Annotated in this window: 51 protein-coding genes; 12 read left to right on the forward strand and 39 right to left on the reverse strand. The window is 66.5% G+C overall.

Going from position 1 to position 49,361, the window contains the following annotated elements:
* From AB3X43_RS01110 to pstS, 7 genes are all read right to left on the reverse strand, one after another.
* A partial coding sequence (locus AB3X43_RS01110; RefSeq protein ID WP_369428051.1) for a histidine kinase dimerization/phospho-acceptor domain-containing protein occupies nt 1-755 on the reverse strand: 755 nt, incomplete at its 3' end.
* 65 nt (nt 756-820) lie between these two features.
* A complete protein-coding gene (phoB, locus tag AB3X43_RS01115; RefSeq protein WP_369428052.1) occupies nt 821-1,516 on the reverse strand; it encodes a phosphate regulon transcriptional regulator PhoB in 696 nt (231 codons plus the stop codon).
* 1 nt (nt 1,517) lies between these two features.
* Entirely contained in the window at nt 1,518-2,222 is a 705-nt protein-coding gene (phoU, locus tag AB3X43_RS01120; RefSeq protein WP_338415852.1) for a phosphate signaling complex protein PhoU, read from the reverse strand.
* 73 nt (nt 2,223-2,295) lie between these two features.
* Nucleotides 2,296-3,081 carry a phosphate ABC transporter ATP-binding protein PstB gene (gene pstB / locus AB3X43_RS01125; protein ID WP_369428053.1) on the reverse strand — a complete coding sequence of 262 codons (786 nt, stop codon included), beginning with the start codon at nt 3,079-3,081 and terminating at the stop codon, nt 2,296-2,298.
* A gap of 18 nt (nt 3,082-3,099) precedes the next feature.
* Complete coding sequence (pstA, locus tag AB3X43_RS01130; RefSeq protein ID WP_369428054.1) at nt 3,100-3,966, reverse strand: phosphate ABC transporter permease PstA; 867 nt, start codon at nt 3,964-3,966, stop codon at nt 3,100-3,102.
* On the reverse strand, nt 3,966-4,889 hold the full coding sequence (gene pstC, locus AB3X43_RS01135; RefSeq protein ID WP_473965042.1) for a phosphate ABC transporter permease subunit PstC: 924 nt from the start codon (nt 4,887-4,889) through the stop codon (nt 3,966-3,968). The genes pstA and pstC overlap by 1 nt, the downstream gene beginning before the upstream one ends.
* Nucleotides 4,890-5,093: 204 nt before the next feature.
* Complete coding sequence (gene pstS, locus AB3X43_RS01140) at nt 5,094-6,131, reverse strand: phosphate ABC transporter substrate-binding protein PstS (protein ID WP_369428055.1); 1,038 nt, start codon at nt 6,129-6,131, stop codon at nt 5,094-5,096.
* Between the two features lie 234 nt (nt 6,132-6,365).
* On the opposite strand from pstS, the gene AB3X43_RS01145 reads away from it, so the two are divergent.
* A complete protein-coding gene (locus AB3X43_RS01145) occupies nt 6,366-6,851 on the forward strand; it encodes a fasciclin domain-containing protein (RefSeq protein ID WP_369428056.1) in 486 nt (161 codons plus the stop codon).
* 75 nt (nt 6,852-6,926) lie between these two features.
* On the opposite strand, the gene glmM is transcribed toward AB3X43_RS01145, so the two are convergent.
* The 4 genes from glmM to AB3X43_RS01165 form a co-directional block, all read right to left on the reverse strand.
* Nucleotides 6,927-8,258 (reverse strand): phosphoglucosamine mutase, encoded by a 1,332-nt coding sequence (glmM, locus tag AB3X43_RS01150; protein ID WP_369428098.1) that lies wholly within the window; start codon nt 8,256-8,258, stop codon nt 6,927-6,929.
* Nucleotides 8,259-8,349: 91 nt separating this feature from the next.
* Nucleotides 8,350-9,219: a dihydropteroate synthase gene (gene folP, locus AB3X43_RS01155; protein WP_369428057.1), complete on the reverse strand. Its 870-nt coding sequence runs from the start codon at nt 9,217-9,219 to the stop codon at nt 8,350-8,352.
* Between the two features lie 88 nt (nt 9,220-9,307).
* Entirely contained in the window at nt 9,308-11,218 is a 1,911-nt protein-coding gene (ftsH, locus tag AB3X43_RS01160) for an ATP-dependent zinc metalloprotease FtsH (protein ID WP_369428058.1), read from the reverse strand.
* Between the two features lie 173 nt (nt 11,219-11,391).
* On the reverse strand, nt 11,392-12,078 hold the full coding sequence (locus tag AB3X43_RS01165) for an RlmE family RNA methyltransferase (RefSeq protein WP_369428059.1): 687 nt from the start codon (nt 12,076-12,078) through the stop codon (nt 11,392-11,394).
* 20 nt (nt 12,079-12,098) lie between these two features.
* Between AB3X43_RS01165 and AB3X43_RS01170 the strand changes: the two genes are divergently transcribed.
* The gene (locus AB3X43_RS01170; protein ID WP_369428061.1) at nt 12,099-12,584 is read left to right on the forward strand and encodes a YhbY family RNA-binding protein; all 486 of its coding nucleotides are present in this window, start codon (nt 12,099-12,101) and stop codon (nt 12,582-12,584) included.
* Nucleotides 12,585-12,683: 99 nt separating this feature from the next.
* Here the strand turns inward: AB3X43_RS01170 and AB3X43_RS01175 are convergent, their stop codons facing one another.
* The 4 genes from AB3X43_RS01175 to carA all read right to left on the reverse strand — a co-directional run bounded on the left by AB3X43_RS01175 (nt 12,684) and on the right by carA (nt 18,168).
* Nucleotides 12,684-13,121 carry a DUF4149 domain-containing protein gene (locus AB3X43_RS01175; protein ID WP_369428062.1) on the reverse strand — a complete coding sequence of 146 codons (438 nt, stop codon included), beginning with the start codon at nt 13,119-13,121 and terminating at the stop codon, nt 12,684-12,686.
* Nucleotides 13,122-13,134: 13 nt separating this feature from the next.
* Nucleotides 13,135-13,611, reverse strand: a complete 477-nt coding sequence (gene greA, locus AB3X43_RS01180) for a transcription elongation factor GreA (RefSeq protein WP_369428063.1) — start codon at nt 13,609-13,611, stop codon at nt 13,135-13,137.
* Nucleotides 13,612-13,709: 98 nt separating this feature from the next.
* Nucleotides 13,710-16,988 carry a carbamoyl-phosphate synthase large subunit gene (gene carB, locus AB3X43_RS01185; protein ID WP_369428064.1) on the reverse strand — a complete coding sequence of 1,093 codons (3,279 nt, stop codon included), beginning with the start codon at nt 16,986-16,988 and terminating at the stop codon, nt 13,710-13,712.
* Nucleotides 16,981-18,168 carry a glutamine-hydrolyzing carbamoyl-phosphate synthase small subunit gene (gene carA / locus AB3X43_RS01190; RefSeq protein ID WP_369428065.1) on the reverse strand — a complete coding sequence of 396 codons (1,188 nt, stop codon included), beginning with the start codon at nt 18,166-18,168 and terminating at the stop codon, nt 16,981-16,983. The genes carB and carA overlap by 8 nt, the downstream gene beginning before the upstream one ends.
* Before the next feature lie 417 nt (nt 18,169-18,585).
* On the opposite strand from carA, the gene AB3X43_RS01195 reads away from it, so the two are divergent.
* Nucleotides 18,586-19,197, forward strand: coding sequence for a PEP-CTERM sorting domain-containing protein (locus tag AB3X43_RS01195; RefSeq protein WP_369428066.1), 612 nt, complete (start codon nt 18,586-18,588; stop codon nt 19,195-19,197).
* Between the two features lie 77 nt (nt 19,198-19,274).
* Here AB3X43_RS01195 and AB3X43_RS01200 read toward each other — a convergent pair whose 3' ends face one another.
* The 9 genes from AB3X43_RS01200 to AB3X43_RS01240 form a co-directional block, all read right to left on the reverse strand.
* Nucleotides 19,275-20,255: an NADPH:quinone oxidoreductase family protein gene (locus AB3X43_RS01200; RefSeq protein WP_369428067.1), complete on the reverse strand. Its 981-nt coding sequence runs from the start codon at nt 20,253-20,255 to the stop codon at nt 19,275-19,277.
* Nucleotides 20,256-20,357: 102 nt separating this feature from the next.
* Complete coding sequence (gene crcB, locus AB3X43_RS01205) at nt 20,358-20,747, reverse strand: fluoride efflux transporter CrcB (protein WP_369428068.1); 390 nt, start codon at nt 20,745-20,747, stop codon at nt 20,358-20,360.
* On the reverse strand, nt 20,744-21,250 hold the full coding sequence (locus AB3X43_RS01210; protein ID WP_369428069.1) for a molybdenum cofactor biosynthesis protein MoaE: 507 nt from the start codon (nt 21,248-21,250) through the stop codon (nt 20,744-20,746). The genes crcB and AB3X43_RS01210 overlap by 4 nt, the downstream gene beginning before the upstream one ends.
* Nucleotides 21,251-21,253: 3 nt before the next feature.
* Nucleotides 21,254-21,505 carry a MoaD/ThiS family protein gene (locus AB3X43_RS01215; RefSeq protein WP_369428099.1) on the reverse strand — a complete coding sequence of 84 codons (252 nt, stop codon included), beginning with the start codon at nt 21,503-21,505 and terminating at the stop codon, nt 21,254-21,256.
* A 2-nt stretch (nt 21,506-21,507) separates the two neighbouring features.
* Complete coding sequence (locus tag AB3X43_RS01220) at nt 21,508-22,806, reverse strand: molybdopterin molybdotransferase MoeA (RefSeq protein ID WP_369428070.1); 1,299 nt, start codon at nt 22,804-22,806, stop codon at nt 21,508-21,510.
* Nucleotides 22,778-23,326: a molybdopterin-guanine dinucleotide biosynthesis protein B gene (gene mobB, locus AB3X43_RS01225; protein WP_369428071.1), complete on the reverse strand. Its 549-nt coding sequence runs from the start codon at nt 23,324-23,326 to the stop codon at nt 22,778-22,780. The genes AB3X43_RS01220 and mobB overlap by 29 nt, the downstream gene beginning before the upstream one ends.
* Nucleotides 23,323-24,741 carry a threonine synthase gene (thrC, locus tag AB3X43_RS01230; RefSeq protein ID WP_369428072.1) on the reverse strand — a complete coding sequence of 473 codons (1,419 nt, stop codon included), beginning with the start codon at nt 24,739-24,741 and terminating at the stop codon, nt 23,323-23,325. The genes mobB and thrC overlap by 4 nt, the downstream gene beginning before the upstream one ends.
* Before the next feature lie 30 nt (nt 24,742-24,771).
* On the reverse strand, nt 24,772-26,082 hold the full coding sequence (locus AB3X43_RS01235; RefSeq protein ID WP_369428073.1) for a homoserine dehydrogenase: 1,311 nt from the start codon (nt 26,080-26,082) through the stop codon (nt 24,772-24,774).
* A gap of 69 nt (nt 26,083-26,151) precedes the next feature.
* Nucleotides 26,152-27,381 carry a pyridoxal phosphate-dependent aminotransferase gene (locus tag AB3X43_RS01240; protein WP_369428074.1) on the reverse strand — a complete coding sequence of 410 codons (1,230 nt, stop codon included), beginning with the start codon at nt 27,379-27,381 and terminating at the stop codon, nt 26,152-26,154.
* A gap of 106 nt (nt 27,382-27,487) precedes the next feature.
* On the opposite strand from AB3X43_RS01240, the gene AB3X43_RS01245 reads away from it, so the two are divergent.
* The 3 genes from AB3X43_RS01245 to AB3X43_RS01255 all read left to right on the forward strand — a co-directional run bounded on the left by AB3X43_RS01245 (nt 27,488) and on the right by AB3X43_RS01255 (nt 30,275).
* Nucleotides 27,488-27,871, forward strand: a complete 384-nt coding sequence (locus AB3X43_RS01245) for an Mth938-like domain-containing protein (protein ID WP_369428075.1) — start codon at nt 27,488-27,490, stop codon at nt 27,869-27,871.
* A gap of 112 nt (nt 27,872-27,983) precedes the next feature.
* A complete protein-coding gene (locus tag AB3X43_RS01250) occupies nt 27,984-28,460 on the forward strand; it encodes a peroxiredoxin (RefSeq protein WP_338414042.1) in 477 nt (158 codons plus the stop codon).
* 132 nt (nt 28,461-28,592) lie between these two features.
* The gene (locus AB3X43_RS01255) at nt 28,593-30,275 is read left to right on the forward strand and encodes a PhoH family protein (protein WP_369428076.1); all 1,683 of its coding nucleotides are present in this window, start codon (nt 28,593-28,595) and stop codon (nt 30,273-30,275) included.
* A gap of 133 nt (nt 30,276-30,408) precedes the next feature.
* Here AB3X43_RS01255 and AB3X43_RS01260 read toward each other — a convergent pair whose 3' ends face one another.
* Entirely contained in the window at nt 30,409-31,356 is a 948-nt protein-coding gene (locus AB3X43_RS01260; RefSeq protein ID WP_369428077.1) for an LD-carboxypeptidase, read from the reverse strand.
* Complete coding sequence (gene tadA, locus AB3X43_RS01265; protein WP_369428078.1) at nt 31,343-31,984, reverse strand: tRNA adenosine(34) deaminase TadA; 642 nt, start codon at nt 31,982-31,984, stop codon at nt 31,343-31,345. The genes AB3X43_RS01260 and tadA overlap by 14 nt, the downstream gene beginning before the upstream one ends.
* Here tadA and AB3X43_RS01270 point away from each other — a divergent pair.
* Nucleotides 31,983-33,056, forward strand: coding sequence for a DUF72 domain-containing protein (locus AB3X43_RS01270; RefSeq protein ID WP_369428079.1), 1,074 nt, complete (start codon nt 31,983-31,985; stop codon nt 33,054-33,056). The genes tadA and AB3X43_RS01270 overlap by 2 nt on opposite strands.
* A 12-nt stretch (nt 33,057-33,068) precedes the next feature.
* Nucleotides 33,069-33,326 (forward strand): DUF1653 domain-containing protein, encoded by a 258-nt coding sequence (locus AB3X43_RS01275; protein WP_369428080.1) that lies wholly within the window; start codon nt 33,069-33,071, stop codon nt 33,324-33,326.
* Between the two features lie 30 nt (nt 33,327-33,356).
* On the opposite strand, the gene AB3X43_RS01280 is transcribed toward AB3X43_RS01275, so the two are convergent.
* From AB3X43_RS01280 to guaB, 5 genes are read right to left on the reverse strand one after another with little or no spacing between them, the layout of a single operon-like run.
* Complete coding sequence (locus AB3X43_RS01280) at nt 33,357-34,256, reverse strand: 2-dehydro-3-deoxygalactonokinase (RefSeq protein WP_369428081.1); 900 nt, start codon at nt 34,254-34,256, stop codon at nt 33,357-33,359.
* On the reverse strand, nt 34,253-34,861 hold the full coding sequence (locus AB3X43_RS01285) for a 2-dehydro-3-deoxy-6-phosphogalactonate aldolase (RefSeq protein WP_369428082.1): 609 nt from the start codon (nt 34,859-34,861) through the stop codon (nt 34,253-34,255). Before AB3X43_RS01285 ends, AB3X43_RS01280 begins: the two co-directional genes overlap by 4 nt.
* Before the next feature lie 12 nt (nt 34,862-34,873).
* Complete coding sequence (guaA, locus tag AB3X43_RS01290; protein WP_369428083.1) at nt 34,874-36,472, reverse strand: glutamine-hydrolyzing GMP synthase; 1,599 nt, start codon at nt 36,470-36,472, stop codon at nt 34,874-34,876.
* Nucleotides 36,473-36,479: 7 nt separating this feature from the next.
* Nucleotides 36,480-37,763 carry a TCR/Tet family MFS transporter gene (locus AB3X43_RS01295; RefSeq protein ID WP_369428084.1) on the reverse strand — a complete coding sequence of 428 codons (1,284 nt, stop codon included), beginning with the start codon at nt 37,761-37,763 and terminating at the stop codon, nt 36,480-36,482.
* 5 nt (nt 37,764-37,768) lie between these two features.
* Complete coding sequence (gene guaB, locus AB3X43_RS01300; protein WP_369428085.1) at nt 37,769-39,241, reverse strand: IMP dehydrogenase; 1,473 nt, start codon at nt 39,239-39,241, stop codon at nt 37,769-37,771.
* 110 nt (nt 39,242-39,351) lie between these two features.
* Between guaB and AB3X43_RS01305 the strand changes: the two genes are divergently transcribed.
* Nucleotides 39,352-39,867 (forward strand): DUF4124 domain-containing protein, encoded by a 516-nt coding sequence (locus tag AB3X43_RS01305; RefSeq protein WP_369428086.1) that lies wholly within the window; start codon nt 39,352-39,354, stop codon nt 39,865-39,867.
* Here AB3X43_RS01305 and AB3X43_RS01310 read toward each other — a convergent pair.
* Nucleotides 39,845-40,201 carry an RnfH family protein gene (locus AB3X43_RS01310; protein ID WP_369428087.1) on the reverse strand — a complete coding sequence of 119 codons (357 nt, stop codon included), beginning with the start codon at nt 40,199-40,201 and terminating at the stop codon, nt 39,845-39,847. The two genes, AB3X43_RS01305 and AB3X43_RS01310, sit on opposite strands and share 23 nt — an antisense overlap.
* Nucleotides 40,188-40,631, reverse strand: coding sequence for a type II toxin-antitoxin system RatA family toxin (locus AB3X43_RS01315; protein WP_369428088.1), 444 nt, complete (start codon nt 40,629-40,631; stop codon nt 40,188-40,190). The genes AB3X43_RS01310 and AB3X43_RS01315 overlap by 14 nt, the downstream gene beginning before the upstream one ends.
* A 27-nt stretch (nt 40,632-40,658) precedes the next feature.
* On the opposite strand from AB3X43_RS01315, the gene smpB reads away from it, so the two are divergent.
* Complete coding sequence (gene smpB / locus AB3X43_RS01320; RefSeq protein WP_369428089.1) at nt 40,659-41,147, forward strand: SsrA-binding protein SmpB; 489 nt, start codon at nt 40,659-40,661, stop codon at nt 41,145-41,147.
* Between the two features lie 2 nt (nt 41,148-41,149).
* Entirely contained in the window at nt 41,150-42,193 is a 1,044-nt protein-coding gene (locus AB3X43_RS01325; RefSeq protein WP_369428090.1) for an acyltransferase family protein, read from the forward strand.
* A 4-nt stretch (nt 42,194-42,197) separates the two neighbouring features.
* Here the strand turns inward: AB3X43_RS01325 and AB3X43_RS01330 are convergent, their stop codons facing one another.
* The 5 genes from AB3X43_RS01330 to AB3X43_RS01350 form a co-directional block, all read right to left on the reverse strand.
* The gene (locus AB3X43_RS01330; RefSeq protein ID WP_369428091.1) at nt 42,198-43,400 is read right to left on the reverse strand and encodes an ABC transporter permease; all 1,203 of its coding nucleotides are present in this window, start codon (nt 43,398-43,400) and stop codon (nt 42,198-42,200) included.
* 15 nt (nt 43,401-43,415) lie between these two features.
* Nucleotides 43,416-44,624, reverse strand: coding sequence for an ABC transporter permease (locus tag AB3X43_RS01335; protein WP_369428092.1), 1,209 nt, complete (start codon nt 44,622-44,624; stop codon nt 43,416-43,418).
* A gap of 1 nt (nt 44,625) precedes the next feature.
* On the reverse strand, nt 44,626-45,354 hold the full coding sequence (locus tag AB3X43_RS01340; protein WP_369428093.1) for an ABC transporter ATP-binding protein: 729 nt from the start codon (nt 45,352-45,354) through the stop codon (nt 44,626-44,628).
* Entirely contained in the window at nt 45,351-46,529 is a 1,179-nt protein-coding gene (locus AB3X43_RS01345) for an efflux RND transporter periplasmic adaptor subunit (RefSeq protein WP_369428094.1), read from the reverse strand. The genes AB3X43_RS01340 and AB3X43_RS01345 overlap by 4 nt, the downstream gene beginning before the upstream one ends.
* 111 nt (nt 46,530-46,640) lie before the next feature.
* Entirely contained in the window at nt 46,641-47,036 is a 396-nt protein-coding gene (locus tag AB3X43_RS01350; RefSeq protein ID WP_369428095.1) for a hypothetical protein, read from the reverse strand.
* A gap of 34 nt (nt 47,037-47,070) precedes the next feature.
* On the opposite strand from AB3X43_RS01350, the gene AB3X43_RS01355 reads away from it, so the two are divergent.
* Nucleotides 47,071-47,895 (forward strand): metallophosphoesterase, encoded by an 825-nt coding sequence (locus AB3X43_RS01355; RefSeq protein WP_369428096.1) that lies wholly within the window; start codon nt 47,071-47,073, stop codon nt 47,893-47,895.
* Here AB3X43_RS01355 and AB3X43_RS01360 read toward each other — a convergent pair.
* Nucleotides 47,855-49,361: ATP-binding protein (locus tag AB3X43_RS01360; protein WP_473965041.1), on the reverse strand; the 1,507-nt coding region annotated here is incomplete at its 5' end. The two genes, AB3X43_RS01355 and AB3X43_RS01360, sit on opposite strands and share 41 nt — an antisense overlap.

Below are 49,361 nucleotides of genomic sequence, written 5' to 3' on the forward strand. Positions count from 1 at the left end.
ATCAGGGCCAGCAGACGCCGGCGCTCGGCCTCATCCAGCGGCAGGTGGCCCAGCGTTTCGACAAAGCCCACCAGCACCGTGAGCGGCGTGCGGATTTCGTGCGACACATTGGCCACGAAGTCGCGCCGCATGGCTTCGGCCTGCAGCCGTTCGGTCACATCCTGGGTCAGCAGCAGGCGCTGGCCAGCTCCATAGGCGCGCACCAGCAGCGTGAGGGACATCCGGGACTGGTAGTTCGGCAGACTGATCGCCTCGCGGCTCTCGCCCGCCTGCAGGCCGGTCACGAACGCAGGCGAACGCACCAGGTTGGTAATGCGCTGGCCCAGGTCCCGCTGGGGATCCAACCCGAGATGGACCGCGCCGATCTGGTTCAACCAGATGATCTGCTCGTCGGCATCGAGCAAGATGACGCCGTTGGGCGACGCCTCGATCGCGTGCAGGAACTCACCCAACCGCTGGCGCTCGGCGCGCAGGGCCAGTTCACGCTGACGCAGGGCACGCTCGGTGCGGTAGGCCATCTCGCCCCAGAGCTGGCCGTCGCGCGGAGCATCCCCCTCCAGGTTGCCGCGCAGCCAGGCGACCAATCGTCCGGCCCGGCGTGCATCACGCCAGCCGGACAGCAACACGCCGAGAAACGCACCCGCCCAAGTACCCAGCACGGGTGCGTGCAGGCGCAGGCCCATCAGGCCGCCAACCATTGCCAGCAGGCTCATGAGCAGCAGAGTCGCGAACAAACGCCGCAGGACAAGGCTCATGGCAGGTCCTTGTAGATCATCGAACACAGGAAGTGAGCACCGCCGCAGCGGCCGGACCGTGCCGTTCAGGCGGCGGTAGCGGAGTGGGTGAGTCGATAGCCCGCGCCGCGCACGGTTTCGATCAGCTGCGCGCAATGTACCGGCAACAAGGCTTCGCGCAAGCGTTTGATGTGCACGTCCACGGTGCGTTCTTCGATGAACACATGATCGCCCCAGACACGGTCCAGCAGCTGCGAGCGGCTGTGGACATGTTCCGGATGGGTCATCAGGTAGTGCAGCAGCTTGAACTCCGTCGGTCCCAGCCGGCACTCTGCCTCGCCACGCGACACCCGCCGGGTCGATGGATCGAGTCGCAGGCCGCTGAATTCGACGACCGCCTCGCTCGCTGTCGGTGCCCGCCGGCGCAGGACAGCCCGGATGCGTGCCAACAGCTCACCAGTGGAGAACGGCTTGACGAGGTAGTCATCGGCGCCTGCATCCAGCCCGGCCACCTTGTCACGCTCTTCGGCGCGCGCCGTCAGCATGATGATGGGCAACTCGCGGGTGCGCGGTGCCTGTCGCCAACGGCGCGTCAGCTCCACCCCGGAGGCACCCGGCAGCATCCAGTCCAGCATGGCGAGATCCGGCAGCACCGCGTCCACCACCCCCTGCGCCTGTTCTGCAGATGCAGCCACCACCACCTCGAAGCCGACGTGCCGCAGGTTGATCGCGATCAGCTCGGCGATCGCCGGCTCGTCCTCGACCACCAGCACACGTGCCATCTCACCGCACCATGTCGGCCACGGCATCCGGCGTGTTGTGCCGCACGTCCATGCCCTTGACGATGTAGATGATCTGCTCCGCCAGGTTCTTGGCGTGGTCGCCCACCCGCTCGATCGCCTTGGCGACGAACACCAGATCGATCGACACCGAGATGGTGCGGGGATCTTCCATCATGTAGGTGATGAGCTTGCGCAGCAGACCATCGAACTCGCGGTCGATCTCGTCGTCCTGACGGATCACCTCGAGCGCCTGGTTGACGTCGAGGCGTGCGAAGGCGTCCAGTGCCTTGCGCAGCGAGGCGGTCGCCAGACTGGCTTCGACCGATACGTCCGACACCGGGAAACGCAACCGGCCCAGCACCCCCGTCTGAACCAGCCCACGCACCGTGCGTGCGATGCGGGCGGCCTCGTCACCGACACGCTCCAGATTGCCGATGGTCTTGGAGATGGCAATCAGCAGCCGCAGATCGCGTGCGGTCGGCTGGCGCCGGGCGATGATGGTGGAGAGGTCTCGGTCGATCTCCATTTCCATCTGGTTCACGCGCTCTTCGGTACGGATCACCTGTACAGCGATTTCCTCGCTGAACTGCGTCAGCGCCAGCATGGCTTGTGCAACCTGGGACTCGACCATGCCGCCCATTTCGAGCACGCGGGTGGAAATGCCGCTCAACTCGGCGTCGAACTGACTGGAGAGATGCTTGTCCATGGTGGGGAACTCCGGCGATATTGATATGGGGGACAGACGCGAGGATCGCAGCAAGCAGTGTGCCGCGCTGGCGTCAGCCGAATCGACCGGTGATGTAGTCCTCTGTTTCCTTTTTCCGAGGCTTCATGAAAATATCGGACGTCGGGCCGAACTCGATCAAGTCACCGAGGTACATGTAGGCGGTGTAGTCCGAACTGCGCGCAGCCTGCTGCATGTTGTGGGTGACGATGACCACGGTGTAGTCGCTCTTCAGTTCGTCGATCAGTTCCTCGATCTTGCCAGTGGAAATCGGGTCAAGCGCCGAACACGGCTCGTCGAGCAACAGCACTTCGGGCTTGATCGCGATGCCGCGGGCAATGCACAGGCGCTGCTGCTGACCACCGGACAGACCAGATCCGCTCTTGTCGAGCTTGTCCTTGACTTCATTCCAGAGTGCGGCCTTTTTCAGCGCCCATTCAACCCGCTCATCCATCTCGACACGGGGAAGATTCTCGAACAGCTTCACACCGAAGGCGATGTTGTCGTAGATCGACATCGGGAACGGTGTGGGCTTCTGGAAGACCATGCCGACGCGGGCACGGATCAGCGAGATGTCTTCCTTGGACGTGAGGATGTTGTCTCCGTCCAGCAGGATCTCGCCTTCCGCGCGCTGCTCCGGATAGAGCTCGAACATGCGGTTGAACGTGCGCAGCAGCGTCGATTTTCCGCAGCCCGACGGACCGATGAAGGCAGTGACCTTCTTCTCCGGAATGTCGAGGTTGATGTTCTTCAGTGCGTGGAAATTGCCGTAATAGAAGTTCAGATTGCGAACTGCCACCTTGATCTTTTCGGCGGTGGGCGTAGCGACTTTGGCGTCCATCGGAGGATCCTCGGGAGTTCAGTGTTTGTTGCGCAGCAGGGTGCGCGCAACGATGTTCAGGGCCAGCACGCCCACGGTGATCAGGAAGACCCCGGCCCAGGCCAGTTTCTGCCAGTTCTCGTACGGACTCATGGCGAACTTGTAGATCGTCACCGGCAGGCTGGCCATCGGCTCGTTCAGATTGCTCGTCCAGAACTGGTTGGACAGCGCCGTGAACAGCAGCGGTGCGGTCTCGCCAGAGATGCGCGCAACCGCCAGCAGCACGCCGGTCATCACCCCAGCCCGCGCCGATTTCAGCGTGATCGACAAGATCACCTTCCACTTGGGCGTTCCCAGCGCGTAGGCCGCCTCACGCATCGCGTTCGGAATCAGGCTGAGCATGTTCTCGGTCGTGCGGATGACGACCGGAATGACGATCAGCGTCAACGCCAGCACGCCTGCGAATCCGGAGAAGCTCTTCATGCGCGCCACCCAGACGCCATAGACGAACAGGCCAATCACGATGGAAGGCGCAGACAGCAGGATGTCGTTGATGAAGCGCGTGGTCCGACCCAGCCAGTTGGATCGACCATATTCCGCCAGATACACCCCCGCCATCACGCCAATGGGCGTTCCCAGCAGTGTGGCCAGGCCGACCATGGTCAGCGAACCGAAGATCGCATTGGCCAGCCCACCGATTTCAGCCTGAGGCGGCGGCGTCATCTCGGTGAAGGTCGCCAGATTCAACCCGCCCAGCCCCATGCGTACCGTCTCGATCAGGATCCAGACCAGCCAGAACAACCCGAATGCCATGGCACCCAGGGACAGGGTCAAGGCCACGCTGTTGATGCGCTTGCGGTGGCGGTGCATCGCCAGCCGCGATTCATATGACGCAGTGGTGCTCATCAGCGCCCCTCGCCTTTCTTCAGTTGGGCCAGAAGAACCTTGGACAAGGACAGCACGACAAACGTGATGAAGAACAGGACCAGTCCAAGGTAGATCAGCGATGCCTGGTGCAGTCCCTCGCCGGCTTCAGCGAACTCGTTGGCCAGTGCCGACGTGATGCTGTTGGCCGCTTCGAACAGCGACACCGAATTCAGCTGGTTCATGTTGCCGATCACGAAGGTGACGGCCATCGTCTCCCCGAGCGCGCGCCCGAGGCCAAGCATGATGCCGCCGATCGCACCGGTCTTGGTGTAAGGCATCACCACCTTCCAGACCACCTCCCAGGTGGTCGCGCCCAATCCGTAGGCAGACTCCTTGAGCATCGGTGGTGTCACTTCGAACACGTCGCGCATCACGGACGCGATGAACGGGATGATCATGATGGCCAGAATGATGCTGGCCGAGAGAATACCGATGCCCACCGGCGGGCCGGAAACCAGGTCACTCAGCACCGGCAAGCCAGCGAACACCAGTTGAAGCGGCTGCTGGACAAAGCGCGCCAGGATCGGGCCGAAGACCATCAGGCCCCACATGCCATAGACGATCGAAGGGACGGCAGCGAGCAACTCGACCGCGATCCCCAGCGGACGCTTCAACCAGGCTGGCGACAATTCGGTCAGAAACAGCGCAATGCCAAAGCTCACCGGCACAGCGATCAGCAGCGCGATGAAGGACGTCATCAGCGTCCCGTAGATCATGACCAGACCACCGTAGTGATCTTCGACAGGATCCCATTCGCTCCGCCAGAGAAACGACAGGCCGTACTCCCGGATGGCCGGCATCGCGCCACTGACCAGTGACACGATGATGCCCACCAGCAAGGCCAGCGTCAGCCACGCACAGGCTTGTGCAACGAAGGCAAACAGCGTGTCGGCCCAAGGCATGCGGACCACGGCACGCGAGCCCTCGTTTCCAGATCTTTCAGCCATTTTCGATGCAGTTTCCGGCGAATGAGCCGGGAGTGTAGCGGCCACAGGGACTCCTCAGGACGGTCTGGGCGCCAAGCCGATGGCGAGCACCGGGCACGGCAGAGCACTCGGTTGCTGGCCCGAAGACCGCAAGCGAGTGCATGTTGAAAGTCGTGGAACTTACTTGTGGGCAATCGCCTTGCCGGAAGCGTCCTTGATTTCACCCCATTGCTTGCGCACCAGGGCCTTGAGCGAATCCGGCAGCGCAACGTATTCGAGGTCGTTGGCCATCTTGTCGCCGCTGTTGTAAGCCCAATCAAAGAACTTGAGCGCAGCAGTGGCCTGGCCAGGCTTGTCCTGCACCTTGTGCATCAGGATGAACGTGGCGCCCGTGAGCGGCCAGGCATCCTTGCCCGCCTGGTTGGTCAGCACTTGATAGAAGGTCTTGGACCAATCCGCACCAGCCGCCGCGGCCTTGAAGTTGGCGTCATCCGGTGCCACGAAGTTGCCTGCTGCATTCTTCAGCATCACGTACGACATCTTGTTCTGCTTGGCGTAGGCGTATTCGACATACCCGATCGAGTTCGGCAAGCGCTGCACAAATGCCGAAACACCCTCGTTGCCCTTGCCGCCCGCGCCGGTCGGCCAGTTCACGGCCGTGCCTTCGCCGACCTTGGACTTCCAATCGGCATTCACCTTCGACAGATAGTTCGTGAAGATGAAGCTGGTGCCCGAGCCGTCCGCACGGCGAACCACGGCAATCGCCGTATCCGGCAGCGGCACGCCAGGATTCAGTGCAGCCAGTGCCGGATCATTCCACTTGGTGACCTTGCCGAGATAGATGTCGGCCAGCAATTCGCCAGACATCTTGATCTGCCCGGGCTGGATCCCCTTGATGTTGACCACCGGCACCACGCCGCCGATCACCGTCGGGAACTGCATCAGGCCGTCCTTGGCCAGTTCGTCATCGCTCAACGGCGCGTCAGAGGCGCCGAAGTCGACGGTCTTGCCCTTGATCTGCTTGATGCCTGCGCCAGACCCGACCGATTGGTAATTGATACGCGCACCAGTCGCCTTGTTGTAGGCGTCCGCCCACTTGGCATAGATCGGCGCGGGGAACGATGCACCGGCACCCGTGGCGTCCTGCGCGGCGGCCATGCTTGCCGCTGCCGTCAGAGTCAAGGCCAACATCGTCTGACCGATAGTGCGAATATTCATGTAGCTTCCTCAGATGCGGACAACGGCACGTCGCCGATGAAATGAATCGTAGGCCCGTATTGTGACAACCACGTGACTCGCCTGCGCAGCGGGGAAAAGCCGTTCGGCTCTGCCTGTTCACCACGGGCACAGGCACCACGGCATCGTCATCGATTCGTCACGATTCCTGAGAAGAATCGGCGGACTGTCCGGACGTCGGTCCGGAGCCCGAAACCCGTTGAGCGAGGAGCTTGCATGAACAAACGTCTCTGGTTGTTGGCAATGGCCGGTGTGACCGCCTGGACCCTGTCTGGCTGCGCGGCCATGCGCGCGCCCCCCTCGATCGCCGACACGCTGGCGTCCACCCCGGAGCTGTCCACGCTCTCGCAGCTTGTGCGACAGGCTGGCCTGACCGACACATTGAACGGCGAAGGCCCGTTCACGCTGTTCGCGCCGTCGAATGAAGCGTTCAAGGCCGTTCCCGCCAAGACCATGGAAGCACTCGGCAAGGACCCAGCAGGCTTGAAGGCCGTGCTGTCCTACCACGTGGTGCCATCGCGCTTGCCCGCGGCCAGCATCACCAATGGCAAGCTCAAGTCCCTGGAAAGCTCGACGCTGACCACCGCACGCGCCGGTGAGTTCGTGACCGTCGAAGACGCATTGGTCACCCGTGCAGACATCGCTGCACGCAATGGCATCGTGCACATCGTGGACCAGGTGCTGATTCCACCGAAACACTGACTCCTTCGGAAGCCCCACAAGAAAAACCCGGCAGTTCATGCCGGGTTTTTTGTTGCACGGATGGGAGATCTGAACTCAGGCCGTCACCGTGTCCGCCATCCGCTGCGCACAACGACGGGCCACTTCCGCGTCCTGTGCCTCCACCATCACCCGCAGCAAGGGCTCTGTTCCCGAAGCACGGATGAGCACGCGACCGGTGTCGCCGAGTTCAGCGGTGATGCGTTCCTCCTCTGCGAACAGCGCCTGGTTGTTCTTCCAATCCTGGCCAGGCGCCAGCCTGATGTTCAGCAGCGTCTGCGGGAACAGATCGACACCCTTCAGCAGATCGGACAGGGAGCGGCAAGCCCGCTGTTGTGCTTGCAGGACCTGCAGTGCAGAGACAATGCCATCACCGGTGGTATGCCGATCGAGCGCCAGCAGATGGCCGGAGCCCTCGCCACCGAGCTGCCAGCCACGCCGCGTCAGCTCTTCGAGGATGTAGCGATCACCCACCTTCGCGCGCACGAACTCGATGCCACGGCGCTTGATGGCGACTTCGACCGCCATGTTCGTCATCAGTGTCCCGACGACACCGGGCACGGATTCGCCTTGCGCCAGCCGGTCCACCACCATGGCGTAGAGCAGCTCATCGCCGTTGTACAGGCGACCAGCGCCATCCACCACCTGCAGCCGATCGGCATCGCCATCCAGGGCAATGCCGTAGTCGGCGCGGTGCAGTTCGACGGCATCGACCAGTGCCTGCGGCGACGTGGCACCGACGCCGTCATTGATGTTGTAGCCATCCGGTTCGCAGCCAATGCGGATGACCTCGGCACCCAGTTCGTGGAACACGTCCGGAGCGATGTGATACGCAGCGCCATTGGCACCGTCGACGACGATCTTCAGGCCCTTGAGCGACAGATCGTTCGAGAAGGTCGACTTGCAGAATTCCAGGTAGCGCCCCGGTGCATCGTTCAGACGGCGAGCCCGGCCGAGCGCACTGGAATCCGCCCAGAGTGGCTCCGCGGCCAATGCAGCTTCGACCTCTTCCTCCCAGGCGTCCGGCAGCTTCTCGCCACGGGCCGAAAAGAACTTGATGCCATTGTCCGCATACGGATTGTGCGAGGCACTGATGACGACACCCAAACTGAGACGCAGGGCCCGGGTCAGGTAAGCAACACCGGGTGTCGGCAACGGACCCGTCAGCATCACGTCCACGCCCGCCGAATTGAGGCCGGCTTCCAGTGCAGATTCCAGCATGTAGCCGGAAATGCGCGTGTCCTTGCCGATCAGAACGACCGGACGTTCATGGGTCGCGCGCAATACCCGACCAACGGCATTGCCAAGCCGAAGTACAAAATCTGGCGTAATCGGATAGGTACCCACTGCACCACGAATTCCATCCGTCCCAAAATACTTTCTGCTCATTTCAATCCCGTGAGGCAATTCCTGATGGATGGCCATGTTACCCACCATTGCCTGCATTACCTTAATGGCAGACCCAGCCCATCTCCATGCGTCACAGCAATCCGGCGGCTCTCCACACTTTGAGTGCATCCACTGTTGCGTCGACGTCATGGACACGGAGGATGCGTGCGCCGCACTGCGCGGCGGCGAGGGCCGCCGCCACGCTGCCGCACAGCCGATCGGTCACCGGCTTGCCCGTCACTGCCCCGAGCGACGATTTGCGTGACCATCCCGCCAGCACCGGATAGCCCAAGTCGAGCAAGGCCTGCTGCCCCCGCACCAACGCGAAGTTGTCTTCCACGCGCTTGCCAAACCCGATGCCAGGATCGAGCACGATGCGTCTGCGATCCACCCCACGTTCTGCCAGTGCACGGACCCGTTCGACCAGAAAGTCTCTCACCTCGGAGACGACATCGGCATGCCAGGGTGCGACCTGCATGGTCTGCGGCTGACCGGACATGTGCATCAGGCAGACACCGCAGTGCGGGTGAGCTGCCACCACATCCATGGCGCCAGCCGCACCAAGCGCGTGGATGTCATTGATGATGTCCGCACCGAGATCCAGCGCCCGCTGCATGACCTCCGGCTTGCAGGTGTCGATCGACAGAGGCACACCCAGCGAGAGGGCTTCCCGGAGGACAGGTTCGATTCGCAGCCACTCCTGTTCCGCAGAAATCGATTCGGCCCCCGGGCGACTCGACTCACCACCGATGTCCAGCAGATCGGCGCCCTGCTGCAACAGTGTCTCGCAGTGCTTCAGCGCCACGGAGGCGGATGAACGCCCGCCATCGAAAAAGGAGTCTGGCGTGACGTTGACGATCCCCATGACCCGCACGGGACGCAGGTCGATCTGATAGCGACTGGTGGTCCAGGTGGGATGCGGGGGGATGCTGCAGCTGGCGGAACTGGTGGATGAACTCATCGCGAGTACCCTGGGTTCTGGTCGAGACCACAAATACAAAACGGGGCTTGCGCCCCGTTTCTGGATTCAGTCCTGACTCTGTTGCGTATCAAGCAGGCGCGGTCGCATTGCCTGAACTGATGGATGGCGGATTCGACGGGCCTCCAGGAGGCTTGTTGACCGACGGAATCCAGTCCTTGGGTGGCTTCGGCGGACGACCGTTCATGATGTCCTCGATCTGGTCCGCATCGATGGTTTCCCACTCCAGCAGCGCCTGGGCCATCACATGCATCTTGTCCTGGCTTTCCTCGATCAGACGACGAGCCAGTGCGTACTGGTTGTCGATGATGCGGCGAATCTCGGAATCGACCTTCTGCATCGTCTGCTCGGACATGTTGGTGGTCTTGGTCACCGACCGACCGAGGAAGACTTCTCCCTCGTTGTCCGCGTAGACCATCGGGCCCAGTGCGTCGGTCATGCCGTAGCGGGTCACCATGTCACGGGCAATCTGGGTCGCACGCTCGAAGTCGTTGCTGGCGCCGGTGGTCATCTGGTTCATGAACACCTCCTCCGCAATTCGACCACCAAACAGCACGGAGATCGTGGACAGCATGCGTTCCTTGTCCAGACTGTAACGGTCCCCTTCAGGCAACTGCATCGTCACACCCAGCGCACGACCACGCGGGATGATCGTCACCTTGTGGACCGGATCCGTCTTCGGCAGCAGGCGAGCCACCAGCGCATGACCCGCCTCGTGGTAGGCCGTGTTGCGGCGCTCTTCCTCGGGCATGATCATGGACTTCCGCTCGGGGCCCATCATGATCTTGTCCTTGGCTTTCTCGAAGTCGACCATCTCCACGACCCGGCCATTGCGGCGGGCAGCGAACAGAGCAGCTTCATTGACCAGATTGGCCAGATCAGCGCCCGAAAAGCCCGGAGTGCCGCGCGCCAAAATGTCGGCGCGGATGTCCTGTCCGATCGGAATCTTGCGCATGTGCACGTTCAGGATCTGCTCGCGACCACGCACGTCCGGCAGCGTCACATAGACCTGGCGGTCAAAGCGCCCCGGACGCAGCAACGCCGGATCCAGGATGTCCGGGCGGTTCGTGGCAGCCACGACGATCACACCCAGGTTGGTCTCGAAGCCGTCCATCTCGACCAGCATCTGGTTGAGGGTCTGCTCGCGCTCGTCGTTGCCCCCACCCAGACCGGCACCACGGTGGCGACCGACCGCGTCGATTTCATCGATGAAGATGATGCAGGGCGCGTTCTTCTTGGCCTGCTCGAACATGTCGCGCACGCGTGCCGCACCGACACCAACGAACATTTCCACGAAGTCCGAGCCGGAGATCGAGAAGAACGGCACCTTGGCCTCACCGGCGATGGACTTCGCCAGCAAGGTCTTGCCGGTTCCCGGAGGACCGACCATCAGCACCCCACGGGGGATGCGGCCGCCAAGCTTCTGGAATTTCTGGGGATCCTTGAGGAAATCGACCAGTTCCTTCACTTCTTCCTTGGCTTCGTCACAACCGGCCACATCGGCGAACGTCACCGAGTTGTTGGTGTCGTCGAGCATGCGGGCGCGGCTCTTGCCAAAGCTGAAGGCACCGCCCTTGCCGCCACCTTGCATCTGGCGCATGAAGTACACCCACACGCCGATCAGCAGCAACATCGGACCCCAGGAAATCAGCAGGCTGGTCAGCAGGGAGGGCTCGTCGCGCGGCTTGACGCGGAACTTGATGCCATTGCTGATGAGATCGCCGACCAGACCGCGGTCCAGATAAGTGGCCGTGGTGCGGATCTTCTTGTCATCCGTCGTCAGTGCTTCGATCTCGGCACCGCCCGGATTTTCCTGCAGCACCACCTCGCGGATGCGCTTGGAGCGCACCTCTTCAAGGAACTCGGAGTACCCGATCTGGTTACCGGCCGTGGCCGTGCGGTCAAACTGCTTGAAAACGGTGAACAGCACCAACGCTATCACCAGCCACACAGCTACTTTGGAGAACCATTGATTGTTCACCGCGGCTCCTTATTTGATTCGAACACGCCCCAGATCGGGGCCTTGCGTGCCGCTTGGTACGCACCTACGCGGTAGATGGGGGCAATTCTAGTGCAGTCAACCCCCCGGCAAGCCGATGTTTGGCAGGTAACCCTGACCTTGAACAGGGCGGGCGTGCACTCTCGCACCGGAAATCAGCTTCTCTTGTCGGCATTTTTCAGCCCCAGACCGACCAGAAAGGTTTCCGCCGATTTGTCCCGGGACGCCTTGGGCTTGATGGGCTTGACCACCCGGAAATGGTCCTTGAACAACTGTACCAGCTGGCTATATCCACTGCCGTGGAACACCTTGCACACCAGCACACCGTCCGGACGCAGATGCGCCTGCGCAAACTCGATGGCCAGCTCGATCAGGTGGGCAATGCGTGCGGCGTCCGACACCTCGATGCCAGACAGATTCGGCGCCATGTCCGACACCACAACGTCGACGGACCGCCCGCCCAGCACATCCACCAGCTGCTGCAGCACCGCGTCTTCACGGAAGTCGCCCTGGATGAAGCGCACCCCCTCGATCGGCTCGAAATCGAGCAGATCCAGCGCAATGATCGTTCCGTTGAGTTCGCCCGCCGCGGCACCGCCGATGCCAGCCTCCTTCGGCGCAAACCGACGGCGCAGGTACTGGCTCCACGCACCCGGACACGCACCCAGATCGACCACCACCTGGCCGGGTCGAAAGAGGTGGAACGTCTCGTCGATTTCCTTGAGCTTGTAGGCGGCACGGGCGCGGTAACCGTCGCGTTTGGACTGCCGGACATAGGGATCGGTCAGGTGCTCGTTGAGCCACGCCTTGTTGATCTTCTTGCTTTTACTGTCGATCTTCATATCGCAACGATAATAGCGGCATGGCTGCCATCCAATTGACTCCGGCCCAGCGCAAGGAACACCGCGCTGAGGCCCACCACCTCGACCCCGTCGTCATGATCGGGTCCGAAGGACTCACTCCTGCCGTTCTCAAGGAGATCGACTCTGCCCTCAATGCCCACGGACTGATCAAGGTCCGTGTCTTCAGCGACGACCGCGCGGCGCGTGAAGCCCTGCTGGTCTCGCTGGCCGACGAACTGGAAGCTGCACCGATCCAGCACATCGGCAAACTGCTGGTGCTCTGGCGCCCGCTGCCAGCCAAGGAAGAGCGTCCCGGCTCGGCCGATCGGCGCGCCGCAGCACCCCGCGTGGTGAAACTGCTGACTTTCTCCAAGAGCGGGTCGCAACGTGCGCAGGTCAAGAAGCTCACCATCTTCGGCAACCAGCGCCTGACCGCAGGCGGAATCGTCAAGCGGTCCAAGAAGCGCCTGATCGGCACCAAGAAACGCGCGCAGAGCAGCGAATAAGCCCCTCGGGATCACACACCCGCATCCATCGTTGACGCAAAGACCCCGAAACCGGGGTCTTTGCGTTTCTTACCGTGGGTAACGTTTTCTGCAAGGCGTTCAATTCGTCCCGGTACCGCGCCAGACCAACGCCAGCAGCAACAGCCCCTTCAACACGAACAGCACGCTGGAGAGGCCATGCAATGCACCGAAACTCAGCCGCCCTTGTCCGGCACGGGCCGCTTCCATCATGGGTTGCAGCGCGAAATAACCCAGTACGGTGCAGAACAGCGCACCAAGCACCAGCAGCAGATTCACCGACAGCACCGAACCCTGCCCCGCCTGCATCCGCAGGGAAGCCAGCCGCCGCTCGATCAGGAACAGCACGGCAGCCAGCCCCAGCGCCGCATAGGCCTCGATGCGGAACATGTTGCCTGCCAGTCGGCCGGCGTCTGCACGCTCCAGTCCTGCAAACAGCACCGGTGCAGACACAGCAGCCAAGGTGACCACCAGACCCAGCCACAAGGCTGCCAGCACCGTTCGGACGCGACTCAGCATGATGGCCTCCGGATCAGGTGTAGCGCACTTCGATGACCTCGTAGCTCTTCGCACCACCGGGCGCGTTCACCACCGCCACGTCACCGGCCTCCTTGCCGATCAGCGCACGGGCAATGGGTGAGCCGACCGAGATGCGCCCGAACTTGATGTCCGCCTCGTCCTCGCCGACGATCTGGTAAGTCACGGGATCGCCCGACTCCTCTTCCTCCAGATCGATGGTCGCGCCGAACACGATCCGCCCACCCGCATTGAGCGTGCTCGGGTCGATCACCTGTCCGACCGCCAGCTTGCCTTCGACTTCCAGGATCCGGCCTTCGATGAAGCCCTGCTTGTCCTTGGCCGCTTCGTACTCGGCGTTCTCGGACAGGTCCCCCTGCGCGCGGGCCTCGGAGATCGCATTGATCACCCAGGGCCGCTCCACGGTCTTGAGCCGATGCAGCTCGGCTTTGAGCAGCTCGGCGCCGCGCTTGGTCAACGGAATCGTGGCCATGGTTCTTCTAACTCGATAGTCGATTGCAGGGACAAAAACGAGCCGCCGCCAGCTTCCCTGCGGAAGGCCGGCGGCGGCGACAGATCAAGGCGCGGAGTTTAGATCAGTTCGGCGTGCAGCTCTTGCAGGGAGACCACCGAGAGCCCGTCCTGGTGCTTGAGCGCTTCGGTCGCAGCCTCGCAGCCCGCCATCGTCGTGTAGTACGTCACCCGGTTGGCCAGCGCGGCGGTGCGGATGTGGCGCGAGTCGGCGATCGCCGTGCGTGTTTCGTCCACCGTCGTGAAGACCAGCTGGATCTCGCCGGACTTGATGATGTCGGCGATGTGCGGGCGGCCGTCCTTGACCTTGTTGACCACCTTGACCGGAATGCCGGCCGCCGAGATGGCACCGGCCGTGCCCTTGGTGGCCACGATGCCGAAGCCCAGCGCATGCAGGTCACGGGCGATCGCCACGGCGCGGGCATGGTCCTTGGTCTTGACCGAGATCACGACATTGCCGCTGCGCGGCAGGCGCGAACCGGCTCCCAGCTGGCTCTTGAGCATGGCCTCGGCAAAGGTCTTGCCCACACCCATGACCTCGCCGGTCGAACGCATTTCCGGGCTGAGGATCGGGTCCACGCCTGGGAACTTGTTGAACGGGAAGACAGCTTCCTTGACGCTGAAGTACGGGGGGACGACCTCGTGCGGCATCTGGCCGTTCGGGTCCTTCTGGTCCACCAGCAACTGCCCGGCCATGCAGCGCGCGGCGATCTTGGCCAGCGGCTGGCCGGTCGCCTTCGACACGTACGGCACGGTGCGCGAGGCGCGCGGGTTCACTTCCAGCACGTAGACGGTGCAGGCATCGAGCCCGGCCGTCACATCGCCCTGGATCGCGAACTGCACGTTCATCAGGCCGACCACCTTCAGGGCCTTGGCCATCAGCGCGGTCTGGCGGCGCAGCTCGTCCTGCAGCACGCTTGAGAGCGTGTACGGCGGCAGCGAGCAGGCCGAGTCGCCGGAGTGGACGCCGGCCTGCTCGATGTGCTCCATGATGCCGCCGATCATCACCGCGCCGCTGGCGTCGGCGATGCAGTCCACGTCCACCTCGACGGCGTCATCGAGGAAACGGTCCAGCAGCACCGGCGACTTGTCGGAGACGCGCACCGCTTCGCGCATGTAGCGCTCCAGATCCTTGTCGCCGTGCACGATTTCCATCGCGCGGCCACCCAGCACATAGCTCGGGCGCACCACCAGCGGATAGCCGATCTCGTTGGCCAGTACCAGCGCAGCCTCTTCGGTGCGCGCGGTGCGGTTGGGCGGCTGCTTGAGGCCGACAGCGTGCAGCAGCTGCTGGAAACGCTCGCGGTCCTCGGCCACGTCGATCGAGTCCGGGCTGGTGCCGATGATGGGCACGCCGTTGGCCTCCAGGTCCAGCGCCAGCTTCAGCGGCGTCTGGCCGCCATACTGCACGATCACGCCAACCGGCTTTTCCTTCTCGACGATCTCCAGCACGTCTTCGAGCGTCACCGGCTCGAAGTACAGGCGATCGGAGGTATCGTAGTCGGTCGAGACGGTTTCGGGGTTGCAGTTGACCATGATGGTCTCATAGCCATCTTCGCGCATGGCGAGGGCAGCGTGGACGCAGCAATAGTCGAACTCGATGCCCTGGCCGATGCGGTTCGGACCGCCGCCCAGCACCATGATCTTCTTGTTGGTGGTGGGCGCAGCCTCGCACTCGCCGTCCGCGTTCTCGTAGCACGAGTACAGGTAGGCGGTCTGCGTGGAGAACTCGGCGGCGCAGGTGTCCACGCGCTTGTAGACCGGACGCACACCCAGCACATGGCGGCGGCGGCGCAGGTCGTGCTGGTTGGTGCCCATCAGCTTGGCCAGGCGCTTGTCCGAGAAGCCCTTCTTCTTCAGGAAGCGCATCTCCTCGGCGCTCAGGCTGTCCAGCGTGCGGGTCTTGACCTGGGTTTCGGTGGCGACGATCTGCTCGATCTGGGCCAGGAACCACGGGTCGATCGCAGTCTCCTCGAAGACCTCGTCGAGCGACATGCCGATGCGGAAGGCGTCCCCGACGTACAGGATCCGTTCCGGACCCGCCTCGCCGATCTCCTCGATGATCTCGTCACGGTCCGTGGAGCGCTCGGTCAGGCCGTCGATGCCCGTTTCCAGGCCGCGCAGCGCCTTCTGGAACGACTCCTGGAACGTGCGGCCCATGGCCATCACTTCACCGACCGATTTCATCTGGGTCGTCAGGTGCGAATCGGCGGCCGGGAATTTCTCGAACGCGAAGCGCGGGATCTTGGTGACGACATAGTCGATCGACGGCTCGAAGGACGCCGGGGTCGCGCCGCCGGTGATGTCGTTCTTCAGCTCGTCCAGCGTGTAGCCGACGGCCAGCTTCGCGGCGATCTTGGCGATCGGGAAACCCGTGGCCTTCGACGCCAGCGCCGACGAACGCGACACACGCGGGTTCATCTCGATGACGACCATGCGGCCGTCCTTCGGGTTGATCGAGAACTGCACGTTCGAGCCACCGGTGTCCACGCCGATCTCGCGCAGGATCGCGATCGAGGCGTTGCGCAGCAACTGGTATTCGCGGTCGGTGAGCGTCTGCGCCGGGGCCACGGTGATCGAGTCACCCGTGTGGATGCCCATCGGGTCGAGGTTCTCGATCGAGCAGACGATGATGCAGTTGTCCGCCTTGTCGCGGACCACTTCCATCTCGTACTCCTTCCAGCCGATCAGCGATTCCTCGATCAGCAACTCCTTCGTCGGCGAGAGGTCGAGGCCGCGCTTGCAGATCTCCTCGAACTCTTCCGGGTTGTAGGCGATGCCGCCGCCGGTGCCGCCCAGCGTGAAGCTGGGGCGGATCACCATCGGGAAGCCGCTGCCGCCGATGTCGGCCTGGATCGCCTTCTGGACCGCCCAGGCCTCTTCCATCGAGTGCGCGATGCCGGATTTCGCGGAGCCGAGACCGATCTTGGTCATCGCGTCCTTGAACTTCAGGCGGTCTTCGGCCTTCTCGATCGCGTGCTCGTTGGCACCGATCATCTCGACCTTGTACTTGTCGAGCACGCCGTGCTTGTGCAGGTCGAGCGCGCAGTTCAGCGCCGTCTGGCCGCCCATGGTCGGCAGGATCGCGTCCGGGCGCTCCTTGGCGATGATCTTCTCGACCACCTGCCAGGTGATCGGCTCGATGTAGGTCACGTCCGCCGTGTTCGGGTCGGTCATGATGGTCGCCGGGTTCGAGTTGACCAGGATGACCTGGTAGCCCTCTTCACGCAGCGCCTTGCAGGCTTGTGCGCCGGAGTAGTCGAACTCGCAGGCCTGGCCGATGATGATCGGGCCGGCGCCGATGATGAGGATGGATTTCAGGTCGCTGCGCTTAGGCATTGTTCTTCTCCGCCACGTGCTGGGTCATGAGCGCCGTGAAGCGGTCAAACAGGTAGGCAATGTCATGGGGGCCGGGCGAGGCTTCCGGGTGGCCCTGGAAGCAGAACGCAGGCTTGTCGGTGCGGGCCAGGCCCTGCAGCGTGCCGTCGAACAGGCTGACGTGCGTCGGGCGCAGGTTGGCGGGCAGCGTTTCAGCGTCCACCGCGAAGCCGTGGTTCTGGCTCGTGATCGAGACGCGGCCGGTGTCGAGGTCCTTCACCGGGTGGTTGGCGCCGTGGTGGCCGAACTTCATCTTGAAGGTCTGCGCGCCCGAGGCCAGCGCCATGATCTGGTGGCCCAGGCAGATGCCGAAGGTCGGAATACCAGTCTCGATCAGGATCTTCGCGGCGGCAATCGCGTAGTCGCAAGGCTCCGGATCGCCAGGGCCGTTGGACAGGAAGATGCCATCCGGCCGGTGGGACAGCACATCGGCGGCAGACGTCTTGGCGGGAACCACCGTGACCTTGCAGCCGCGCTCGGCCAGCATGCGCAGGATGTTGCGCTTGACGCCGAAGTCATACGCCACGACATGGAACTGCGGCGCAGTCTGCTGGCCGAAACCCGGCTCGCCATTCGCGGCGAACAGCTGCCACTCGGTTTCGGTCCAGACTTCCGGCTCGCGGCGGGTGACGACCTGCGCGAGATCCTGACCCGCCATGCTCGGCGCACGGCGGGCCAGCGCGACGGCCTCGTCGACCATGGCCTGCGTCACAGCGGTGTCAGCCGGAAAACCCATGATGCAGCCGTTCTGGGCACCGTGGGTGCGCAGCACGCGGGTGAGGCGGCGGGTGTCGATGTCGGCGATGGCGACGGTGCCTTCGCGCACGAGGTACTCGGCCAGCGTCATCGACTGGCGGAAGTTGGATGCGCGGACAGGCAGGTCCTTGATGATCAGACCAGCGGCATGGACTTTCGAGGCCTCGACATCCTGCTCGTTGACGCCGTAATTGCCGATGTGCGGATACGTGAGGGTCACGATCTGCCGGCAGTAGCTCGGGTCAGTGAGGATTTCCTGGTAGCCGGTGAGCGCGGTGTTGAACACCACTTCGCCGACTGTGTGACCGGCAGCGCCGATCGAGGTGCCTAGAAAGACTGTGCCGTCTGCGAGTGCGAGGATAGCGGGGGGCAGGACGGGCAGCACGGGAACTCCGGATAGAGCGCCCCCAGCGCTGCTTCAGACCGGTCGGGCTCTGCGGGTGGAGCACCGGCGACAAGCGCCATTCCGGAATCGTTGGGCAAGCATGAGACGCTGGGAAGCGTTGTTGGCAGACAAACCTGTGGATTATAGCCGCCCGGGGGTTTTCCCGGCCAGATGCGGACATCAACGTGCTGGAATGTTCTCGCGACGAGCCCCACCCCCGTGGATCAAGGGTCGGGCAGTGCGATTCGGTACAAGTTGGCCGCTCGGATCCACACGCCACCCCTCAATAGGGGATCGACCACCATTGCAGATGTTTTCATTTGAGGGGACTTGCTAAGGTGCCGACAGGAAACGACGAAGCGCTCCAAGCGGTCCGCCAACTTCCAATCTGCAACAAACCCTCGACTGGAACTGCACATGCAAAAAACCCTGACCTCCCTGGCCGCAGCCCTGCTGCTTGCCACCATCGGCACCGGCGCTCACGCTGCGGCGAACCTGATCACCGACGGTGACTTCGAGATGCCCGTGGTGGCCACGGATTCCTTCGACACGTACACGAACCTGGGCGGCTACAGCGCCACGCTGTGGGGCTCGGACGCCACCAGCGGCACCCACAAGATCGTGGACGTGGCGGGCAACCAGTTCATGCAGTTCGGCGGCGGCGATTCGGCCTACACCGCATTCGGTGTGGGCACCGGTGGCGCGTACACCCTGAACTTCGACTACAACGGCTCGGGCTTCTGGGCGCTGTACAACGTGAACACGTCCAACTACGTCTCGACCGGCCCGCTGGTCCAGATCAACGGCATGGGCACGGACAGCAGCAGCCTCACGCTGGCCGACAACACCAGCTACAAGCTGTACTTCGGCTCGGTGGGCGCCGGTCTGCCGGGCATGACCACGGGCCTGCAACTGGACAACGTCGCGGTCACGGCCGTGACCCCGGTGCCGGAACCCGAGAGCTACGCCATGCTGATGGCAGGCCTGGGCGTGCTGGGCTTCGTCAGCCGTCGCCGTCAGCAACGCTGAGCCGACGCTGCACAGCGCCCGAGCGGCGCTGCTGCGAGGGGCGCCCTGCTGGGGCGCCCTTTTTCGTTCAGCTGCGGTCAAGCATGGGGGTGGACAACCACCTTGCCCTTGATCTGCCGCGCCGCCATGCGCGCGATGGCGTCGCGCGCACCGTCGAGTCCGACCCGCTCGCTGATCACAGGCCGGATGCGGCCCTCGGCAAACCATGTCGCCAGTTGCTGCATGTTCGCCAGGTGCGTCACCGGGTCCCGCCGGACGGCATCGCCCCAGAACACCCCCAAGATCGCCCGCTCCTTGAGCAACGCCAGATTGAGGGGCACCTTCGGAATCGCACCCGCAGCAAATCCGACGACCAGATAGCGGCCTCGCCACGCCGTGGCCCGCAGTGCCGGCTCTGTGTAATCCCCACCCACCGGGTCGTAGACCATCTGGACACCCTGCCCGCCGGTCAGCACATCCACTTGCTTGCGCAGGTCCTCGGTGCTGTAGTTGACCGTCTCGTCGGCGCCAACCGTTCGGCACAAAGCCAGCTTGTCCTCGCTGGACGCGGCGGCGATCACCCGTGCCCCCATCTGCTTCGCAATCTCGATCGCGGCCAGGCCCACGCCACCGGCAGCACCCAGCACCAGCAGCGTTTCGCCCGCCTGCAGGTGGCCGACATCCTGGAGGGCATGCAGTGAGGTGCCGTAGGTCAACACCAGCGCTGCGCCGGTGTCCATGTCCATCCCTGCGGGCATCGGCATCACTTGGCGGACGTTGACAACGGCCTGCTCGGCAAAGGCCCCATGGCCGCAGAAGCTGATCACCCGCTGCCCGACCTGCAGATGGCGCACGCCCTCGCCGACCGCCTCGACCACGCCCGCCAGTTCCGCACCTGGCGAAAATGGCAGCGCCGGCTTGACCTGGTACAGCCCCTGGACCATCAGCGCATCAGGAAAATTGACCGCTGCCGACTCGACGCGGATGCGCACCTCGCCCGCGCCGGGTTCAGGAGCGGCCACATCGATCACGCGCAGTTGCGTGATCGGGCCATAGGATTCACAGATCAGGGCGCGCATGGGCAGATCTCCGGCAGGAAAGTTCGGCAAAGTCCGCAGTCTGCCGGCACCGCGGCCACCGCCCTGACTCCAGGGTGACAGGCCCGGCCCGGCGCGCGGTGTTCAGGCGACGAAGACCAGCCGCCCCAGCCACCACCCCAGCGCCACAGCGCCCAGCGCACCCAGCAGATGCGCGGCACTGTGCACCAGCGCGAGCAGCACATTTCCAGACTGCAGCAAGACCAGCGACTCGCCCGAGAACGACGAGAACGTCGTCAGCCCGCCCAGGAAGCCAGTGACGACCAACAACCGGCCGTTAGTATCTTCCGGATGCAGACGAAACCAGACAAGGGCCAGCCCGATCAGGAAGCCCCCCACCACATTGACGGTCAACGTGCCCAGCGGAAACCCGGCGACGACAAACCCCAGGCGGACCCCGGCCTGCCAGCGCAGCAATGCGCCCAGTGACGCTCCCAGGGCCACCGACCCCGCCTGCACCAGCGTTGCATTCATGCGCTGGCCGCGTTGCCAGAGACGATGCCCCAGCGCGTCAGCGCCGCACCATCGCTGGCGCGGGCATCGACCCAGCGGGCCCCTTCGGGCGTGGTTTCCTTCTTCCAGAACGGCGCCTCGGACTTGAGGTAGTCCATCAGGAACTCGCACGCCTGGAACGCTTCGCCACGGTGCATCGACGTGACCGCGACCAGCACGATCTGGTCGGCGATCTGCAACGGACCGACCCGGTGGATGACGCGCACGCCACGGAGGTCGAAGCGGCGGAAGGCGTCGTCGATCATCGCCTCGATGCTGCGCTCGGTCATGCCGGGGTAATGCTCCAGCTCCATCGCGCTGATGGAGGCGCTGTCGGGCTGGCCTGCGTGGCGATCGCGCACCGTGCCGACGAAGGTGGCGATGGCGCCGACACCTGCGTCACCGGCCCGCAGTGCGGCGACTTCGGCCGACAAGTCGAAGTCCTCGGTCTGGATGGAGACGCTGGACCGGCGCGACGACGACATCGTTCAGCCTCCGGTGACCGGCGGAAAGAACGCAACCTCGGCGCCCGGCGTCAGCTCGGCCGACTCGGTGCACATGGTCTGGTCGAGGGCCGCACGCAGCGCCCTGCCCCGCGCCAGCGCGCCGGCGTGCGGCTCGCCACGGGCGATGAGCCGGTCGCGCAACTGGCCAACCGTCAGCGGCGCGTCGAGCGCCAGCACCTCACCGGCACCGAGCGATTCGCGCAGCGATGCGAAATAACGGATCTGGATCTGCATGGTCATCCCAGTTCACTCAACGGCACGAAGCGTACCGCCTCGCCGCGGGCGATCGCCTGCCCGGCCGCAATGTCCACCAGCCCGTCGGCCCAGACCACCGAGGTCAGCACCCCGGAACTCTGGTTCGGAAACAATTCGACCTCGCCGTCGGCGTTGACGCGGGCGCGCACGAACTCGCGGCGCCGGTCGGGTGTCGGCCAATCGAACGCCGCGCGCAGCGGATAGTGGCGCAGCGCCCAGCTTTCAGCGTGTGCGCCCTGCAACCGCAGCAGCACCGGCCGCACCGTCAGCAGGAAGGTCACGAAGCTCGACACCGGATTGCCTGGCAAGCCGAGGAACCACGCCTCGCTGCCGTCCTCGCGCCGCACGGCACCGAACGCCAGCGGCTTGCCCGGCTTCATCGCGATCTGCCACAGGTCCAGCCGGCCCTCGGCCTGCACGGCAGGGCGCAGGTGGTCCTCCTCGCCCATCGAGACACCACCCGATGTGAGGATCAGGTCGCAGTCGGCCGCCGCAGCACGCAGCGCGGCGCGGGTCGCGTCGAGCCGGTCCGGGACAATGCCCAGGTCCTGCACCTCGCAGCCCATCGCCTGCACCAGACCGCGCAGCGTGTAGCGGTTGGAGTTGTAGATCGCACCGGGGCGCATCTGCTCGGGCAGCACCTCGCCCGGCATCACCAGCTCGTCGCCGGTCGAGAACACGGCCACGCGCGGTCGGCGGGCGACCTTCAGCATGGCCGCGCCGACCGACGCGGCCAGCCCGAGCGCCGCGGGCGTCAGGCGCGTGCCGGCCGCGAGCACGACGGCACCACGCTGCACGTCCTCGCCTCGGCGGCGGATCCACTGGCCGGCCGGCGGCACGCAATGGACGCGCACGGCGCCCAGCCCGTCGCCGGCCACGGCCTCGCACTGCTCCTGCATCACGACGACATCGGCACCGGGTGGCACCTGTGCGCCGGTGAAGATGCGCACCGCGGTGCCTGGCTGCAGCGGCTGGCCGACGATGCCCGCCGGAATGCGCTGGCGCACCGGCAAGACGGTGCCCACCACGGCCACATCGGCTGCACGCATCGCATAGCCGTCCATGGAGGTGTTGTCGGCCGGAGGCACGTCCAGCAGCGAACACACGTCCTCGGCCAGCACGCGCCCGAGTGCCTCAAAGGTAGAGACCGTTTCGGACTGCGCCGCGCAGGTGGTGGCCACAGCGGCCAGCAGCTTCGCCAGTGCATCGTCCAGGCTCTGCAGCACCGGGCGGCGTGGGGCTGCCGCCGGTTCAGCGGTGTTCAGGGGCTCGGTAGCCATAGCGTTGCGGATCGCTTCGCAGGAAATCGGCCACCGACGCCGGATCGTCCAGATCCAGCAGCGGCAGCCCGGTGGGATGGGGCACGCTGTCCGCCGTCGGGCGGGCCACGGCAATGACGAACGGATCATCGGGGTACATGGCCGGCGCCCCATGGGCGGCACGCCAGACCTCGACCTTGGGCAGATCGGCGTGCTTGAACCCCTCGACGATCACCCAGTGCTCGACGCCCAGCGTACCCAGATCGCTCAGCTCGGCGACCAGCTGGTGCACGGACAGATGCGCCTCGACCTCGAACTCGCGCATCAACGCGATGCGGTGGGGGTTGGCGACGAGCACCTCGAACGCACCGGCCGCGCGGTGGCGGTGGCTGTCCTTGCCGGGGCGGTCGATGTCGAAGGGCTTGTGGGTGTGCTTGATCACCGAGACCCGGCAACCCTGCGCCTTGAACGCCCGGATCAGACCCTCACCAAGCGTGGTCTTGCCCGAACCGGACGCGCCGCAGAGGCCGATGACGTTCACAGCGGCACGTGGTCGCGGACGTACTGCTGGATCACCGCCGTATCGGCCGGCATGACCCGGAAGCGCTTCGGGCGCGACTCCAGATCGGCCAGCGCAGCCGGACGCGGCGCATGCACCTCGGCGCCAAGCGCTTCGGCGATCGTGCCCTCGAACTTGGCCGGCAGCGCCGTTTCCAGCACGATCATCGGCACGCCGTCCTCACGCAGCTCGCGCGCCACTTTCACGCCGTCGGCGGTGTGGGTGTCGATCAGCACGCCCTGGCCTTCGTAGGTCGCGCGGATCGTCGCCAGTCGGTCGGCGTGGGTCGAGCGGCCCGACTGGAAACCGTAACCGGCGATGCGAGCGAACTCGTCAGTGGACACGGTGAACACACCCTCGCGGCTCAGCGCGTCACCGAACAGCGCCTTGGTGCGCACGCCATCACGGCCGAGCAGGTCGAACACGAAGCGCTCGAAGTTCGACGCCTTGCTGATGTCCATCGAAGGGCTCGACGTTTCCCAGGTCTCGCTGCTGCCGCGCACGCGGTAGGTGCCGGTGCGGAAGAACTCTTCGAGCACGTTGTTCTCGTTGGTCGCCACCACGAGGTGCTTGACCGGCAGGCCCATCATGCGCGCCACATGGCCCGCGCAGACATTGCCGAAATTGCCAGACGGCACCGTGAAGCTGACCTGCTCGTCATTCGATTGCGTCGCCTGGAAGTAGCCGGCGAAGTAGTAGACGACCTGCGCCAGCAACCGCGCCCAGTTGATCGAGTTCACCGTGCCGATGCGGTAGGCGCGCTTGAACTCCAGATCGTTCGAGACGGCCTTGACGATGTCCTGGCAGTCGTCGAACACGCCCTCGACGGCGAGGTTGTGGATGTTCTCGTCCTGCAGGCTGAACATCTGCGCCTGCTGGAACGGACTCATGCGGCCGTGCGGCGACAGCATGAACACGCGCACGCCGGCCTTGCCGCGCATCGCGTACTCGGCCGCGCTGCCGGTGTCGCCAGAAGTGGCGCCGAGGATGTTGAGCTGCTCGCCGCGGCGCGCCAGTTCGTACTCGAACAGGTTGCCCAGCAGCTGCATCGCCATGTCCTTGAAGGCCAGCGTCGGCCCGTTGGACAGCGACTCCAGGCACAGGCCCGGCTCCAGTGGCTTGAGCGGCACGATGGCGTCGGTGCCGAACACCTCGGCGGTGTAGGTCTTCTCGGCCAGGCGCTTCAGGTCGAGCGGCGGAATATCGTCGATGTAGAGCGACAGGATCTCGAACGCGAGTTCGGCGTAGGACAGGCCGCGCCAGCGGGCCAGCGTGGCCGTGTCGATCTTCGGATAGCGGACCGGCAGGTACAGGCCGCCATCGGGCGCGAGGCCCTCCAGCAGGATCTCGCAGAAACGGCGCTCGGTCTGGTCGCCTCGGGTGCTGATGTACTTCATCGTGCGTGCTTCAGAGTGCGGACAGCCGGCTCACGCCAGCTCTTCCTTGCGCAGACTCACGATCGGCGCCAGCACCGTCGCCAGCGCCTGCATCTGCGCCAGCGCCGCGCGCATCACGCCCTCCTGTGTCTCGTGCGTCAGGATGATGACGTCGGTCTGGTGCTCGCCGTCGTTGGACTCGCGCTGCAGCACCGCGTCGATCGAGATGTCGGACGCGGCCAGGATCGAGGTGATCGCCGACAGCACGCCCTTCTGGTCCGCCACGCGCAGGCGCAGGTAGAACGCGGTGCGCACCTGCTCGATCGGCAGGATCGGCGTCGTGTGCAGCTCGTCCGGCTGGAAGGCCAGGTGCGGCACGCGGTGGTCCGGGTCGGCGGTGTGCAGGCGGGTGATGTCCACCAGATCGGCGATCACGGCCGAGGCGGTCGGCTCGCTGCCGGCGCCCTTGCCGTAGTACAGCGTCGTGCCCACGGCATCGCCCTGCACCATCACGGCGTTCATCGCGCCCTCGACATTGGCGATCAGGCGCTTGCTCGGCACCAGCGTCGGGTGCACGCGCAGCTCGATGCCCGCTGCCTGCCGCTTGGCGATGCCCAGCAGCTTGATGCGGTAGCCGAGCTGCTCGGCGTAGCGGATGTCCACGGCGGACAGCTTGGTGATGCCTTCCACATGGGCCCTGTCGAACTGCACCGGCACGCCGAACGCGATCGCGCTCATCAGCGTGGCCTTGTGGGCCGCGTCCACGCCTTCGATGTCGAAGGTGGGATCGGCTTCGGCGTAACCCAGGCGCTGCGCTTCTTTCAGCACCACGTCGAAGTCCAGGCCCTTGTCGCGCATCTCGGACAGGATGAAGTTGGTCGTGCCGTTGATGATGCCGGCCACCCACTGGATGCTGTTGGCGGTCAGGCCTTCGCGCAGCGCCTTGATGATCGGGATGCCACCGGCGACCGCAGCCTCGAACGCGACGATCACGCCCTTTTCGCGGGCGGCTGCGAAGATTTCGGTGCCGTGCACGGCCAGCAACGCCTTGTTGGCGGTGACGACGTGCTTGCCGGCGGCGATCGCTTCGAGCACCAGGGCCTTGGCGATGCCGTAACCACCGATCAGCTCGATGACGATGTCAATGGCCGGATTGGCGATCACCTGGCGTGCATCGGCCACGACAGCCACGCCGTCACCGACGATCTCGCGGGCACGCTCGACGTTCAGGTCCGCCACCATCGTGATCTCGATGCCGCGGCCCGCGCGGCGGCGGATCTCTTCCTGGTTGCGCTTGAGCACGTTGAACGTGCCGCTGCCGACGGTACCGATGCCCAGCAGGCCGACTTGGATGGGTTTCATGGCGATTGATCTACGGTCAAAAATCAGGTCAGAAAACAATGGCGGAGCAGTGCCGGGTAGAAACGCTGCTCAGGTGCCGTGACGGCGACGGTAACCGTCGAGGAAGCGGGCGATGCGCCCGACCGCGTCGGTCAGGTCGTCCGAGTTGGGCAGGAACACGAGGCGGAAATGGTCCGGCGTGGCCCAGTTGAAACCGGTGCCCTGCACGATGAGCACCTTCTCCTCGGCCAGCAGCTCGTAGGCGAACTGCTGGTCGTCGGCGATCGGGTACATCGTGGGGTCGAGCCGGGGGAACATGTACAGCGCCGCCTTGGGCTTGACGCAGGTCACGCCCGGAATCTCGGTCAGCAGCTTGTGCGCCAGATCGCGCTGGCGGCACAGCCGGCCGCCGGGCTGCACCAGGTCCTTGATGCTCTGGTAGCCACCGAGCGCCGTCTGGATCGCGAGCTGTCCCGGCGTGTTCGCGCACAGGCGCATCGAGGCCAGCATGTTCAGCCCTTCGATGTAGTCGCGGGCATGGCGCTTGTCGCCCGACACCACCATCCAGCCGGCGCGGTAGCCGCAGGCACGGTAGTTCTTGCTCAGGCCATTGAAGGTCAGGATCAGCACGTCGTCGGCCAGCGCGGCGATGCTGGTGTGCACATGGCCGTCGTAGAGCGTCTTGTCGTAGATCTCGTCGGCGAAGACGATGAGCTGGTGCTCGCGCGCCACCTGCACGATCTCGCGCAGCACGGCGTCCGGGTAGAGCGCACCCGTCGGATTGTTCGGGTTGATGACGACGATGGCCTTGGTGCGCGGCGTGATCTTGGCGCGGATGTCGGCGATGTCGGGCATCCACTCGGACTGCTCGTCGCAGACGTAGTGCACCGGCTTGCCGCCCGAGAGTGCCACGACCGCCGTGTAGAGCGGGTAGTCCGGCGACGGGATCAGCACCTCGTCGCCGTCGTCGAGCAGCGCATTCATGCTCATGGCGATCAGCTCGGAAGCGCCGTTACCCAGGTACACGTCATCGACCGTGACGCCCCGCACGCCCTTTTCCTGCGTGTAGTGGACGACCGACTTGCGCGGCGCGAACAGGCCCTTGGAATCCGTGTAGCCAGCCGAATGCGGCATGTTGCGGATCATGTCCTGCACGATCTCGTCCGGCGGCTCCAGCCCGAACACCGCCAGATTGCCGATGTTGAGCTTGATGATCTTGTGGCCTTCTTCCTCCATCTGGCGGGCCTTTTCCAGCACGGGCCCGCGGATGTCGTAGCACACGTTGGCGAGCTTGCTGGACTTGGCGACGGTCTTGAGCACGAGGGAGATCCTGTTCGAGTGAGGGAAGACGACAAAAGCTAGAATTTAACGCATCCCGGCCCCATCTCCGGTCCGCCCCCCACTTCCGGCGCCAGCGCCGACCGCCGTGAAACTCCAGCCCGACCGCATCGAAGGCGTCAACGCCATCTTTTCCACGACGCATGACGCCGTATCCGTGAACAACCAGATCGGGCTGCAGCAGTGGCGCAGCAGCGTGATCGTGCCGTTCAAGGGCGAGGTGGTGGCATGGGCGTGCAAGCGCCACGAGGACCTGACACGCGAGGACTTCGATGCGCTGCTGGCCTACCAGCCTGAATTGGTGATCTTCGGCAGTGGGAAGAAGATCCGCTTCGTGCACCCTTCACTGATCCGTACGCTGATCGACGCCCGCATCGGAGTGGAGTGCATGGACACGCTGGCGGCCTGCCGCACCTACAACGTGCTCGCCAGCGAAAACCGCCGGGTAGTGGCGGCACTGCTGATCGGTTGATCGAAGCTGAGGCCGTACGCGTACCCATCCCGCCGGATGGCTTCATGCCCTCGACTGGACTTATAATAGATGGCTTATCCCCGTCAGGGATCCTCAGACTCAAAGAAATTGCATGACGCCCGCTCTCAACAAACCTCTTCCGGAACTTGAAGCGAATGCAACCGGCGGCGTGAAATTCACCCCCCAGGCGTTCCTCGGCAAAACCGTGGTGCTGTATTTCTACCCGAAAGACAACACGCCCGGCTGCACCACTGAAGCCATGCAGTTTCGTGATCACCACAAGGATTTCACGAGCGCTGGCGCCGTGGTGTTCGGTGTATCCCGCGACAACATGGCCTCGCACGACAAGTTCAAGCAGAACCTGGAACTGCCCTTCGAGTTGATCGCCGACACCGAAGAAAAGCTCTGCCACATGTTCGGCGTGGTCAAGAACAAGATCATGTACGGCAAGAAGGTGAAGGGCATCGAGCGCTCGACCTTCCTGATCGACCCTGCAGGTGTGCTGCGCGCCGAATGGCGTGGCATCAAGGTGGCTGGTCATGTGGAAGAAGTGCTCAAGACCGTCAAGGAGCTGAAGAGCCCCGCCTGAGCACCCTTGGCGACACCGGCGGCCTGTGCATAATGGGTTCATGCGCGTAAGACATGAACCGCATTCGCCGACCAACGAGAAGCCGTACAGCTTGCTGTGCGGCTTTTTCTTTTTCCAGTGACGCCATAGCTCATGCCTCTGCCCAAACCACCCGCCAAGCGCGGCACCATCCTTGACCCTTCGTCCTTCGATGCCCAGGCCGCACCCAAGCCGGCAAGGCGCACGCTGAAGGCCCCTGCTGACGAGCCTGCCTCCCTGGAACTGCAGCCACCGCCGCCGCCAGCCGCAGCGCCCCCGGTGGTCAAACCTGCGCCCGTCGCAGCCAAGGTCGCAGCAACGACGCTGGCACCAGTGGCGCGCGCCCCCGTGGCGCGACCAACCCCCAAGGCCCCCCGCGCGCGCTCGGCCCGCACCGGTCCGGCCAAGCTGTTCGTGCTCGACACGAACGTGCTGATGCACGACCCGATGTCGCTGTTCCGCTTTGAAGAACACGACATCTACCTGCCGATGATCACGCTCGAAGAGCTGGACGGCCACAAGAAAGGCATGAGCGAAGTCTCGCGCAATGTCCGGCAGGTCAGCCGCGAACTCGACGCGCTCGCCGCCAGCCAGGGCGACTCCTCGAAATTCGATCCTGCTGCCGGCATTCCGCTGGCCCGCACCGGCCACCGTGATGCGGGTGGCAAGCTGTTCTTCCAGACCACCTTCGTCGATTTCAAGCTGCCCGATGGCCTGCCGCAAGGCAAGGCAGACAACCAGATCCTCGGCGTTGTGCAAGCCCTGCGGGGACAGCAACCGGAGCGCGAGGTGGTGCTGGTGTCCAAGGACATCAACATGCGCATCAAGGCGCGGGCACTGGGCCTGCCTGCCGAAGACTACTTCAACGACAAGACGCTCGAAGACGGTGACCTGCTCTATACCGGTGTCATGGCGCTCCCCGCAGACTTCTGGGAGCGCCACGGCAAGACCATGGAAAGCTGGCAGCAGGGGGGCTCGACCTTCTACCGCATCAGCGGCCCGCTGGTTCCGTCGCTGATGATCAACCAGTTCGTCTACCTGGAGAGTCCGGGCAACGCACCGCTCTATGCCCGCGTCACCGAGATCACCGGCAAGTCGGCGGTGCTGAAGACGCTGAAGGACTACACCCACGCCAAGAACGGCGTCTGGGGCGTGGCCGCCCGCAACCGCGAGCAGAACTTCGCACTCAACCTGCTGATGGACCCGGACTGCGACTTCATCACGCTGACCGGCACCGCCGGCACCGGCAAGACGCTGATGACACTGGCCGCGGCACTGAGCCAGGTGCTCGACGAGCGGCGTTACACCGAGATCATCGTCACCCGCGTGACCGTCCCGGTGGGCGAGGACATCGGCTTCCTCCCCGGCAACGAAGAAGAAAAAATGAGCCCATGGATGGGCGCGCTGGACGACAACCTGGAAGTGCTGGCCCGTGGCGAGACCGCCGCCGGTGAATGGGGCCGTGCCGCGACCAACGACCTCGTGCGCAGCAAGATCAAGATCAAGAGCCTGAACTTCATGCGCGGGCGCACCTTCCTGAACAAGATCGTCATCATCGACGAGGCACAGAACCTCACACCCAAGCAGATGAAGACGCTGATCACGCGGGCAGGTCCGGGCACCAAGATCATCTGCCTGGGCAACCTGGCGCAGATCGACACGCCTTACCTCACCGAGGGCAGCTCAGGTCTGACCTTTGCCGTAGACCGTTTCAAGGGTTGGCCGCACGCCGGTCACATCACACTGGCGCGCGGCGAACGCTCCCGCCTGGCTGATTTCGCGTCCGAGGTGCTTTGAGCCCACCCGATTCGCATACCCACAAAAAGCGCCGCATGGCGCTTTTTTCATTTGCTGCGGCAGCCAGCCTGCTGCGGCACAGCGATGGTGCATCCACACCGAACATCCCGGATGAACGGTGGGGCTGACCCGCTCAGTCTCCCCAGAGCATCAGCACATCGCGGCGCTGCACCACCAGCTCGATCTTCACCCCCACCGGCAGCGTCACCTTGGTCGGCACATGGCCGAAAGGCAGTCCGGTCAGGATCGGTGTATCGCACACCGAGCGCAGATGCGCCACCATCGCCTTGAGGTTGTAGCCACGGTCCAGCGGCGACTTCTTCCAGTTGCCGAAGTCGCCCAGCACGATCGCCTTCTGCGCGGCAAGCACACCCGCCTGGTGCAGTTGCAGCAACTGGCGCTCGACGCGGTAGGGGTGTTCGTTGACGTCCTCGACGAAGAGCACGCCACCCTTCACCCTGGGCCAGTGCGGCGTGCCGAGCAGCGAACACAGCACCGACAAGTTGCCGCCCCAGAGCGTGCCCTTCACGTCCAGTCCGTCGAAACCGGCCTCGGTGCGAAAGCCGACCGCTTCCAGCTCGCCCGACATGGCCTCGCGGAAGCAATCTGGCGTGATCTCGTCCAGACCACCGTCGGCGTTGCTGCGGCCAAAGTCGTCACAGGCGAGCGGACCGGCCCAGCTCGGCGTCTTCGTGTGGGCGAGCAGGCCCATCTGCAATGCAGTCTGGTCGCTGTAGCCAACCCAGCGGGTGCCCCGGGCAGTGGCATCCGCCAGCAGTTGCCAGTCGATGCGGTCGAGCAGCCGGGTCAGGCCGTAGCCGCCACGCGAAGCCAGCGCGACGGACGGAGCAGCCAGCGCGACACGGTGCAGCGCAGCCAGCCGCAGGTCATCGTCGCCAGCGAAGCGCTGGAACTTCGCGGTGGCGCTCGCGTCGATCTGCACGTCGAAGCCGAGCACACCAAGCCGCTTGGCGGCAAGTCGGAGGACTGCCGCCTTGGCGATCACCCCGGAAGGACTGTAGATCGTCAGCGTCGGGGGGACGCTGGCGGTGGAATCGGGGTCGCGCTCAAGGTCGCTCATGGTGGCAGTCCAGGTGCAGGTTCAGATCGTCATCGTTCAGCTCGCTCGCTTCACCGGCAGGAATCGAGGTTGCGGGCGGCTGAACGGCGGGAGATGGTAGCGCAGCCTCCGTGACAGGCTCGCTCTGCTGGCGCGCCATCAGCCGCTGCGCCTTCTGCTCGGCACGGCGCCGGGCGAAGAACGCGCGCAGCAGGTCGCCGCATGGGTCCGCCAGCACACCGCCCTGGAGCGCCGTGTGGTGGTTGAGCTGTGGCTGGGCGAACAGATCGACCACCGAACCGGCTGCACCCGTCTTCGGGTCGTAGGCACCGAACACGACCCGCTTGAAGCGCGCATGCAGCAGCGCCATCGCGCACATCGCGCACGGCTCCAGCGTCACGAACAGCTCGCAATCGGGCAGGCGGTAGTTCTCCAGCAGCGTCGCGGCGTGGCGCAGCGCGACCAGCTCGGCATGGGCGGTCGGGTCGTGTGTGGTGATCGGGCGGTTGTAGCCGGTGGCGATGACCTGCCCGTCGCGCAGGATCACCGCGCCGACCGGGACTTCGCCGACCAGGGCGGCGTTGAGCGCCTGGTCGAGTGCGAGGCGCATGGCATGTTCGTCGGCGGGGGAGCAGGGGGTCTCAGGCATGGGCACCGATTATGCTGGCGCGATGTCGCAACCCGCCCCTCCTTGCCCGCCGCACCAGACCGGCCTGTTCGGTGAGGCCCAGCCCGAGACAACAGCCGGTGGCGTGGCCCCACAGCCGGCCGATGGCACCGTGTGCACCATGGCGCAGACCCTTTCGCCGCGCATCCACCTGGGCACCTCGTCGTGGAGCTTCCCCGGCTGGGCGGGACTGGTCTGGGCCGGGGCACACACGGAGGCTGCGCTGTCCCGCGAGGGCCTGCGCGCCTACGCCCAGCACCCGCTGCTGCGCACCGTCAGCATCGACCGCAGCTTCTACCGCCCGATGACCACCGGACAGTACGCGGTCTATGCAGCACAGGTCCCCGACGACTTCCGCTTCATCGTCAAGGCGCCCGCCCTGGTCACTGACGCCGTGCTGCGCGCCAGCGACGGCCGCGGCGTGCAGCCCAACCCGGTCTTTCTCGATCCATCGGTGGCGGTCGAACAATTCGTCCAACCGGCGCTGGACGGCCTCGGTGCGAAGATCGGCGCGCTCGTGTTCGAAATCCCGCCGCTGCCACCCGCGCTGCGGCGCGACATGCCCGCCCTGCTCGCGCGACTCAGGCGCCTGCTCGCCGCCCTGCCCGCGCTGGCGCCGCAGGCACCGGAGGGGGTGATCGCCGTCGAGGTGCGCGATTCCGACTGGCTGGTGCCGGCGTTCCGTGATGTGCTGCGCGGGGCTGGCGCCCGCTACTGCCTGGGCCTGCATCCACGTCTGCCACCCATCGCGGCGCAGTTGCCCCTGCTGCGTGCGCTGTGGCCAGGACCGTTCGTCTGCCGCTGGAGCCTGAACCGCCTGCACGGCGCACAGGGCTACGAGGCCGCCAAGGCAGGCTATGCCCCATTCGACCGGCTGGTCGATCCGGACCCCGCCACACGCGAGACGCTGGCCCGCATCATCCGGGGCACGGCGGACGCCGGCTTTTCCGTCTGCGTCTCGGTCAACAACAAGGCCGAGGGCTGCGCGCCGCTGTCGGTGATCGAGCTGGCGCGGGCCATCGCCGCTGCGCCTGCGCCTGCCCCTCCTGCCTGAAAAGGAACTTCCATGCGCCACGCCACCACGCACTCCGCCCAGGACGACCTCGCTCCGCTGCCCGACATCGCCACCGGCTGCTGGCGGCACTACAAGGGCGGTGAGTACGAAGTCCTCGGCATGGCCCGCCACAGCGAAACGCAGGAGCCGCTGGTGGTGTACCGGCCGCTCTACAACGCGACAGGAATGTGGGTGCGGCCGTACGCGATGTTCATCGGCGATGTCTGCATCGACGGTGTGGTCCACCCACGCTTCCGCCGTGTCGCCTGAAGGGATGGAAGCACGCCGCGCCGCCGCCGGTCAGACCAGCCCGCGGGCCTGCGCCAGCCGGTGCAGGCCACGCGCAGTCAGCGCTTCCGCATGGGCAATGCCGATGGCGCCCAGCAGCGCCAGCGCACGCGCATACCGCGTGACCAGCGCCGATCCGCCGACCAGGTGGATGGCGGCACCGGCCGATGGCGCCAGCAGGTCACGCAGTTCGTGTCCGATCAGCAGTCCGGACAGGTACGACGGCGCCTGGGCCGCAGCGAGCTGGCCGAACAGGCCCTGCGTCCGCACGCCAAACAGGTGGTTCGCCAGCCCCCCCGATCCGCCGCTCGCGACCACACCGCGCGCGAAGGCGTCCGCATCGTCCACGTCACTGGCCAGCGTGGCCGGCATCAACGCCGCCAGCAGACTCTGTTCGCGCAGCAGCGCGTACAGCTCACCCGTCATCGCCGTGCGCAGCGAAACGATGCAGCCATCCTGCACCTGCACCCACTTGCTGTGCGTACCGGGCAGGCAGACCGTGTGCGGGCCATCGCCGGGCAGGTTCGGCAGCAGGCCGAGCACCTGGGTCTCTTCACCACGCATGACCTCGGGCGAACGACCGCCGGGACGGTGCGCCAGCCCGGGCGCGATGAAAACGCGGCGCCCAGGCAAGCTGGCTGCCGGCACCTCGACCAGCCCTGCCGCGATCTCCGACAGACCGGCAGGCCCCTGGACATACGGCACCTCGTGCCAGCCACTGCGGCTGCCGACCATGCCGGCCAGCAGAATCACCGGGTCGTCCCAGCCCGCGATCTGACGGCAAAGCACGGACTCGAAGTCGCCGCCACAGGCGAGCAGTCCGGCGGCGGCACTCCGCTGATCGAGCACCTCGCCATGGACCCCGAGCCGGTAGGCGCGCAAGCTGGTCGTGCCCCAGTCGATGGTGATCATGCTGCGGCGCGGCAAGCGGCCACGAATCCGCGGGCCAGCGCGGCGGTGCGGCCGGCATCTTGCCCTGGTCGGTAGAGGTCGCCGCCCAGCCCGGCACCGGTGCAGCCCGCACGCAGGTAATCGCCAAGGTTGTCGGGCGTGATGCCGCCCACCGCGAACAGCGGCACCGGCGGCAACACGGCGCGCAGCGCCTTCACATGGCCCGGCCCGTAGGTGGTCGCAGGAAACAGCTTGAGCGCGTGCGCGCCGGCATCGAGCGCCTCGAAGGCTTCGCTTGCCGTGGCGAAGCCCGCCGCGACTTGCAAGCCACTGGCAACTGCATGGGCGATGGTGGCGGGCCGCGTGTTCGGCGTGACCATCAACCGACCGCCGGCAGCCACCAGCGCGTCCACGTCGGTCTCGCGCAGCACGGTGCCGGCGCCGATCAATACACGATCGCCGAAGGCATCGACGAGGCGCCGCACGCTCAGCGCCCAGTCGGGCGAGTTCAGTGGCACTTCGATGGCGTCAAAGCCGGCGTCGACCAGTGCGCCTGCATGGTCGAGCACCTCGTCCGGCGTCACACCACGCAGGATGGCAATCAGCGGAAGCGAGGTCTGCCACATGGCCTCAGGCCCTCATTCCCACTCGATCGTCGCAGGCGGCTTGCTCGACACGTCGTAGGTGACGCGGTTGATGCCGCGCACTTCATTGATGATGCGGCTCGACACCTTCTTGAGCAGCGCATAGGGCAGCTCCGCCCAGTCCGCCGTCATGAAGTCGCTGGTCTGCACCGCGCGCAGGGCCACCACATAGTCGTAGGTGCGCCCGTCGCCCATCACGCCGACGCTCTTCACCGGCAGGAACACCGTGAACGCCTGGCTGGTCAGGTCGTACCAGCTCTTGCCGGTGGCCGGGTCGATGGTGGCGCGCAGCTCTTCGATGAAGATGTGGTCGGCACGCTGCAGCAGGCTGGCGAAATCCGCCCGCACCTCGCCGAGGATGCGCACACCCAGGCCCGGCCCCGGGAACGGATGCCGGTACACCATCTCGTGCGGCAGGCCCAGCGCCACGCCCAGCTCGCGCACCTCGTCCTTGAACAGCTCACGCAGCGGCTCCAGCAGCTTCAGGCCCAGCGTCGCGGGCAGGCCGCCGACGTTGTGGTGGCTCTTGATCGTGGCCTTCTTGCTGGCCGTGCCGCCCGACTCGACCACGTCCGGGTAGATCGTGCCCTGGGCCAGCCACTTGGCGCCCTTGTTGCCGTCGCCCTTGAGCTTGGCGGCTTCGGCCTGGAAGACCTCGACGAACTCGCGACCGATGATCTTGCGCTTCTGCTCGGGGTCGGTGACGCCCTTGAGGTGGCCCAGGAACTGCTCGGCGGCCTGCACGTGCACGACCTTGGCGTGCAGCCGGCCGGCGAACATCTCCATGACCATCGCGCCTTCGTTCAGGCGCAGCAGGCCGTGGTCGACGAACACGCAGGTGAGCTGGTCGCCGATGGCGCGGTGGATCAGTGCGGCGGCCACCGACGAGTCGACGCCGCCGGACAGGCCGAGGATCACCTCTTCGTCGCCCACCTGCTCGCGGATCTTCGCGACGGCTTCGGCGATGTAGTCGCCCATGATCCAGTCGCCCTTGCAGCCGGCGATCTCGCGCACGAAGCGGGTCAGCAGCGCCGCGCCCTGCAGCGTGTGCGTGACTTCGGGGTGGAACTGGACGGCGTAGTAGCCCTTGTCCTCGTTGGCCATGCCGGCGATCGGGCAGCTCGGCGTGGAGGCCATCAGCCTGAAGCCAGGCGGCAGCTGCGTGACCTTGTCGCCGTGGCTCATCCAGACCTTGAGCATGCCGTGGCCTTCCGGCGTGGCGAAGTCCTGGATGTCCTTCAGCAGCGTCGTGTGGCCGCGGGCACGCACCTCGGCGTAACCGAACTCGCGGTGGTCGCTCCAGCTCACCTCGCCGCCGAGCTGCACGGCCATGGTCTGCATGCCGTAGCAGATGCCCAGCACCGGCACGCCTGCGTCCCACACGGCCTGCGGCGCGCGCAGCTGGTGGTCTTCGTAGGTGCTGGCGTGGCTGCCCGACAGGATGATGCCCTTGGGGTTGAAGCTGCGGATGAAGTCGTCCGACACGTCGTTCGGGTGGATCTCGCAGTAGACATGGGCCTCGCGCACGCGGCGGCCGATGAGCTGGGTGACTTGCGAGCCGAAGTCGAGGATGAGGATCTTGTCGTGTTGCATGGAAAACTCAGGCGACCACGTGTGCCGCGTGCGGCGGCGTGGCGGGATGGCGTCGGAAGTGGCGCAGTGCGAGCACGGTGGCCGTGACCTGCAGCGCCGAACAGAGGAAGAACGGCGCACCGATGCGCCAGTCGCCGCGGGGCAGGTGCGACACGAACCCGAGCAGCGCCGAGCCGATGACCGGCGCGAACACGGCGGTCAGGCTGTTGAGCGAACCCAGCGCACCCAGCGTGCGGCCCTGGGCGGACTCGTCGGCGGCGTTGGAAACCAGCGTCTGCATGGCGGCCTGCACCATGAAGCCGAAGACGTTCAGCCCGATGACGGCGTACATCATCCAGCCCTCGGTGGCCGCGCCCCACAGGGCGTAGGTGCAGGCCGAGGAGATCAGGCCGATGACGGCGATGCGCTGCGGCGACGTGCGCTTGAGAGCCACACGGATCAGCCCGCCCTGCACCAGCACCGACATCACGCCCACGGCGAACAGCGACCAGCCGTTTTCCTTGGGGCCCCAGCCGAACTTGAAGGTGGTGTAGAGCACCCAGGTGGTGTGCAGGATGAACTGCGCCAGGCTGGACAGGCCCATCACGAACACCAGCGGACCAACACCGCGCAGTTCGGTCAGGCGGCGCAGAGAGGCCACCGGATTGACCTTGGTCCAGTCGATCGCCGGGCTGCGGCGCTCCACCGGCAATGACTCGGGCAGCACGAAGGCGCCATAGAGCGCGTTCAGCACCGCCAGCCCGCCTGCCACGAAAAATGGCAGGTGCAGGTTGATGGCGCCCAGCAGCCCGCCCATGACCGGACCGAGGATGAAGCCCATGCCGAACATCGCGCCCAGCAGGCCGAACCGCTTGGCGCGCTGGTCAGGCGCGCTGATGTCGGCGACATAGGCCTGCGCGATGGACGCATTGGCCTGCAGCGCGCCGCTGACCAGCCGCACCGCCACCAGCATCCACAGCGCCGTCGCCAGCCCCGTGACGAAGAAGCTCAGCGCCAGTCCGGTGAACCCGAGCAGCAGCACGGGCCGGCGGCCATAGCGGTCCGACAGCGCCCCCAGCACCGGCGAGCCGATGAAGTTGGCCACGCCGAAGGCGAAGGTCACCACGCCGTACCAGAAGGCCTGGTCGGCCTGCGAGCCGGTGAACTTGCCCACCAGCGGCGCCAGCACCGGGATGATCAGGCCGATGGCGACCATGTCGATCAGCACGGTGATCATGATGAAAGGCATGGCCGCAGCGCGGCCCTTCGGCGTCGACATGGGGGCGACGCTCGGATCGTCGGTCGGGCGCAAGCGCGTCACTCCATGCGGTAGTTGGGCGCTTCCTTCGTGATCTGCACGTCGTGGACGTGGCTCTCACGGATGCCGGCGGACGTGATCTCGACGAACTCGGCACGGTTCTGCATGTCGGCGATCGACGCGCAGCCGCAGTAGCCCATCGAGGCACGGATGCCACCGGCCATCTGGAAGACGATCGACAGCATCGAGCCCTTGTAGGGCACGCGGCCCTCGATGCCTTCCGGCACCAGCTTGTCGGCGTTCGGGTTGCTGGTCTCGTCGTTTTCCTGGAAGTAGCGGTCGGCCGAACCCGCCTTCATCGCACCGATCGAGCCCATGCCGCGGTAGCTCTTGTAGCTGCGGCCCTGGAACAGGACGATCTCGCCGGGCGCTTCTTCGGTGCCGGCGAACATGCCGCCCATCATCACGGTCGATGCACCGGCCGCGATGGCCTTGGCGATGTCGCCCGAGTAGCGGATGCCGCCGTCGGCGATCAGCGGCACGCCCGTGCCCTGCAGGGCGGTGGCGACGTTGTCGATGGCGGTGATCTGCGGCACGCCGACACCGGCGACGATGCGGGTGGTGCAGATCGAGCCGGGGCCGATGCCGACCTTGACACCGTCGGCACCGGCTTCGACCAGCGCCAGGGCGGCAGCGCCCGTGGCGATGTTGCCGCCGATGACATCGACATGCGGGAAGTTCTGCTTGACCCAGCGCACACGCTCGATCACGCCATGGCTGTGGCCGTGGGCGGTGTCGACGACGAGGGCATCGACACCGGCCTTGACCAGCAGCTCGATCCGCTCTTCCGTGCCATCACCGACACCGACCGCCGCGCCGACACGCAGCTTGCCGTGGGCATCGCGGGCGGCGTTGGGGAAGCTGGTCTGCTTGGTGATGTCCTTGACGGTGAACAGGCCGCGCAGCTCGGAGGCGTCGTTCAGCACCAGCACACGCTCCAGCTTGTGCTGGTGCATCAGCGCCTTGGCCTGCGCCAGCGAAGCACCTTCCTGGACGGTGACCAGGCGCTCGCGCGGGGTCATGATCTCACGGACCGGGGCATCGAGACGGGTCTCGAAGCGCAGGTCGCGGCCGGTGATGATGCCGACCACGCGGCCGTTCTCGACCACCGGGAAGCCGGAGATGCCGTGGGCGCGCGACAGCTCGATCACCTCGCGGACCCGCACATCCGGCGACACGGTGATCGGATCCTTCAGCAGGCCCGATTCGTAGCGCTTGACGCGGGCCACTTCGGCGGCCTGCTGTTTCGGGCTGAGGTTCTTGTGGACGATGCCGATGCCCCCCTCCTGGGCGATCGCGATCGCCAGACGGGCCTCGGTGACCGTGTCCATCGCGGCGGACACCAGCGGCAGATTCAGGGTGATGTTGCGCGACAGTTTCGTCGCCAGCGAGGTGTCGCGGGGCAACACCTGGGAGTACGCGGGGACCAGCAACACGTCGTCGAAGGTCAGTGCTTTGCCAAGCAGGCGCATGAGTCGGGCTCCAGACGCAAAAGGAGATTATACGGACCCGTTACACGCCCGCCCCTGCCGGACTGTTGCAGACACACTGCGGGCGCAAGGCCGCCGCTACACTGCGCCCCATGTTTTCGACCTCCAAGCCCCGACAACTGCGTGGCGTGCTGCTGGCCCTGACGGTGCTGGCACTGGCTCTGCCCTGCGCCGCGCAATGGAAGTGGCGCGACGCCCAAGGCCGCGTGCAATACAGCGACCGACCACCGCCGAACGATGTCCGCGACCGCGACATCCTGGCCCGGCCAGCTGCAGGGTCCGCAGCACAACGCCCGGCATCGCCAGCCTCCGCATCCACCGGTGCACCGCCAGGCGCGGCATCCGCGCCGACGAGCGACCCCGCCCTCGAAGCCCGCAAGCGCCAGGCAGAAGCCACGCAGGACCAGGGCAAGCGCGACGAGGAGGCCCGCGCCGCACGCCAGAAGGTCGAGAACTGCGCCAGGGCCAAGGAATACGCCCGCACCGTCGAGAGCGGTCAGCGCATCTCGCGCACCAACGACAAGGGCGAGCGCGAGTTCCTCGACGACGCTCAGCGCACCCGGGAATCGATCCGCGCCCGCGAAATCATCGCGAGCGACTGCCGCTGACCCGCTGGCGACCCCGCTCGCCCTGCGCCCGGTAGCGCACGCGGCGAGCCTCCTTGGGATCGACGATCAGCGGCCGGCACAGCTCCAGCCGGTCGCCGTCGTGCAGCACCGCAGAGGGCGGCACCGCCCGCCCCCAGACAGCCACCGTCACCTGCTCCAGGTCGAAGCCCGGATGCCGTGCCGGCAACCCCGCTGCGATCACGGCATGCCCGGCGGTCGCACCGGCTGGCAGATCGAACACCTGCAGATCCACCTGCCGCGGTGCCGGGCTGTAGACCACCTCGACCCGGATCGTCACCACGCCCGGCCCGACTGCCGACTCAACGCTGGCCATGGACCTGCTCGGCACGGGCCACGAAGGCATCGACGAAGGTGTTGGCGATGCGGTCGAACACGGGGCTGACGACCAGTTCCAGCGGCCGGCTGGCGAAGGCGTACGACAACTCGAATTCGACCTTGCACGCCTTCCCGTCCGGCCCGATCGGCAGGAAGCGCCAGACGCCTTCCAGGTGCGAGAACGGCCCATCCACCAGACTCATGCCGACGGACTGGCCATCGACATGGGTGTTGCGGGTGGTGAAGGCGTGGCGCACGCCGGCATAGGCCAGGTGCAGCCGGGCGGTCACCACACCCGGCTCCTGCGACAGCACTTCGGCCCGCTGGCACCACGGCAGAAACTGCGGATACGCGGGCACATCGACCACGAGATCGAACATCTCGCGGGGCGAGTACCAGAGGAGAACGGATTTTTTGACGTGCTTCACAATGCGGGGATTGTATTGAGGCTGCCCATGTCCACCGCCCACACTTCCGCCACCATTGCAGAAAACAGAAAAGCGCATTTCAACTACCACATCGAGGAGCGCCACGAGGCGGGCGTCGTGCTGGAGGGCTGGGAGATCAAGGCCATCCGCGAAGGCCAGGTGCAGCTCACCGACGGCCACGCGGTGATCAAGAACGGCGAGCTGTTCCTGATCGGCTGCCGCATCAACGCGCTGCGCAGCGCCTCCACCCACGTGCGCCCCGAGGCCGACCGCACCAAGAAGCTGCTGATGCACAAGGCGGAGATCAAGCGTCTGATCGGCAAGGTCGAGCAGAAGGGCTACACGCTGGTGCCACTGAACCTGCACTACAAGGGCGGGCGGGTGAAGGCCGAGATCGCGCTGGCCAAGGGCAAGGCCGAGCACGACAAGCGCGACACCGAGAAGAAACGCGACTGGGAGCGCGAGAAGGGCCGCCTGATGCGCCACAAGGTCTCGAGCCCGCGCAAGGACGCCTGAGCATGCGGCTGGTCGCCAGCAGCACGGGTGCGGGCGAACGTCTCGCGGTGCTGGATGGCTGGCGCGGCCTCGCGGTGCTGACCCTGCTCGCAGGCCACTTCGTGCCGCACCTGGGGCTCGACGCCCCGGCCTGGTCGGCCAACTTCGGGCGGGTCGGCGTGGAGCTGTTCCTTGCGCTGTCGGGCTGTCTGATGGGCACGCTGCTGTTCGAGCGGGAGATGGCACTGCGGACATTCGCCGCGCGGCGCTTCGCGCGCATCGTGCCGTCGATGTGGGTGTTCCTGGCGGTGGCCTGCGGCGTGACCCTGCTGCGCGGCGGGCCGCTGACAGCCACGTCGGTCGGCCTGAGCCTGACGGGTTGGGCCAACGTCCAGCCACTGCTCGATGCCGGCGAGCAGCCGGTGCGGCTCGGGCACCTCTGGTCGGTGTGCGTCGAGCTGCAGGGCTACGCCGTGCTCGGCGGGCTGGCAGCTGTCTCGCGGCGCTGGCGGCTGGACCCGGTCGTGCTGATCGGCACCGTGGTCGCACTGGGCTGGGCAGCGCTCGGGCTGCAGGTCGCATGCGGTGCGCCGCTGCCCTACTACACCACCTTCTGGCGCCCGGACACACGGCTGACCGCGATGCTGCTCGGCACGCTGTTCGTGGCCATGCACGACCGCGACCGATGGCGGTGGGACCGGCTGCCAGCGTGGCCGCTGGTGCTTGGCACAGGCCTGCTGCTGCAGGTGAATCTGGTGCCGGACGTGTTCAAGTACACCATCGGCGCGGCGCTGATCGCACTCGGCTGCGCAGGGTTGTCGCGGGCAGCCGGGCCGGGGTCGCGCTGGCTGGGTCATCCGGCGTTGGTCGCCTTCGGGACCGCGTCCTACAGCCTCTACCTGTGGCAGCAGATCTTCTATGCCGACAAGGGGCTGCTGCGCTGGCCGGTGGCGCTCGCGATGGCGGTGCTCACGGGGTTTGCCGCACACCACCTGTGGGACCGCTGGCTGCACCAGTGGACGGCGGCGCGGCTGGAGCGCCAGCGCTGGCGGCCGCGGGCCATCTGATCGGCTACTCCGCGCGCAGCGCCTCCACCGGATCAAGCCGCGCCGCCCGTCTCGCCGGCATCACCCCCGCGAGCAGCCCCACCGCCATCGCCAGCCCTTCGGCCAGCACCACGAAGGGCAGCGGCGTGCTCACCGGCAACGCCGGCAGCAGCAGGTGCGCCCCTTGCGCGATGCCGATGCCGATCGCCAGCCCCAGCGCGCCACCCACGGCCGACAGCACCACCGCTTCGCCCAGGAACAGCGCCAGCACCGTGCGCCGCCGCGCACCCAGCGAGATCAGCAAACCGATTTCCGCCGTGCGTTCGGTGACGGCGATGGTCATGATCGTGACGATGCCGACGCCTCCCACCAGCAGCGAGATGCCGCCCAGCGCGCCCACCGCCGCGGTCACCACGTTGAGGATGTTGGAGAGCGCGCCCAGCATGTCCGCCTGGGTGACGATGGTGAAATCCTCGCGGCCGTGGCGCGCCTTCATCAACGTGCGCGCCTGCGCGACGACCGCAGCGGAGGAAGTCGCGTCGGTGTAGGTCAGGTGCAGCTCCATCAGCCCCGGGCGGTTGAACAGCTCCATCGCCCGCGCCACCGGCACATAGGCCACGTCGTCCAGGTCGATGCCCAGGAACTGCCCGCGCGGCGCCAGCACACCGACGACCCGGAACTGCTGCGTTCCGATGCGGATGCGCGCGCCGAGCGGGCTGTCCGCGCCAAACAGCTCGCGCTTGAGGCTGGCACCGAGCACCGCGAAGTTGCGCGCGTGCGCCGTGTCCTCGTCCGGCAGGAACTGGCCGACCGACGTCGACAGGTGGAAGGACGGCAACAACGCCGCGCTTGTGCCGTAGACGATGGCACGCCGCACGCGGCCGTTGGCGCCCATCTCGGCGTTGCCGGTGACGCCCGGTGTGACGCCGACCAGATTCGGGATGCGCAGGCGCAGCGCATCCGCGTCTTCCAGCGACAGCGGGCGCACCGACGACGGAAAGCCTGGGTTGGTGCCGCCGGTCGACACCTTCCCCGGCGACAGCGTGACGACGTTGGTGCCGATCTGGCTGAACTCGGACAGCAGAAAGCGGTGCAGTCCTTCGCCGATCGAGGTCAGCAGAATCACGGCGGCGATGCCGATGGCGATGCCCAGCAGCGTCAGGATGCTGCGTGCACGCTGGGCCGTGATCGAGCGCCAGGCCATCGTGAGGGTGTCGGCGATGCGCATGGTGGCGTGCCGATCTCAGCGCTTCGAGAGTGCAGCGACCGGCTCCAGCGCCGCCGCCTTGCGCGCCGGCAGCACGCCGAACAGGATGCCGGTGGACAGCGCCGTGCCGAGTGCGGCGAGCACGGCCCACGTCGGCGGCCAGGCGGGAAAGGTCGGATACGCCGTGCGCACGGCCAGCGCTCCCGCCTGCCCGGCCAGGTAACCGACCACCGCGCCCGCCACCGACAGCAGCGCCGCTTCGGTCAGGAACACCGCCCGGATCGTCGCTGCCGGTGCGCCCAAGGCCTTGAGCAGGCCGATCTCGGACGTGCGCTGCGTGACCGACACCAGCATCACGTTCATCACCAGCACGCCCGCCACCGCCAGGCTGATCGCCGCGATGCCCGCCACACCCGCCGTGAGCGCACCCAGCACGCGGTCGAAGGTGGCGAGCACGGCATCCTGCGTGATGACGGTGACATCCTCCTCGCCGTCGTGGCGGGTCTTGACCAGCGCCGTCGCCTGGCGCTTGGCGGCGGGGATGGCGTCGCGGTCGCGCGCTTCGATGAGGATGCGGAACAGCGTGTTCGAGTCGAACATCGCCTGCGCCAGCGCAACCGGCACAATTGCCAGCTCGTCCGAGTTCAAGCCCAGGCTCTGCCCCGCCGACGCCAGCACACCGATGACGCGCAGCCGCCGCCCGCCCACGCGCACGGTCTGCCCCAGCGGGTTCTCGGCGCCGAACAACTCGGTGCGCAGCTTGGCGCCCAGCACGATGACAGGCGAGCCGCGGCTCCATTCCTCGTCTGGCAGGAAACGCCCCTGCCCCATCGCCATGCGCCGCACCGCGAGGTACTCGGCCGTCGTGCCGAGCACCATCGTCTCGCGCAGCCGCCCGGCCAGCGCCACCTCCGACAAGCCCACCGCCAGTGGCGCGACCCGCCGGACCGACGGCAGCCGCAGCAGCGCGTGCGCATCGTCGATCGTCAGGTCGCGCGGCGTGGTGCTGACCGCATTGGCAGGGCTGAAGCCGCCGGTCTGCGAGCGGCCCGGCAGCACGATGACGAGGTTGGTGCCGATCGACGAGAACTGGTCGACCACATAGCGCCGCGCGCCATCACCCAGCGCCGTCAGCAGCACGACCGCGGCCACGCCGATGGACATCGCGAGCGTCATCAGCACGGTGCGCACCGGACTGCCGGTGGCGGCGTCGCGGGCAAAGCCGAGGATGTCGAGGGGCCGCATGTCAGGGGGCCATGGTCGCAGGCATCGCTGCGGGAGTTGCGGCCGGATGCGCGGTGTCGAGCTTCAGGCCACCGTCTTCCATCATCAGCCGCCGGTGCGCCCGGGCACCGAGTGCGGGGTCGTGGGTGACGACGACCAGCGTCATGCCCGTGGCGTTGAGCGCTTCGAGCAGGCGCACCACCTCATCGCCGGTGGCGCGGTCGAGGTTGCCGGTCGGCTCGTCGGCCAGCAGCAGCGCGGGCCGCATGATCGTCGCGCGGGCAATGGCCACGCGCTGGCGCTGGCCGCCGGAGAGTTCGTTGGGCTTGTGGTTCGCGCGGTTGGTGAGGCCATAGTCCTGCAGCGCCTTCTCGACCCGCTGTGCCCGCTCGCGCGGCGGCAGGCCGGCCAGCACCATCGGCAACGCGATGTTCTCGGCGGCGGTCAGACGCGGCACGAGGTGGAAGCTCTGGAACACGAAGCCGATGCGCCGGCTGCGCACCGCCGCCTGCTCGTCCGGCGACAGCGTCGTCACGTCGCGGCCTTCGAGCAGCAGGTGGCCGGTGTTGGGCTGGTCGAGCAGACCGAGGATGTTCAGCAGCGTGGACTTGCCCGAGCCGCTCGGCCCCATCACCGCCACGTACTCGCCCGCGCCGATGCGCAGGTCGAGCGAGCGCAGTGCATGCACCGCGCTGTCCCCGAGGTGGAAGACACGCTCGATGCCCTGCAGTTCGATCAGCGGCGCGGTCACGGCTTCGCGGCGGTCGTGGCCGGAGCGTCGACGGTGACGCGGGCACCGGCCTTGACGCCTTCGCGCTCCAGCGAGGTGACGATCCGCTCGCCGCCCTTCAGCCCGTCGAGCACCTCGGTGAACTCCCAGTTCGACACCCCGGCGCGCACCTTGTGCTCGACCAGCGTGTCGCCATCGACCACCAGCACCCGCCCGCCCTCGCCCAGCGCTGCCGCGGGCACGCGCAGCACCGCCTTGCGGGTGTCGAGCACGACTTCCACATCAGCGCTGTAGCCGACCAGCAGCGGGCCGGTCTTGTCCGGCCGGTCGAAGGTCACGTCGATGTCCACCGTGCGCGCCTGCTTCTCGACGGCCGAGACGATCGGTGCGACCCGCTGGACGCGCCCGGGAAAGGTCTTGCCCGGCAGCGCGTCGATGGTGATGCGCACTGGCTGGCCGGGCAGAATGCGCGGCGCGTCCACCTCGTCCATCGGCGCCTTGATGTAGAGGCAGGCGTCGTCGATCAGGTCGATGGCCGGCGGCGTGGGAACGCCCGGTGGCGATGGCGTCGAGTACTCGCCCACCTCGCCGACGATCTTGGCGACCCGCCCATCGAACGGTGCGACCAGACGCGTGCGGCTCTGCTCGACCCGGGTGGCACCGATGCGGGCTTGCGCGGAGACCACGTCCGAGCGCGCGGTCTGGCAGGCCGCGCTGCGGGTGTCGGCATCGGAGCGCGCGGCCTCCTCGCGGGAGACGGAGACAAACCCCTGCGCACGCAATTCGGTCTGGCGTTTCGCCTCGCGCACGGCGGCCTCGGCAGCGGTGCAGGCCTCGATGACGTGCTTGCGGGCCGTGTCCATCTGCGCGGCGGCCAGCGTCTGCTGCGCCTGCTGGTCGTCGTTCCAGAGCTTCATCAGCAACTGGCCCTTGCGGACGCGGTCCCCCTCCTTGACATTGAGCAACTCGATGCGCCCGCCCATGATCGTGGACAGCCGCGTGCGCTGGCAGGCCTCGACCGTGCCGGCGCGCGTGTTGGCGATGGAGGATTCGACCTGTCCGCGCCCGACCTCGACCGTGACCACGGCGATCGGTTTGGGTCGGCGCAGCCACGCCACCCCCCCGGCCACAAGACCGAGGACGACCAGCGCGATCAGACTGCGGCGCAGCCAGGGCGGGGAAAAAGCGGTGGTCATCGGCGCGGTCACGGTTTGTGCTGCAGTGCGAACATTCTGCGCGCCGCACGGTGGCTCCGGATACGGACCGCCACACAAGGTTGATCGTTGTCAACCTGACCGGAACCGTGCTCAGCAGGCGTATGACTCGCGGAACTCGGCCTCGCGCCTGATCTGCGCCACGACCCGCGCGGCATCGATGTGCAGCACCGTGCCGGAGATCAGCTGCAGGCGGCAGACCACTGCACCGCGGCGGTCGAGCGGCAGCGGCAGCACCTGCGCGGCCTGGCCAAGCGGCACGCCGTCGAGCAGCAGGCTGCCGTGCGCGACGCCGCCGAGCACCGGGCCATCACCATGCCAGGTCGCGCCCTCGAACACGAGTTCGAGCGGACGCAGATAACCGGCCAGACCATCGTCCACACGGCGGCAGGCCGCGGCGGCGAAGCGCAGGCGCAGCGTCGCAGGGGTGTCCTGGGTGGCGCCGGCGAGTTCGGAGTCGGACCAATGGAGGAAATAGGCAGCAGACATGCAGCCATCATGCCCCGAACGCTAGACTTGTCCGATGCGCCTGCAGATCTTCTCCGACCTCCACCTCGAACGCATCCCGCACTGGGAGCCGACCCCCGCCCCCGGTGCCGACGTGCTGGTGCTCGCTGGCGACATCGGCTCCTACCAGACCGGCTCGCTGCTGCCGGACGACGATTTCGGGTTGACACGGTTTTCACCGGTCCATGGCGCAGGGCCCTGGCGGCATGTGCTGTTCGTGCCCGGCAACCACGAATACGACGGCTACGAGCTGAGCGAAGCCGGCGTGCGCATGCAGGCGCTGTGCGCGCGGCTGGGCATCACCTGGCTGGACCGGCGCCAGGTGGTGCTCGATGGCGTGCGCTTCCTGGGCACGACGTTGTGGAGTGACTTCGACTCGATCGGGCCACGCGAGAAGGCCTTCCGCGCCGCGAACTTCTACCTGCGCAAGAACACCTGCCTGCGCGGCGGCGAACCGATGCTGGCCGAGTCGATGCGCGAACTGGCGCTGGAGTGCCAGCAATGGCTGCGCACGGCACTGGCCGAACCGTTCGACGGACCGACCGTGGTCGTGACCCACTTCGCACCGACGCTGGCCAGCGCCGATCCGCGCTACGGGTTGGCGCCGGGCACGGCCGGGTTCTGCAATGCGCTGGACGATCTGGTGGCACAGGCAGACCTGTGGATCCACGGGCATCTCCACTGCCCCGTCGACCACACCACGCGCGGCTGCCGTGTGGTGGCCAACCCGCTCGGCTACGCCATCAAGGGCGAGCAGGAGACGTTCCGACCGGCGGCCGCACTCACGGTGCCCCGGCGCTTCACAGCGTCGAGCACCGCAGCACGGATGCCGGCAGGCTGAGCCGCGCCAGGTCGAGCAGGTGCTGGTGGTGGGTGAAGACCAGCACCTGCGACCCTTGCGCGAAGTCGGCCAGCATCCGCAGCATCCGCACGGCACGGTCGTCGTCGGAGGTCATCAGGACGTCGTCCAGCACCAGCGGCAAGCGGGTGCCGCGGTCGCGGTGCATCTGCAGGGCAGCCAGCCGCAGCGCCAGGTAGAGCTGGTCGCGCGTGCCTTCGCTGAGGCCATCGACCGCCAGCGTGCGGCCATCGCGGCGGTGGATCTGCAGCACCGGCCGGTGTTCGTCGTCGCCCGGCTCGCTTTGCAGGCGGTCGTACTCGCCGCCGGTCATCGTCGCGAAGCAGGTGGATGCGGCGCGCAGGATCGGCCCCTGCGCCCGCTCGCGGAACTGCCCCAGTGCCTGCGCGAGCATGGCCTGCGCGAGCCGGGCACGCATCCACGGCACCAGCCCCGCGCGCACGGCCGCACCAGCCTGTTCCATGCGTTCACGGGCCTGTGCGGCCAGATCGCCCGAGTCGATGGCGTCGCGTTCGCGGCGGGCGGCTTCGTCGCGCTGCCGGGCCGCATCGAGACGCGGCGCCAGGTCGGCCAGCGCCTGCTCGCACTGCGCGGCCTCGACCTGGGCCTGTGCCAGATCGAGGTCGCCGACCAGCACGCGCAGCGCCGCTTCGTCGCGCCAGCCGCCTTGTGCCAGCAGATCGCGGATGTGGTCGCGCAGCTGCTCGGCCGCGCGCCGTTGCCGGGCGCGCTCTTCGGCCGCCGGCAGTTCGGCGTCGGTGGGCACACCCGCCGCTGCGCACAGTGCCTGTCGGGACTGTTGCAGCTGCTGCAGCGCGGCGACGTGCTGCTGGCGCCGCTGGGTCGCCTCGTCCAGGGCCTGCGCGAGCACCTGGCGGCGGCCTTCCAGACGCCGGGCTTCGTCGAGGCGCCGACCCAGGTCGTCGATCCAGTGGCGCAGGTCCGCCGACGGCGGCGGCTCCTGCAGAACGGCTGCCAGCTCGGTCGCCCTGCGTGCCAGATCGGCCTGCACGCGCTGCGCCCGCGCGTGGGCCAGCCGCGCCTGCGACAGCTGATCGGCGGTAGCACCTGCCTGGTCCCACTCCAGCAACCGCGCACGGACCGCCACCACGTCGGCCGTACCGGACAGATGCAAGGCCTCGCACACCGGCCGGAGCGCGGCCGCCATGGCATCGGCCAACCCGAGCAGGCGCTGCTCTTCGCGCTGCTCGCGCTGCAGCTGTTCCTGGCGCAGGGCCTGTTCAGCCGCCGCAGTCAGCGCGGCCTGCTCCTCCCGGGCGAAGGTGTCCTCGCGCTGGCGGGCGAGCGCCAGCAAGGTGGTCATCGGCGTGTGACCGGCGTCCGGAACCGACTCGGGCGCAGGCGAAGCCACGGCCTGCAGCGCCGCACCAAGTCCCAGGTGCACCTGATCGGCCACGGCTTGCGCACGCTGCCATTCCTGCGTCAGC

Origin of the sequence: Sphaerotilus sp. (genome assembly GCF_041083715.1) — a bacterium.
GTDB lineage: Bacteria > Pseudomonadota > Gammaproteobacteria > Burkholderiales > Burkholderiaceae_C > Sphaerotilus.

Bases quoted from the DNA above. Each gene is read 5' to 3' on its own strand.
- AB3X43_RS01310 (WP_369428087.1), bottom strand. From the start codon at position 40,201: ATGGCCAGCGTTGAGTCGGCAGTCGGGCCGGGCGTGGTGACGATCCGG.
- AB3X43_RS01270 (WP_369428079.1), top strand. From the start codon at position 31,983: ATGGGCACCGATTATGCTGGCGCGATGTCGCAACCCGCCCCTCCTTGC.
- AB3X43_RS01285 (WP_369428082.1), bottom strand. From the start codon at position 34,861: ATGTGGCAGACCTCGCTTCCGCTGATTGCCATCCTGCGTGGTGTGACG.
- AB3X43_RS01220 (WP_369428070.1), bottom strand. From the start codon at position 22,806: ATGGCTACCGAGCCCCTGAACACCGCTGAACCGGCGGCAGCCCCACGC.
- AB3X43_RS01195 (WP_369428066.1), top strand. From the start codon at position 18,586: ATGCAAAAAACCCTGACCTCCCTGGCCGCAGCCCTGCTGCTTGCCACC.
- pstC (WP_473965042.1), bottom strand. From the start codon at position 4,889: ATGCCTTGGGCCGACACGCTGTTTGCCTTCGTTGCACAAGCCTGTGCG.
- AB3X43_RS01255 (WP_369428076.1), top strand. From the start codon at position 28,593: ATGCCTCTGCCCAAACCACCCGCCAAGCGCGGCACCATCCTTGACCCT.
- carB (WP_369428064.1), bottom strand. From the start codon at position 16,988: ATGCCTAAGCGCAGCGACCTGAAATCCATCCTCATCATCGGCGCCGGC.
- AB3X43_RS01280 (WP_369428081.1), bottom strand. From the start codon at position 34,256: ATGATCACCATCGACTGGGGCACGACCAGCTTGCGCGCCTACCGGCTC.
- AB3X43_RS01200 (WP_369428067.1), bottom strand. From the start codon at position 20,255: ATGCGCGCCCTGATCTGTGAATCCTATGGCCCGATCACGCAACTGCGC.
- AB3X43_RS01345 (WP_369428094.1), bottom strand. From the start codon at position 46,529: ATGACCACCGCTTTTTCCCCGCCCTGGCTGCGCCGCAGTCTGATCGCG.
- AB3X43_RS01170 (WP_369428061.1), top strand. From the start codon at position 12,099: ATGGCTGCCATCCAATTGACTCCGGCCCAGCGCAAGGAACACCGCGCT.
- glmM (WP_369428098.1), bottom strand. From the start codon at position 8,258: ATGAGCAGAAAGTATTTTGGGACGGATGGAATTCGTGGTGCAGTGGGT.
- tadA (WP_369428078.1), bottom strand. From the start codon at position 31,984: ATGCCTGAGACCCCCTGCTCCCCCGCCGACGAACATGCCATGCGCCTC.
- AB3X43_RS01350 (WP_369428095.1), bottom strand. From the start codon at position 47,036: ATGTCTGCTGCCTATTTCCTCCATTGGTCCGACTCCGAACTCGCCGGC.
- AB3X43_RS01305 (WP_369428086.1), top strand. From the start codon at position 39,352: ATGTTTTCGACCTCCAAGCCCCGACAACTGCGTGGCGTGCTGCTGGCC.
- smpB (WP_369428089.1), top strand. From the start codon at position 40,659: ATGTCCACCGCCCACACTTCCGCCACCATTGCAGAAAACAGAAAAGCG.
- thrC (WP_369428072.1), bottom strand. From the start codon at position 24,741: ATGAAGTACATCAGCACCCGAGGCGACCAGACCGAGCGCCGTTTCTGC.
- guaA (WP_369428083.1), bottom strand. From the start codon at position 36,472: ATGCAACACGACAAGATCCTCATCCTCGACTTCGGCTCGCAAGTCACC.
- AB3X43_RS01210 (WP_369428069.1), bottom strand. From the start codon at position 21,250: ATGTCGTCGTCGCGCCGGTCCAGCGTCTCCATCCAGACCGAGGACTTC.
- phoU (WP_338415852.1), bottom strand. From the start codon at position 2,222: ATGGACAAGCATCTCTCCAGTCAGTTCGACGCCGAGTTGAGCGGCATT.
- AB3X43_RS01250 (WP_338414042.1), top strand. From the start codon at position 27,984: ATGACGCCCGCTCTCAACAAACCTCTTCCGGAACTTGAAGCGAATGCA.
- pstA (WP_369428054.1), bottom strand. From the start codon at position 3,966: ATGAGCACCACTGCGTCATATGAATCGCGGCTGGCGATGCACCGCCAC.
- AB3X43_RS01325 (WP_369428090.1), top strand. From the start codon at position 41,150: ATGCGGCTGGTCGCCAGCAGCACGGGTGCGGGCGAACGTCTCGCGGTG.
- greA (WP_369428063.1), bottom strand. From the start codon at position 13,611: ATGGCCACGATTCCGTTGACCAAGCGCGGCGCCGAGCTGCTCAAAGCC.
- pstS (WP_369428055.1), bottom strand. From the start codon at position 6,131: ATGAATATTCGCACTATCGGTCAGACGATGTTGGCCTTGACTCTGACG.
- AB3X43_RS01335 (WP_369428092.1), bottom strand. From the start codon at position 44,624: ATGCGGCCCCTCGACATCCTCGGCTTTGCCCGCGACGCCGCCACCGGC.
- AB3X43_RS01215 (WP_369428099.1), bottom strand. From the start codon at position 21,505: ATGCAGATCCAGATCCGTTATTTCGCATCGCTGCGCGAATCGCTCGGT.
- AB3X43_RS01275 (WP_369428080.1), top strand. From the start codon at position 33,069: ATGCGCCACGCCACCACGCACTCCGCCCAGGACGACCTCGCTCCGCTG.
- crcB (WP_369428068.1), bottom strand. From the start codon at position 20,747: ATGAATGCAACGCTGGTGCAGGCGGGGTCGGTGGCCCTGGGAGCGTCA.
- folP (WP_369428057.1), bottom strand. From the start codon at position 9,219: ATGAGTTCATCCACCAGTTCCGCCAGCTGCAGCATCCCCCCGCATCCC.
- pstB (WP_369428053.1), bottom strand. From the start codon at position 3,081: ATGGACGCCAAAGTCGCTACGCCCACCGCCGAAAAGATCAAGGTGGCA.
- AB3X43_RS01330 (WP_369428091.1), bottom strand. From the start codon at position 43,400: ATGCGCATCGCCGACACCCTCACGATGGCCTGGCGCTCGATCACGGCC.
- AB3X43_RS01235 (WP_369428073.1), bottom strand. From the start codon at position 26,082: ATGAAACCCATCCAAGTCGGCCTGCTGGGCATCGGTACCGTCGGCAGC.
- AB3X43_RS01145 (WP_369428056.1), top strand. From the start codon at position 6,366: ATGAACAAACGTCTCTGGTTGTTGGCAATGGCCGGTGTGACCGCCTGG.
- AB3X43_RS01175 (WP_369428062.1), bottom strand. From the start codon at position 13,121: ATGCTGAGTCGCGTCCGAACGGTGCTGGCAGCCTTGTGGCTGGGTCTG.
- AB3X43_RS01165 (WP_369428059.1), bottom strand. From the start codon at position 12,078: ATGAAGATCGACAGTAAAAGCAAGAAGATCAACAAGGCGTGGCTCAAC.
- AB3X43_RS01355 (WP_369428096.1), top strand. From the start codon at position 47,071: ATGCGCCTGCAGATCTTCTCCGACCTCCACCTCGAACGCATCCCGCAC.
- guaB (WP_369428085.1), bottom strand. From the start codon at position 39,241: ATGCGCCTGCTTGGCAAAGCACTGACCTTCGACGACGTGTTGCTGGTC.
- phoB (WP_369428052.1), bottom strand. From the start codon at position 1,516: ATGGCACGTGTGCTGGTGGTCGAGGACGAGCCGGCGATCGCCGAGCTG.
- AB3X43_RS01260 (WP_369428077.1), bottom strand. From the start codon at position 31,356: ATGAGCGACCTTGAGCGCGACCCCGATTCCACCGCCAGCGTCCCCCCG.